Annotated in this window: 49 protein-coding genes and 1 pseudogene (2 of these 50 cut by a window edge); 23 read left to right on the forward strand and 27 right to left on the reverse strand. The window is 72.6% G+C overall.

The genetic code is table 11. From position 1 onward, the window contains the following. On the forward strand, positions 1-147 hold the 3' end of the coding sequence (locus BM076_RS19910) for a galactose-binding domain-containing protein (protein ID WP_093714974.1). Its footprint begins 1,548 nt before the window's first position; 147 of the gene's 1,695 nt are visible here — the last part of the coding sequence; the start codon falls outside the window, past its left edge; it ends in the stop codon at positions 145-147. 133 nt (positions 148-280) lie between these two features. Here the strand turns inward: BM076_RS19910 and BM076_RS19915 are convergent, their stop codons facing one another. Then, positions 281-1,438 carry an epoxide hydrolase family protein gene (locus tag BM076_RS19915; RefSeq protein WP_093714975.1) on the reverse strand — a complete coding sequence of 386 codons (1,158 nt, stop codon included), beginning with the start codon at positions 1,436-1,438 and terminating at the stop codon, positions 281-283. A 111-nt stretch (positions 1,439-1,549) separates the two neighbouring features. Here BM076_RS19915 and BM076_RS19920 point away from each other — a divergent pair, with 111 nt between their 5' ends. After that, entirely contained in the window at positions 1,550-2,158 is a 609-nt protein-coding gene (locus tag BM076_RS19920; protein ID WP_093714976.1) for a TetR/AcrR family transcriptional regulator, read from the forward strand. 51 nt (positions 2,159-2,209) lie between these two features. On the opposite strand, the gene BM076_RS19925 is transcribed toward BM076_RS19920, so the two are convergent. Further along, positions 2,210-2,776, reverse strand: coding sequence for a TetR/AcrR family transcriptional regulator (locus BM076_RS19925; protein ID WP_093714977.1), 567 nt, complete (start codon positions 2,774-2,776; stop codon positions 2,210-2,212). A 151-nt stretch (positions 2,777-2,927) separates the two neighbouring features. Here BM076_RS19925 and BM076_RS19930 point away from each other — a divergent pair, with 151 nt between their 5' ends. From BM076_RS19930 to BM076_RS19940, 3 genes are all read left to right on the forward strand, one after another. Next, on the forward strand, positions 2,928-4,367 hold the full coding sequence (locus BM076_RS19930; RefSeq protein WP_093714978.1) for an MFS transporter: 1,440 nt from the start codon (positions 2,928-2,930) through the stop codon (positions 4,365-4,367). A 134-nt stretch (positions 4,368-4,501) separates the two neighbouring features. Further along, complete coding sequence (locus tag BM076_RS19935; protein ID WP_245796160.1) at positions 4,502-5,374, forward strand: universal stress protein; 873 nt, start codon at positions 4,502-4,504, stop codon at positions 5,372-5,374. Between the two features lie 251 nt (positions 5,375-5,625). After that, a complete protein-coding gene (locus tag BM076_RS19940; protein WP_322936015.1) occupies positions 5,626-7,134 on the forward strand; it encodes an ATP-binding SpoIIE family protein phosphatase in 1,509 nt (502 codons plus the stop codon). A gap of 61 nt (positions 7,135-7,195) precedes the next feature. On the opposite strand, the gene ppdK is transcribed toward BM076_RS19940, so the two are convergent. The 5 genes from ppdK to pflB all read right to left on the reverse strand — a co-directional run bounded on the left by ppdK (position 7,196) and on the right by pflB (position 14,931). Further along, entirely contained in the window at positions 7,196-9,832 is a 2,637-nt protein-coding gene (ppdK, locus tag BM076_RS19945) for a pyruvate, phosphate dikinase (protein WP_093714981.1), read from the reverse strand. A 25-nt stretch (positions 9,833-9,857) separates the two neighbouring features. Continuing rightward, positions 9,858-10,868, reverse strand: coding sequence for a zinc-dependent alcohol dehydrogenase (locus tag BM076_RS19950; protein WP_093714982.1), 1,011 nt, complete (start codon positions 10,866-10,868; stop codon positions 9,858-9,860). 73 nt (positions 10,869-10,941) lie between these two features. Next, complete coding sequence (locus BM076_RS19955; RefSeq protein ID WP_093714983.1) at positions 10,942-11,814, reverse strand: universal stress protein; 873 nt, start codon at positions 11,812-11,814, stop codon at positions 10,942-10,944. A gap of 119 nt (positions 11,815-11,933) precedes the next feature. Continuing rightward, positions 11,934-12,665 (reverse strand): pyruvate formate-lyase-activating protein, encoded by a 732-nt coding sequence (pflA, locus tag BM076_RS19960; RefSeq protein ID WP_093714984.1) that lies wholly within the window; start codon positions 12,663-12,665, stop codon positions 11,934-11,936. 4 nt (positions 12,666-12,669) lie between these two features. Continuing rightward, positions 12,670-14,931, reverse strand: coding sequence for a formate C-acetyltransferase (gene pflB, locus BM076_RS19965; RefSeq protein ID WP_093714985.1), 2,262 nt, complete (start codon positions 14,929-14,931; stop codon positions 12,670-12,672). A gap of 224 nt (positions 14,932-15,155) precedes the next feature. On the opposite strand from pflB, the gene BM076_RS19970 reads away from it, so the two are divergent. Together BM076_RS19970 and BM076_RS19975 are read left to right on the forward strand one after the other, a co-directional pair. Beyond that, positions 15,156-15,884 (forward strand): amino acid kinase family protein, encoded by a 729-nt coding sequence (locus tag BM076_RS19970; protein WP_093714986.1) that lies wholly within the window; start codon positions 15,156-15,158, stop codon positions 15,882-15,884. 182 nt (positions 15,885-16,066) lie between these two features. Further along, the gene (locus BM076_RS19975) at positions 16,067-18,790 is read left to right on the forward strand and encodes a bifunctional acetate--CoA ligase family protein/GNAT family N-acetyltransferase (protein ID WP_093714987.1); all 2,724 of its coding nucleotides are present in this window, start codon (positions 16,067-16,069) and stop codon (positions 18,788-18,790) included. Between the two features lie 118 nt (positions 18,791-18,908). Here the strand turns inward: BM076_RS19975 and BM076_RS19980 are convergent, their stop codons facing one another. The 3 genes from BM076_RS19980 to BM076_RS19990 all read right to left on the reverse strand — a co-directional run bounded on the left by BM076_RS19980 (position 18,909) and on the right by BM076_RS19990 (position 20,875). After that, entirely contained in the window at positions 18,909-19,592 is a 684-nt protein-coding gene (locus BM076_RS19980) for a CBS domain-containing protein (RefSeq protein WP_093714988.1), read from the reverse strand. A 47-nt stretch (positions 19,593-19,639) separates the two neighbouring features. After that, the gene (locus tag BM076_RS19985; protein ID WP_093714989.1) at positions 19,640-20,077 is read right to left on the reverse strand and encodes a cyclic nucleotide-binding domain-containing protein; all 438 of its coding nucleotides are present in this window, start codon (positions 20,075-20,077) and stop codon (positions 19,640-19,642) included. Positions 20,078-20,152: 75 nt separating this feature from the next. Next, positions 20,153-20,875: a CBS domain-containing protein gene (locus BM076_RS19990; protein ID WP_093714990.1), complete on the reverse strand. Its 723-nt coding sequence runs from the start codon at positions 20,873-20,875 to the stop codon at positions 20,153-20,155. Between the two features lie 270 nt (positions 20,876-21,145). On the opposite strand from BM076_RS19990, the gene BM076_RS19995 reads away from it, so the two are divergent. Continuing rightward, a complete protein-coding gene (locus tag BM076_RS19995; RefSeq protein ID WP_093714991.1) occupies positions 21,146-23,533 on the forward strand; it encodes a phosphoketolase family protein in 2,388 nt (795 codons plus the stop codon). An 80-nt stretch (positions 23,534-23,613) separates the two neighbouring features. Here BM076_RS19995 and BM076_RS20000 read toward each other — a convergent pair whose 3' ends face one another. Both BM076_RS20000 and BM076_RS20005 read right to left on the reverse strand, forming a co-directional pair. Next, on the reverse strand, positions 23,614-24,489 hold the full coding sequence (locus tag BM076_RS20000; RefSeq protein WP_093714992.1) for a universal stress protein: 876 nt from the start codon (positions 24,487-24,489) through the stop codon (positions 23,614-23,616). Positions 24,490-24,640: 151 nt separating this feature from the next. Then, positions 24,641-24,820 (reverse strand): annotated as a pseudogene (locus BM076_RS20005) (alcohol dehydrogenase); the annotation flags it as partial. Positions 24,821-24,923: 103 nt separating this feature from the next. Here BM076_RS20005 and BM076_RS20010 point away from each other — a divergent pair. Further along, the gene (locus BM076_RS20010; protein WP_177246519.1) at positions 24,924-25,433 is read left to right on the forward strand and encodes a universal stress protein; all 510 of its coding nucleotides are present in this window, start codon (positions 24,924-24,926) and stop codon (positions 25,431-25,433) included. Here the strand turns inward: BM076_RS20010 and BM076_RS20015 are convergent. Continuing rightward, positions 25,375-26,538, reverse strand: coding sequence for a cation:proton antiporter (locus tag BM076_RS20015; protein ID WP_093714993.1), 1,164 nt, complete (start codon positions 26,536-26,538; stop codon positions 25,375-25,377). The genes BM076_RS20010 and BM076_RS20015 overlap by 59 nt on opposite strands. A 296-nt stretch (positions 26,539-26,834) precedes the next feature. Here BM076_RS20015 and BM076_RS20020 point away from each other — a divergent pair, with 296 nt between their 5' ends. Then, the gene (locus BM076_RS20020) at positions 26,835-27,461 is read left to right on the forward strand and encodes a hypothetical protein (protein WP_093714994.1); all 627 of its coding nucleotides are present in this window, start codon (positions 26,835-26,837) and stop codon (positions 27,459-27,461) included. A 106-nt stretch (positions 27,462-27,567) separates the two neighbouring features. Continuing rightward, positions 27,568-28,587 carry a type I glyceraldehyde-3-phosphate dehydrogenase gene (gene gap, locus BM076_RS20025; protein ID WP_093714995.1) on the forward strand — a complete coding sequence of 340 codons (1,020 nt, stop codon included), beginning with the start codon at positions 27,568-27,570 and terminating at the stop codon, positions 28,585-28,587. 81 nt (positions 28,588-28,668) lie between these two features. Here the strand turns inward: gap and BM076_RS20030 are convergent, their stop codons facing one another. The 3 genes from BM076_RS20030 to BM076_RS20040 all read right to left on the reverse strand — a co-directional run bounded on the left by BM076_RS20030 (position 28,669) and on the right by BM076_RS20040 (position 32,030). Continuing rightward, a complete protein-coding gene (locus BM076_RS20030; protein WP_093714996.1) occupies positions 28,669-29,490 on the reverse strand; it encodes a universal stress protein in 822 nt (273 codons plus the stop codon). A 138-nt stretch (positions 29,491-29,628) separates the two neighbouring features. Beyond that, on the reverse strand, positions 29,629-30,090 hold the full coding sequence (locus tag BM076_RS20035) for an SUKH-4 family immunity protein (RefSeq protein ID WP_093714997.1): 462 nt from the start codon (positions 30,088-30,090) through the stop codon (positions 29,629-29,631). A 77-nt stretch (positions 30,091-30,167) separates the two neighbouring features. Then, the gene (locus BM076_RS20040) at positions 30,168-32,030 is read right to left on the reverse strand and encodes a chloride channel protein (protein ID WP_093714998.1); all 1,863 of its coding nucleotides are present in this window, start codon (positions 32,028-32,030) and stop codon (positions 30,168-30,170) included. Positions 32,031-32,127: 97 nt separating this feature from the next. On the opposite strand from BM076_RS20040, the gene BM076_RS20045 reads away from it, so the two are divergent. Beyond that, positions 32,128-32,661, forward strand: a complete 534-nt coding sequence (locus BM076_RS20045; protein ID WP_093714999.1) for a MarR family winged helix-turn-helix transcriptional regulator — start codon at positions 32,128-32,130, stop codon at positions 32,659-32,661. A gap of 90 nt (positions 32,662-32,751) precedes the next feature. Then, positions 32,752-33,258, forward strand: a complete 507-nt coding sequence (locus tag BM076_RS20050) for a copper chaperone PCu(A)C (protein ID WP_093715000.1) — start codon at positions 32,752-32,754, stop codon at positions 33,256-33,258. 124 nt (positions 33,259-33,382) lie between these two features. Here the strand turns inward: BM076_RS20050 and BM076_RS20055 are convergent, their stop codons facing one another. Both BM076_RS20055 and BM076_RS20060 read right to left on the reverse strand, forming a co-directional pair. Next, positions 33,383-37,474, reverse strand: coding sequence for a beta-galactosidase (locus BM076_RS20055; protein WP_093715001.1), 4,092 nt, complete (start codon positions 37,472-37,474; stop codon positions 33,383-33,385). A 365-nt stretch (positions 37,475-37,839) separates the two neighbouring features. Continuing rightward, the gene (locus tag BM076_RS20060) at positions 37,840-39,753 is read right to left on the reverse strand and encodes an alkyl/aryl-sulfatase (RefSeq protein WP_093715002.1); all 1,914 of its coding nucleotides are present in this window, start codon (positions 39,751-39,753) and stop codon (positions 37,840-37,842) included. A gap of 209 nt (positions 39,754-39,962) precedes the next feature. On the opposite strand from BM076_RS20060, the gene BM076_RS20065 reads away from it, so the two are divergent. Beyond that, complete coding sequence (locus BM076_RS20065) at positions 39,963-40,367, forward strand: SHOCT domain-containing protein (protein WP_093715003.1); 405 nt, start codon at positions 39,963-39,965, stop codon at positions 40,365-40,367. Between the two features lie 51 nt (positions 40,368-40,418). Here BM076_RS20065 and BM076_RS20070 read toward each other — a convergent pair whose 3' ends face one another. The 3 genes from BM076_RS20070 to BM076_RS20080 form a co-directional block, all read right to left on the reverse strand. After that, positions 40,419-41,387 carry a pirin family protein gene (locus tag BM076_RS20070; RefSeq protein ID WP_093715004.1) on the reverse strand — a complete coding sequence of 323 codons (969 nt, stop codon included), beginning with the start codon at positions 41,385-41,387 and terminating at the stop codon, positions 40,419-40,421. Between the two features lie 130 nt (positions 41,388-41,517). Further along, entirely contained in the window at positions 41,518-41,754 is a 237-nt protein-coding gene (locus BM076_RS20075; protein WP_093715005.1) for a hypothetical protein, read from the reverse strand. A 70-nt stretch (positions 41,755-41,824) separates the two neighbouring features. Next, positions 41,825-43,681 (reverse strand): acyclic terpene utilization AtuA family protein, encoded by a 1,857-nt coding sequence (locus BM076_RS20080; RefSeq protein WP_093715006.1) that lies wholly within the window; start codon positions 43,679-43,681, stop codon positions 41,825-41,827. A 127-nt stretch (positions 43,682-43,808) separates the two neighbouring features. Between BM076_RS20080 and BM076_RS20085 the strand changes: the two genes are divergently transcribed. Further along, positions 43,809-44,351 carry an NUDIX hydrolase gene (locus BM076_RS20085; protein WP_093715007.1) on the forward strand — a complete coding sequence of 181 codons (543 nt, stop codon included), beginning with the start codon at positions 43,809-43,811 and terminating at the stop codon, positions 44,349-44,351. A 24-nt stretch (positions 44,352-44,375) separates the two neighbouring features. On the opposite strand, the gene BM076_RS20090 is transcribed toward BM076_RS20085, so the two are convergent. Beyond that, positions 44,376-44,714 carry a hypothetical protein gene (locus tag BM076_RS20090; RefSeq protein WP_093715008.1) on the reverse strand — a complete coding sequence of 113 codons (339 nt, stop codon included), beginning with the start codon at positions 44,712-44,714 and terminating at the stop codon, positions 44,376-44,378. Positions 44,715-44,851: 137 nt separating this feature from the next. Here BM076_RS20090 and BM076_RS20095 point away from each other — a divergent pair, with 137 nt between their 5' ends. The 4 genes from BM076_RS20095 to BM076_RS20105 are packed head-to-tail and all read left to right on the forward strand — an operon-like array spanning position 44,852 to position 46,735. Beyond that, on the forward strand, positions 44,852-45,832 hold the full coding sequence (locus BM076_RS20095) for a hypothetical protein (protein ID WP_093715009.1): 981 nt from the start codon (positions 44,852-44,854) through the stop codon (positions 45,830-45,832). Further along, complete coding sequence (locus BM076_RS36695; protein ID WP_177246520.1) at positions 45,819-45,956, forward strand: hypothetical protein; 138 nt, start codon at positions 45,819-45,821, stop codon at positions 45,954-45,956. The genes BM076_RS20095 and BM076_RS36695 overlap by 14 nt, the downstream gene beginning before the upstream one ends. Before the next feature lie 36 nt (positions 45,957-45,992). Then, on the forward strand, positions 45,993-46,418 hold the full coding sequence (locus BM076_RS20100; RefSeq protein WP_245796161.1) for a YidH family protein: 426 nt from the start codon (positions 45,993-45,995) through the stop codon (positions 46,416-46,418). After that, entirely contained in the window at positions 46,418-46,735 is a 318-nt protein-coding gene (locus tag BM076_RS20105) for a DUF202 domain-containing protein (protein ID WP_093715010.1), read from the forward strand. The genes BM076_RS20100 and BM076_RS20105 overlap by 1 nt, the downstream gene beginning before the upstream one ends. Before the next feature lie 74 nt (positions 46,736-46,809). On the opposite strand, the gene BM076_RS20110 is transcribed toward BM076_RS20105, so the two are convergent. Continuing rightward, a complete protein-coding gene (locus tag BM076_RS20110) occupies positions 46,810-47,529 on the reverse strand; it encodes a FadR/GntR family transcriptional regulator (RefSeq protein WP_093715011.1) in 720 nt (239 codons plus the stop codon). 115 nt (positions 47,530-47,644) lie between these two features. On the opposite strand from BM076_RS20110, the gene BM076_RS20115 reads away from it, so the two are divergent. Continuing rightward, positions 47,645-48,172 carry a gluconokinase gene (locus BM076_RS20115; RefSeq protein ID WP_093715012.1) on the forward strand — a complete coding sequence of 176 codons (528 nt, stop codon included), beginning with the start codon at positions 47,645-47,647 and terminating at the stop codon, positions 48,170-48,172. 81 nt (positions 48,173-48,253) lie between these two features. Next, on the forward strand, positions 48,254-49,648 hold the full coding sequence (locus tag BM076_RS20120; RefSeq protein ID WP_093715013.1) for a GntT/GntP/DsdX family permease: 1,395 nt from the start codon (positions 48,254-48,256) through the stop codon (positions 49,646-49,648). 119 nt (positions 49,649-49,767) lie between these two features. Here the strand turns inward: BM076_RS20120 and BM076_RS20125 are convergent, their stop codons facing one another. Then, entirely contained in the window at positions 49,768-51,075 is a 1,308-nt protein-coding gene (locus tag BM076_RS20125; RefSeq protein ID WP_093715014.1) for a glucarate dehydratase family protein, read from the reverse strand. A gap of 162 nt (positions 51,076-51,237) precedes the next feature. Between BM076_RS20125 and BM076_RS20130 the strand changes: the two genes are divergently transcribed. Together BM076_RS20130 and BM076_RS20135 are read left to right on the forward strand one after the other, a co-directional pair. Next, complete coding sequence (locus tag BM076_RS20130; protein WP_093715015.1) at positions 51,238-52,293, forward strand: phosphotransferase family protein; 1,056 nt, start codon at positions 51,238-51,240, stop codon at positions 52,291-52,293. Positions 52,294-52,299: 6 nt separating this feature from the next. Next, the gene (locus BM076_RS20135) at positions 52,300-53,520 is read left to right on the forward strand and encodes an acyl-CoA dehydrogenase family protein (RefSeq protein ID WP_093715016.1); all 1,221 of its coding nucleotides are present in this window, start codon (positions 52,300-52,302) and stop codon (positions 53,518-53,520) included. Positions 53,521-53,543: 23 nt separating this feature from the next. On the opposite strand, the gene BM076_RS20140 is transcribed toward BM076_RS20135, so the two are convergent. The 3 genes from BM076_RS20140 to BM076_RS20150 form a co-directional block, all read right to left on the reverse strand. Beyond that, on the reverse strand, positions 53,544-54,527 hold the full coding sequence (locus BM076_RS20140) for an NADPH:quinone oxidoreductase family protein (RefSeq protein ID WP_093715017.1): 984 nt from the start codon (positions 54,525-54,527) through the stop codon (positions 53,544-53,546). A gap of 18 nt (positions 54,528-54,545) precedes the next feature. Continuing rightward, positions 54,546-55,154, reverse strand: a complete 609-nt coding sequence (locus BM076_RS20145; RefSeq protein WP_093715018.1) for a TetR/AcrR family transcriptional regulator — start codon at positions 55,152-55,154, stop codon at positions 54,546-54,548. 74 nt (positions 55,155-55,228) lie between these two features. After that, on the reverse strand, positions 55,229-56,146 hold the 3' portion of the coding sequence (locus BM076_RS20150; RefSeq protein ID WP_093715019.1) for an AMP-binding protein. Its footprint extends 747 nt past the window's final position; the window shows 918 of its 1,665 coding nt (coding positions 748-1,665); its start codon lies beyond the right edge, outside the window; the stop codon is at positions 55,229-55,231.

The following is a 56,146-nucleotide window of genomic DNA, read 5'->3' on the forward strand; positions in this document are numbered from 1 at the left end:
AACTACACGTTCAACCCCGCCAGCGGAAACACGGTGACCATCACCCTCCCCACCGCCATCACCGCCCGCTACGTCCGCCTCACCATCACCGCCAACACCGGCTGGCCCGCCGCCCAACTCTCCGAACTCGAGGTCTACAGCACCTGACTCGATCGCCCCGGCGTCCTCGACCGGGTCGACCTCCGCATCGCGCACACCGTCGACCCGCACACTCCGTGGTCGGACTCGCTCCCGGTCTTCAGCGCGGCCGTCGAGAGCGCCGGCGCCGGGGCGCCGGTGGTCATCGGAGGCCGCGCAGGCCGGTGCGGATCTCGTCGACCAGGATCTCCGGCTGTTCCAGGGCCGCGAAGTGCCCGCCCTTGTCGGCCTCGCCGTAGTGGACCAGGTCGCTGTAGGTGTCCTCGATCCAGCTCCGCGGCAGGCGCGGGACGTCCTTCGGGAAGACGGTCACCGCGACCGGAAGCGTCAGCTTCGGCCCGGCGAAGGTGGCCGACGCGTTCTCCCAGTAGATACGACCGGACGACGCCGCGCTGTTGGTGAACCAGTGGAGGGATATCGCGTCGAGCATGTCGTCCACGCCGATGGCGTCCTCGGCGAGCCCGCGGTTGTCGGTCTTGGACTGGAACTTCTCGTAGATCCAGGCCGCCTGACCGGCGGGCGAGTCCGCCAGGGCGAAGCCGACGGTCTCCGGCTTCGTGCCCTGGAGATGGTTCGACCCGCCGAGAACCCCGGTGTAGAGGGCGAGCGACTCCACCGCGCGGCGCTCTTCCGGCGACAGGACGTCGGGGATCCGCGCCGGAAAGGCGTACTGCGTGTTGAGATGAATCCCGAGCAGCCCCTCGGGCCGCATCGCCCCGAGCGCAGTAGTGACGACGGCGCCCCAATCGCCGCCCTGCGCGGCCCACTTGGTGTAGCCGAGCCGCTTCATCAGCTCCACCCACGCGTTCGCGATGCGCGGGACGTCCCATCCGGTCCCGGTGGGTTTCTGGGAGAAGCCGAATCCGGGGAGCGACGGGACGACGACGTCGAACGCGTCGCCGGCATCGCCCCCGTAGCGCGCGGGGTCGGTCAACGGGCCGATCAGTTCGAGGAATTCGACGACCGAGCCCGGCCAGCCGTGCGTGAGCAGCAGCGGCATCGCGCCCGGATTCCCCGACCTGACGTGCAGGAAGTGGATGTCCAGCCCATCGATCCGGGTCAGGAACTGCGGGAAGCGATTGAGCCGTGACTCCAGGCGCCGCCAGTCGTAGCCGTGCTGCCAGTAGTCGATCAGGGACCTGGCGTTCTCCAGGCGGACTCCTTGCGACCAGTCGTCCACCGTTTCCGGATCGGGCCACCGGGTCCCGGCCAGCCGCCGCTTCACGTCGTCGATCTCCGCGTCGGGGATCGAGACGGTGAACGGGCGGACGAGGGTCGAGGTCGGCGTCTGTACGGTCATGGCCCACTTCCCTTCTTCCGGGCGTCGGAGCACGGTTCGACCGGCCCCACGCCTCATTGCACACCGCTGTGCAGCGTACGTCGTTGCACAGCGGTGTGCAATGATGGCGCCGTGCCCACCGAGACCTCCCGTACGCGCGCGATGCGCGAGACCCGCGACCGCATCCTCGATGTCGCCCTCGACGTACTGGGCGAGAACCCGGACGCCGGAATGGGCGACGTCGCCGCCGCCGCGGGCGTCGTCCGGCGTACGGTCTACGGCCACTTCCCCTCACGTCTCGACCTGATCCGCACCCTCACGGAACGGGCCGTCGCCGAGATGACGGCGGTGCTCACGGGGATCGCCGCCTCCGACGCGGCAGCGGACGCGGCATGGGCCGCGTTCGTCACCCGCGTCTGGCCGGTCGCGCACCGCTACCGCGTCCTGCTGGCACTGCGCCGCGGCGAATACGGCGACGCGATCCACGGACTCCTCGGCCCGGTCGACGACCTCCTCGCCGACCTCGTCGCGCGGGGCCAGGAGAGCCACGTCTTCGCCCGGCACCTCCCGGCAGCCGCCTTGAGCCAGACCGCCTACGGCGTCGTCTTCGCCCTCGCGGACAGTGCCCGGTCGCACGGCACCCCCGACGCCCGCGCGGCGACGGTCACGACGCTGCTGATGCTCGGGGTACCCGAGGAGCGCGCCGTCGCCCTCGCACCGCCCGCCGGGCCGGATCTGTAGCCTCCGGGCCCGCGACCCCCGGTCCCACGGCCTCCGGTTCCGCCCGCGAGGTCAGAGCATCCGGTCGACCAGCCCGTCGATGTAGTCCGGGGTGAGCGGGACGATGCCGAACAGGACGCGGATGTACATCGGGGCCAGGATGTGGTCGAGCACGTCGAGCGCGTCGAGCGCGGGCTCGCCGCGGTCATGGGCGCGGTCGAGCATGGCCTGGAGCTGCCGGGTGCGTTCGGCGCGAAGGCCGGCGCCGGCCAGCAGGCCCTGCCGACCGCCGCCCGACAGGGCGACGGCCAGATGCAGCACCGCGGGGCCGTCGGGTCCGGTGATCTCGCGGGCCACTTGGGCCGCGTAGGTACGGAGGTCGCCGGCGAGGCTCCCGGTGTCGGGCATCGGCGACTGCGCGTTGAGCCGGGTGAGCGCCACGTCGCCGAGCAGCGCCTCCAGGCTGCCCCACCGGCGGTAGATGCTGCTGTCGGCCACCTTCGCGCGGGCCGCGACGTCGCCGACGGTGAAGTTGCCGTAGCCGCGCTCACCGATCAGGTCGGTCACGGCCTGGTGCACCTGCGCGCCGACGCGGGCGCTGCGCCCGCCGGGCCGCCGGGTCCGCTCTCGCTCGTCCATCCCGTCACCTTAACGCAGTCGACGGTTGCGTTTGCGATCCGCCGCTGCTTATAGTCGCCTAACGCAGTCACCGACTGCGTTAGCTCTTCGAGGTGCACGCCGCGCCACGGGTCGACCGCGGCGGGCGCGACGACCGATCCAGGGGGATCCCATGGCCGCACCGCAGGCGACCGCAGACAGTCGACCGCACCGGGCCTCGCTGCTCACGGTGACCTGCCTGGGCCAGTTCATGGTCCTGCTCGACAACACGATCGTCGGTGCCGCGCTGCCCGACATGCAGCGCCGGCTGCACACCCAACTCACCGGTCTGCAATGGATCGTCGACGCGTACGTCCTGCTGGTCGCCATGCTGCTGCTGTCCGGCGGCATCTTCGCCGACCGGTTCGGCCGCAAGCGGGTGTATCTGACCGGTGTGGCGGTGTTCACCGCCTCGTCGCTGCTGTGCGCCGTCGCGCCCTCGCTCGGCTGGCTGATCGCCGGACGGGTGCTCCAGGGCATCGGGGCCGCGGCGCTGAGCCCCGCCTCGCTCGCGCTGCTCGCCGCCGCCCATCCCGCACCGCGGGAACGGATGAAGGCGATCGGGCTGTGGGCCGGCCTCAGCGGGATCGGCCTGGCCGCGGGCCCCGTGGCCGGCGGCGTACTGACGGACGCCTTCGGCTGGCCCGCCGTCTTCCTGGTCAATCTGCCGATCGGCGTGGTCCTGCTGCTGGTCGGCCTGCGCCGGCTCGGCGAGTCCCGCAATCCCGCCGCCCCCGCGATCGACGTCCCGGGCACCGCGCTGTCCGTCCTGGGGGTGGGGGTGCTGACCTACGGCCTGATCGAGGGCGGCGCCCGCGGCTGGACCTCACCGGTGATCCTCGGCAGCTTCGCCGCCGCGGTGGTCCTGCTCGCCGCCTTCGTCGCCGTCGAAGCGCGCCGCGCCGCCCCGATGCTGCCGCTGCGACTCTTCCGGCAGCGCCTGTTCACCGTGTCCAACACCGCGATGGTCGTGGTGGGGTTCGCACTCATGGGCTCGTCGTTCTTCTTCTCCCAGTTCTTCGTGTACGTCCAGGGCAGCTCGATCCTGCGCGCCGGACTCCAGACCCTGCCGGTCTCCCTCGCCATGGTGGTCGTCAGCCCGTACGCGGGCCGGCTCGCCGCCCGGCACGGCTTCCGCCGCGTGGTCACCGCCGGCCTGGCCCTGGCCGGACTCGGCCTGCTGACGCTCGGCCTGGTGCACGCCGACACCGCCTACGCCGCCGTGTGGTGGCGGCTCACACTCGTCGGCAGCGGCTTCGCCCTGGCCATGTCCCCCCTGACGGGCGCCGCGATCCAAGCCGTCAGCCCCCAGGAAGGCGGCCTCGCCTCGGGCATCAGCAGCACCACACGGCAGATCGGCGCGGTCCTCGGCGTGGCCCTGCTCGGCGCCGTCGTCCGCACCCGCCAGTCCGACGGCGCCTCCTTCGGGGCCGGCCTCAGCAGCGCCTTCCTCGTGGCCGGCGCCATCACCCTGACCACCGCCGCCTTCACCGCCCTGTGCCTGACAAAGCCCCCGCGCGCCTCCGCGGCACCCCCACGCCCCGCGGCCACCGCCGCCAGTGAGGCGCCCTAGGTCCGCGGCCGCGGGGCCGCTCAGCGCGCGTGAAGGCCGTTCGGCCCCAGGACGGGGGATGGCCCGCCGCCGCAGGCTGAAGGGGCGGAGACCGGATCGCGGGCTCCGGTCGGCAGCGGAAGGTGGTGGGATCGGTGAGGTCTCCTCTGGTGGTCGGTGTGGACGGATCGGAATCAAGTCGGCACGCCGTGGACTGGGCGGTGGACGAGGCCGTCCGTCAGAACGTGCCGCTGCGCGTGCTCCACGCGTATCTCTGGGAACGGTACGAAGGCTCGGCCCCGGGCCTTGGCGCGGGCCGCGGTCCCGCCCGGGTCCGCACGGAACGGGTCCTCGCCGACGCGGCGGAGCGTGCCCGGCGCCGCGCCCCGGGGCTGGAGATCACGGCGGACGTCCTGGCCCAGGACCCCGAGACCGCCCTGACAGAAGCGGGCCGCGGCGCCTTCGCGGTGGTCACCGGCCACCGCGGCCGGGGCGACCTGGCCGGAATGCTGCTCGGTTCCGTCAGCCTGACGGTGGCGGCACGCGCGGAGTGTCCTGTCGTCGTCGTGCGCGGCGCACGGCCGGACAGCACCGACACCTTCCGGCGGGTGGTCGTCGGCGTGGGGGACGACGACAGCAACGAAGCAGCCGTCGAATTCGCCTTCCGCGAGGCGGAACTCCGCGACAGCACACTCCACGCCGTCCGCGCCTGGCGCTACCCGGCATTCGACCTGCCCGACATGCCCGTGACGCAAGGTCGCGTACCCGACCCACACCTGCACGCCGCCGAACAGCGTCTCGACGAGGCGCTGCGTGTGCCGTCGGACAAGCACCCAGGAGTCTCCGTACGTCGCGACCCGTTCGAGGGTTCCGCACGCGAAGCCCTGCTCGGCGCCGCCGCCGACGCGGATGTCCTCGTGGTCGGCGCCCGCCGCCGCAACGGCCTGTTCGGCATGCACCTGGGCCCCGTCAACCACGCGGTACTGCACCACGCGCCCTGCCCCGTGATCATCGTTCCCGAGCCCTGACACGCCAATGCACTCGGCCCGCAAGGTCGGCAGACCAGCGTCGAGGCCGGTCTCGACGTCCCGTTCCTGTTCCGGTCCGGGACCGGGACGGCGGATGCGCCGTCCGCCGACGCGCACACTCCGGAGGTGCGGGCGGCGGCAGACCGCTCGTAAGCGATCGGATCCGGACACACAGCGACAAACGGGCCAACGGCCGTCCGTTCCGTGCTGGGATGTGCACCCACGCTGCTACGGCTCCGGGGAGACGGACCATGAGAACCACGGCCGAAGAGCCCTTTCGTGCGCTCCTCGAAGCCGCGCCCGACGCGATGGTGATCGTCGACGATGTCGGAGTGATCCGTCTGGTCAACGCGCAGACCGAGGCGCTGTTCGGCCATCCGCGCAAGGATCTGCTCGGCCGGACGATCGAGATACTCGTGCCCGAGCGGTTCCGCGGGCAGCATCCCGCCCACCGCCTCGGGTACGCCGCCAACCGGCAGGTGCGCCCGATGGGCGCGGGCCTGGAACTGTACGGACTCCACCGCGACGGGCGGGAATTCCCCGTCGAGATCAGCCTGAGCCCGCTGGCCACGTTCGACGGCACCTTGGTGTCCGCCGCCATCCGGGACGTGAGCGAACGCAAGGCCGCCGAGGCACGACTCGCCGAGCTCTACGAGGAACAGCGCCACGTGGCGCTCACGCTCCAGCGCAGCCTGATGGGCTCGCCGGCGCCGGTGCCGGGCGTGGACACGGCCAGCCGGTACTTCCCGGCCCGGCAGGGCGCCGGTGTCGGGGGCGACTGGTTCGACCGGATCGCGCTGGGCGGCGGCAGGATCGGCGTACTGATCGGTGACGTGATGGGCCGCGGCCTGGAGGCCGCCGCCGTCATGGGCCAGCTCCGCTCCGCCTCGCACGCCCTGGCCAAGACGGGGATGCCGCCCTGGCAGCTGATGCGTGCCCTGGACGCCGTGGTCTGCGAACTTCCCGACCAGCTTGTGACGTGCTGCTATCTGGTGCTCGACCAGGACGCGGGCGAGGCGACGGTGTGCTCGGCCGGTCATCTGCCGGTACTCCTGGTCGAGCCCGACGGCAGCGCGGTGCGACTGCCGGTCGATGTCAGCGTGCCCCTCGGGGTCGGCGAAGTGCCGCACCAGCAGACCACGTTGTCCGTCTCGCCCGGCGCCGTCCTGGCCCTCTACACCGACGGCCTGGTGGAAACCCCGCACAGCGACATCGAAGTGCAGGTCGACGCCCTCACCACGGCGCTGGAGAAGGCCGTGGCGGACGGCGCGCCCCTGGAAGTCGCCGCCGACCGCGTTCTGGCCTCCCTCCTTCCCGGGCCGGAGGACTACGGCGACGACGTGACGCTCCTGCTGGTCCGTATTCCACGGACGCCCGTTCCCGCGGTATCCATGTCCCTCGCCGCCGAGCCGGCGAGTGTCGGCATCGGGCGGCAGTTTCTGCGCAGCGCCCTGTCGGCCTGGGACGAGTCGGAACTCGCCGACACCGTATGCCTGTTGGCGTCCGAGTTGCTGTCCAACGCCGTACGTCACGCCGGCGGGCCGCTGCGGCTCCGGCTGCGCCGGGCGGGCAATGAGCTGAGCGTCGAAGTGGGCGACGGCAGCCCGGTGCAGCCGCGGCCCAGGATGACGGCCGCCGACGAGGAGTCGGGCCGCGGCCTGTTGCTGGTGGACGCCCTGGCGTCGGCCTGGGGAACGGTGCCGACCGCGGAGGGGAAGGCCGTGTGGTTCTCCGTCCCCGCTCCGCGATCGCCGTCGTAGGCACCGTCACCGTCACCGTCACCGGACACCGCGGGACGTACCTGATCCGGATGCCCGGTCCCTACTGGTCCGCGAGGGCCGCGCGGCCCGCCTCAAGACGGGCGACCGGGACGCGGAAGGGTGAGCAGGAGACGTAGTCGATGCCGGCCCGGTGGAAGAAGTGGAGGGAGTCGGGGTCGCCGCCGTGTTCGCCGCAGACGCCGGTGGTCAGGCCGGGGTGGGCGGCGCGGCCCTCGGTGACGGCGAGGCTCAGGAGGCGGCCCACGCCGTCCTCGTCGAGACTCTCGAAGGGTGAGGCGGCGAAGATGCGCCGGTCGAGGTAGGTGGTGAAGAAGGCGGCCTCGACGTCGTCGCGGGAGAAGCCCCAGGTGGTCTGGGTGAGGTCGTTGGTGCCGAAGGAGAAGAAGTCGGCCGTTTCCGCGATGGCGCCCGCGGTGAGGGCGGCCCGCGGCAGCTCGATCATCGTGCCGATCGGGCAGTTGATGTCCACGCCGGTCTCGCTGGACACGTCGGCGAGCACCTGCTCGACCTCCGCGCGGACGATCCGCAGTTCGCGGACCGCCGCCGTGAGCGGCACCATGATCTCCGCGCGCGGGTCGCCGCCGGCCCGCTTGCGTTCCGCCACCGCTTCCCCGATCGCGCGCACCTGCATCGCGGTGAGGCCCGGCACGGTCAGGCCGAGCCGTACGCCGCGCAGGCCGAGCATCGGATTCTGCTCGTGCGTGCGCTCGACGGCCGCCAGGAGCCGTACGTCATGGGGGTCGGGGTGCTGTCCCAGGGCCCGGGCCGTGGCGATCCGGACGGCCAGCTCGGTGCGGTCCGGGAGGAATTCGTGCAGCGGCGGGTCCAGCAGCCGGATGGTGACGGGCAGTCCGTCCATCGCGGCGAGGATGCCTGTGAAGTCGGTGCGCTGCAGCGGCAGCAGCGCGGCCAGCGCCCGTTCCCGCTCGGCGTCGTTCTCCGCGAGGATCATCGTCTCGACCAGTGGGCGCCGTTCGCCGAGGAACATGTGCTCGGTACGGCACAGGCCGATGCCGCGCGCACCGAAGCGGCGCGCCCGCTCGGCGTCCTCGGGGGTGTCGGCGTTGGCCCTGACCTCCATCCGGCGCAGCGCGTCGGCGCGCCGCATGAAGCGGTCGACGGCCCGTGACAGCTCGGACCGGCACTCGCCGGTCTCGAAGTACCGCATCACGGTCGACGGCGCGAGCGGCAGCTCGCCCAGGTGGACGGTACCGGCCGTGCCGTCGACGGATACGACCGTGCCCTCCTCGACGACCGTCCCGTCGGCGAGGGTGAAGTGCCGGGCCCGCGGGTCGACCGTGATCGCTTCGGCCCCGCAGACGCAGGTCTTGCCCATACCCCTTGCCACCACGGCCGCGTGGCTGGTCTTGCCGCCGCGGCTGGTGAGGACCGCCTGCGCGGCGACCATGCCGGGCAGGTCGTCGGGGGTGGTCTCGCGCCGTACGAGGACGGCCTTCTCCCCCGCGGCCGCCCGGCGGACCGCCTCGGCGGAGTCGAACACCACGGCTCCGACGGCCGCGCCCGGCGAAGCGGGGATGCCGCGGGCCAGCGGCGGTCCTGCCGCGGTGTCGTCGAAGCGCGGGAACATCAGCTGGGCGAGCTGCCGCCCGTCGACCCGGCCCAGGGCTTCGTTCTCGGTGAGCGTCCCGTCGTCGGCGAGCTGTGCGGCGACCCGGAAGGCGGCCTCGGCGGTGCGCTTGCCGACCCGGGTCTGGAGCATCCACAGTTTGCGGCGCTCGATCGTGAACTCGATGTCGCACAGGTCCCGGTAGTGCTCCTCCAGGATGCGCATGTAGTCGCGCAGTTCCATGTAGGCGGTGGGGTCCAGCCACTCCAGGTCCTGGAGCGGCAGGGCGTTGCGCACTCCGGCGACGACATCCTCTCCTTGGGCGTCGGGCAGGTAGTCGCCGTAGACGCCGGGCCGGCCGGTGGCCGGATCGCGGGTGAAGGCGACGCCGCTGCCGGAGTCGCGGCCGAGGTTGCCGTAGACCATGGCCTGCACCGTGACGGCGGTGCCGAGGTCGTCGGGAATGTGCTCACGGCGGCGGTAGAGGCGGGCCCGCTCGCCGTTCCAGGACGCGAAGACGGCCCGGATCGCCCGACGCAGCTGGTCCGCGGGGTCCTGCGGGAAGTCCTCGCCGGTCGCCTCGCGCACGACGGCTTTGAACTCGGCGACGACCAGCGGGAGTTCACCGGGATCGGGGTGCTGGGCGAGGGCCTTCCCGAAGAGGTCGCCGTCCACGCCCATCACCGTGGTGCCGAACATCTGGATCAGGCGCCGGTAGGAGTCCCAGGCGAAGTGCTCCCGCCCGGACATCCGGGCCAGGCCGAGCACGGAGGCGTCGTTGAGCCCGATGTCCAGGACGGTCTCCATCATGCCGGGCATCGAGAACCGGCCCCCGGAGCGCACCGACACCAGCAGCGGGTCCTCGGGCCGGCCGAGCCGTCGTCCCATCCGCTCCTCCAGCGCCCGCAGATGCTCCGCCACCTCGTCGTCGAGACCGTCGGGCACGGTTCCGGAGGCCAGATAGGCCCGGCACGCCTCGGTGGTGACGGTGAACCCGGGCGGCACCGGCAGACCGAGCCGGGTCATCTCGGCGAGGTTGGCGCCCTTGCCGCCGAGAAGGCCGGCCATCTCCCGGCCGCCGTCGGCGAATTCGTACACGTAGCGGGCCATGACGGGTCCTCCCACCTCTCCAAGCTCACATCTCGAAGACGATCCGGGCCGGAATCTGTGCGCGCAGGACCTCGTCGATCGACTCGTTGACCGAGTCGAGCGGACGGGTCTGCCGGATGACGCGGGTACGGCCGGCGGCGTGCAACCGGTAGACCTCGGCGAGGTCCTGGCGGGTGCCGACGATGGAGCCGATGACCGAGGTGCCGTTCAGTACGGTGTCGAAGATCGGCACGGCGATGGTGCCGTGGGCGGGCAGCGCGACCATCACGAGCTTGCCGCCGCGGCGCAGACCTCCGTACGCGGCGACGAAGGCCGACTCGTTGACGGCCAGCGCGATCGCGGCGTGGGCGCCGCCGTGCCGCTTGAGGACCTCCGCCGGGTCGTCCTTGCGGGCGTCGATCAGCAGGTCGGCGCCGAGCGCCGAGGCGAGTTCGAGCTTCTCGTCGGTGACGTCGATCGCGGCGACGGTGGCACCGGCGATCTTCGCGTACTGCACGGCGAGGTGGCCGAGGCCGCCGACGCCGGAGATCGCGACGAGTTGGGACGGCCGGACACCGGCGACCTTGAGCGCCTTGTAGGTGGTGACGCCGGCGCAGGTCAGCGGCGCCGCGTCGCTCGGGGTGATGCCGTCCGGCACGGCCTGGGCGAAGTCCGCCCGCGCGAGCATCTTCTCGGCGAAGCCGCCGTCACAGCCGTAGCCGGTGTTGACCTGGCTCTCGCAGAGGGTCTCCCAGCCCGACAGACAGTGCTCGCACCGCCCGCACGCGCTGCCGAGCCACGGCACGGCGACGCGCTGACCGACCGCCAGGCGCTCGACCCCCTCGCCGAGCCGCTCGACGACGCCGACACCTTCGTGGCCGGGCACGAACGGCGGCCGAGGCTTGACGGGCCAGTCCCCGTGGGCGGCGTGGATGTCGGTGTGGCACAGCCCGGACGCCTCCACCCGGATCAGTACCTGGCCCGGGCCGGGTTCGGGATCGGGACGCTCCTCGATGACCAGCGGTTCACCGAAGGCGCGGACAACAGCGGCTTTCATGACGATGCCTCCTTGGGGAATTCGGTCCTGTGGAAGGGGAATCCGGCGCAGCCGCGTGCGGTCGCCCGTGGGTTCACTCGTGCGGGACGACGGCGACCGGAGCCGTGACCCGGTGCAGTACGGCACGGGACACGGAGCCGATGCGCGGGCCCGGGGCGATGGGGCGGGGCCGGCGGCCGAGCACCACCAGCGACGCGTCGGACGCGGCCTCGACGAGATGGCCGGCCGCGGAGCCGATCACGGCCTCGGGCACGATGTCCAGCTCGGGGAACTTCTCCCGCCAGGGCGCCAGCGCCCGAGCGAGCGCGTCGCTCTCGTAGCCGGCCATTTCGGCGCCCAGATCGGGGGCGACGGCGGCCGGCGCGTAGCCGTACGCCGACGGCGGATTCCAGCCGTGCACGACATGGAGCACGGCCCCGCGGCGGGCCGCGGCGTCGAAGGCGAAGCCGAGCACGGCTTCGCTGGGCCGGACCAGGTCGAGACCGAGGACGACGTCGCCGTACGGCCCGTCCTTCGCCGTCGTCCCGGCCCGGACGAGGACCACGGGCCGGGTCGCGCGCGCCACGACCGCCAGTGCCACGGACCCGGCCAGCAGGTGCTCGACGCCGCTCCTGCCGTGCGAACCGAGCACCAGCAGCTCGGCGTCGGCCACCGCGGACAGCAGCGCCGCGGCCGGGGCGGCGGCGATCTGGTCAGCCGTGACCGTCAGCCCCGGGTAGCGCGCCAGCAGCGCGGACCGGGCCTCGCGCGGTATCCGCTCGGCCCAGTGCCGCTGCGGATCGGCCGACGCCGTCCCGCTCGCGGAGCCGTCGTCGTAGGGCGGCCACTCCCAGGCGTGCACCAGCCGCAGCGGCAGCCCGCGCAGCAGCGCCTCGCGGGCGGCCCAGTCGGCCGCGGCCACGCTCTCCCGTGAGCCGTCCACACCGGCCACGACCGTACGGGTCATGACGCCACCTCCTTGGTTGTCCCTCTCCAGGCTGAGCTTTGTGGTGACCGCGGCGCAGAGGCCGCCGGGCCCTTCCCGGGGGCCGACCGGCCCCGCCCCCGCGCCCGCCGGCGTGGCCGTCACACCGCGGTCAGACCGCGGTCGCGGAACTGCCGTCGGACGCGCTCGACGAGCGCGGCGTCGGGCACCGGCGTGTCGCGCAGCGGGAACGGCAGGCCCAGGGCCTCGTACTTGGGGGCGCCGAGCTTGTGGAAGGGCAGGATGTCGACGGCTTCGACATTGCCGAGTCCCGCGGCGAAGGCGGCCAGGCCGTCGACCGCCGCCTCGTCGTCGGTCCAGCCGGGGACGAGGACGTAGCGGATACGGACGGGCACCCCGAGGCGGTCCAGGCGGGTGGCGAAGCCGAGCGTCGGTGACAGTGCGCCGCCGGTGAGGCGGCGGTAGGTCGCGATGTCGAAGGACTTGATGTCCAGCAGGACCAGACTCGTGTCGGCCAGCATCGCGTCGGTGGCCCGCGCGCCCAGGAAGCCCGAGGTGTCCAGGGCGGTGTGCAGGCCGAGTTCACGGCAGCGGTGGAGGATCTCGGCGGTGAAGGCGGGCTGGAGCAGCGGCTCGCCGCCGGTCACCGTCACCCCGCCCCCGGCGGTCTCCAGGAAGGGGCGGTAGGTCGCGATCTCCGCCATGACCTCGTCGGCGGTGACCTGCCGGCCGTCGCGCATGTGCCAGGTGTCGGGGTTGGCGCAGTACAGGCATCTCAGCGGGCAGCCGCTGAGGAACAGCACGAACCGGGTCCCGGGCCCGTCCACGCCGGTGGACAGGTCCCAGGAGTGCGTGCGGCCGGTGGTCGTCATCGGGTCACCGCGAACCGTGGAAGGTGCGGCTGATGACGTCGAGCTGCTGCTCGCGCGTGAGGCGCACGAAGTTGACGGCGTATCCGGAGACCCGGATGGTCAGGTCCGGGTACGTCTCGGGGTGTGCCATGGCGTCCTCGAGGGTGGCCCGGTCCAGGACGTTGACATTGAGGTGGAAGCCGCCGGCGGCGGTGTACGCGTCGAGGATGCCGACCAGATTGCCCGCCCGTACGGCCGGGTCGTGGCCGAGCCCTTCCGGCGTGATGGTGGACGTCAGCGAGATGCCGTCCCGGGCCCGGTCGTACGGGATCTTCGCCACCGACAGCGCGGACGCGGCCATGCCGTGCCGGTCGCGGCCGTTCATCGGGTTGGCGCCCGGCGCGAAGGGCTGTCCGGCGCGGCGCCCGTCGGGGGTGTTGCCGGTGTGCTTGCCGTAGACCACGTTGGAGGTGATGGTGAGCACCGACTGGGTGTGCTCGGCGTTCCGGTAGGTCGGGTGCCGCGCGATCTTGGCCATGAACGAGTCGACGAGGCCGGTCGCGATGGCGTCGGCGCGGTCGTCGTTGTTGCCGTACGCGGGCCAGTCGCCGTCGGTCTCGTAGTCCACGGCGAGGCCGGTGGCGTCCCTGATCACCTTCACCCGGCCGTACTTCACGGCCGACAGGCTGTCGGCGGCCACCGACAGGCCCGCGATGCCGCAGGCCATGAAGCGGTGCACCGGATAGTCGTGCAGCGCCATCTCCAGCCGCTCGTAGGCGTACTTGTCGTGCATGAAGTGGATGACGTTGAGCGCGTTGACGTATGTGGCGGCGAGCCAGTCGAGCGTGCGGTCGTACGCGGCCGACAGCTCCTCGTAGTTGAGGTAGTCGCCGGTCAACGGAGGTGCGGCGGGGGCGATTTGATCACCCGTCATTTCGTCCCGGCCGCCGTTGATCGCGTACAGCAGGGCCTTGGCGAGATTGACCCGGGCACCGAAGAACTGCATCTGCTCGCCGACCGCCATCGCCGAGACGCAGCACGCGATCGCGGTGTCGTCCCCGGTGCGGGGCCGCATCAGCTCGTCGGACTCGTACTGGATGGAGCTGGTGTCGATGGAGACCTGGGCGCAGAAGCGCTTGAAGCCGTCGGGCAGCCGGGGCGACCAGAGCACCGTCAGATTGGGCTCGGGAGCCGGGCCGAGGTTGTACAGCGTCTGGAGGAAGCGGAAGGACGTCCTGGTGACCAGCGGCCGGCCGTCCTCGCCGATCCCGCCGATGGACTCGGTCACCCACGTCGGGTCGCCGGAGAACAGCGCGTCGTACTCGGGGGTGCGCAGGAAGCGGACGATCCGCAGCTTGATCACGAAGTCGTCGATCAGCTCCTGCGCCCCGCTCTCGTCGAGGAGTCCGGCGTCGAGGTCGCGCTGGAGGTAGACGTCCAGGAAGGTGGAGGTCCGGCCCAGCGACATCGCCGCGCCGTTCTGCTCCTTCACCGCGGCCAGATAGCCGAGGTAGAGCCACTGCACCGCCTCGCGCGCGGTGCCGGCGGGCCGGGTCACGTCGCAGCCGTAGGTGGCGGCCATCTCCGTCAACTCGCCGAGCGCGCGGATCTGTTCGGCCAGTTCCTCCCGGTCGCGGATCACGTCGGCCGTGGACGGCGCCTCGTCCAGCCGGGCGCGCTCGGCCCGCTTGGCCTCGGTGAGGCGGGCGGTGCCGTAGAGCGCGACACGGCGGTAGTCGCCGATGATCCGGCCGCGGCCGTACGCGTCGGGCAGCCCGGTGATCACGCCGGCCTTGCGGGCGCGGCGCATTTCGGGGGTGTAGGCGTCGAAGACCCCGTCGTTGTGGGTCTTGCGGTAGGTGCCGAAGACGCGCGTGACGAAGGGGTCGGGCTCGTAGCCGTACGCCCGCAGGCCGTTCTCCACCATCCGCAGGCCGCCGCCCGGCATGATGGCCCGCTTGAGCGGCGCGTCGGTCTGGAGGCCGACGATCAGTTCGCGGTCGCGGTCGATCCAGCCCGGCTTGTGCGAGGTGATGGTGGACGGGGTGGCCGCGTCGACGTCGAGGATGCCCCGGCGGCGTTCCTCGGGGAACAGCGCCGCGACCTTCGACCACACCGCGGCCGTACGGGCGGTCGGCCCGGTCAGGAAGGCGCTGTCGCCTTCGTACGGCGTGTAGTTGGCCTGAATGAAGTCGCGGACGTCGACCTGGTCGCGCCACCGCTGTCCGCGCAGGGCGCGCCACGGGTCCGCCGCGGCGTCGACGCGAAATCCTGAGGTCACGGTCATCACAGGTCATCCCTCTCACCGAGCCGGTAACCGTCACCTCGATCCTGCTGCGGCCGCCTCCGCGGCGGCAGGGCCGTCGGACGCCCGCGGATGGGCCGACCGGCCCTCTTGCAGGGCCTTCGGGCCCCACGACGGCCGGGCGCGCGGGCGGGACCGTGGACCGTGGCGGGACGCCACGGCGATACGCGCCCCCGGGAGTCCCGCCCGTCCCGAGGAGATCCCGTATGCGCATCGTCGTCAGCATCGACACCGACACGTTCACCGAGGGCGACGACATCGCCGTCGACCTGGCCGCCGCCTCGCTCGCCGAACTCCCGCAGGCGGGCCACGAGATCGTCGTCGTCCACGGCGGCCCCGTCGAGACGCAGGCCGCGACGGGTTCCCGGCTGGTGCGCGCCCTGGACGCGCTGCTCGCGGGCCGTACCGTGGTCGCGCTCGTCACCCACGCCCAGGTCGGCGCCCATGACCCGCTGGTGCACCGGCCGGACCGGCCCCTCGTGCGCCCCCAGGCCGTGCCCGAGGCCCAGGTCGTCCGCGAACTGCTGGCCGACGGCACCGTCGTGGTCTGCGGCGGCGGCATTCCCGTCGTGCGCGAGCGCGGCACGGCCCGGCTGCGCACCGTGCCGGTCACGGTCGACCCGGACCGCACCGCGGCGCTGCTGGCCGTCGAACTCGACGCGGACATCCTGCTGTTCCTCACCAGCGCCACGCATCTGTTCGCCGAGTCCGGTCACGGCCGCCCCCGGCCGCTGCTGCGGCTGACGCCGGACGAGCTGTCCGGTACGCGCCTGCCGGAAGCGGTGATCGCCCGCGCCGCGGTCGCCGCCGACTTCGTCACCCGCACCGGGGAACTCGCGGCCGTCGGTCCGGTCGACAACGCGCTCGGCATCCTGCTCGGCACCACCGGCACCCTGATCCGGCCCGCGCCCGCCTCGCTGCCGGCCGCCGACTGAACGGCAGGCCCGCCGGCGCCGGACGCATGCGTCCGACAGGGCCGGTCGGCCCCCTTCTCCCACCCCGACCAGCCCCAGCGCGCCGCCCGCGGACCGCCGGATCGTGGAGACGAATCCGAGCCGGGTTCCCGCGGGACGCGCGACGTGGGACGCGCGACGTGGGACGTGAGAAGGGGACAGCCATGACCGAGACCGCCGACCGTACCGCCCCCGCGTACGCCCTGCTCACCGACGGCAGGACCGTCGAGATCCGATCCGCGGGACCCGGTGACCACGAGCAGGTGCTGCGGCTGTACGACCGGATGTCGGCCGAGTACCGCCGTATGCGGTTCCTCGGGACCAGCCGCACCGGGGCGGCGGAGGCCGCCGAGCGCGATTGCGCGCCGTGGCGGCCGGGTCACCGCGCGCTGCTGGCCCGCCATGAGGGCACGGTCGTCGGAGTCGCCGGGTACGAGACCGGCGAGGACCGCGGCAGCGCCGAGATCGCGCTCGCGGTGGCGGACGACTTCCACCGCGTGGGGGTGGGCACGCTGCTGGTGGAGCACTTGGTGCACGCCGCCCGCGCCGAGGGCATCACCGCCTTCACCGCGGACGCGCTCGTCGCCAACCACGCGGTGCTGGAGGTCTTCACCGACCTCGGGCTGCCGGTCGCCCGCCGCTTCGCGGGATCCGACGTGCGCTGCACCATCGCCCTCGACGTCGGCTCCGACGCCGGCGAGCGGTATCTCGACGCCGTTGCCGAACGGGGCAGTACCGCGGATGCCGCCAGTCTGCGCGCGCTGCTGCGACCGGCGTCGATCGCGGTCGTCGGCGCCGGCACGAAGCCGGGGTCCGTCGGCCGCGCGGTGCTGGTGAATCTGCGCCGTGCGGGCTTCACGGGGCGCCTGTACGCCGTGAATCCGCACGCCCACTCCATCGTCCGTACGCCCTGCTACCCCTCGGTCGCCGATCTGCCGCACCCGCCGGAGCTGGCCGTACTGGCCGTGCCCGCCGACGCGGTGCCGGAGGTCGCCGAGCAGTGCGGCAGGACCGGGGTGCGTGCCCTCGTGGTGCTCACCTCCGGACTCGGCGCCCGGCAGGCCGCGGCGCTCATGGCCGCCGTACGCCGCTACGGCATGCGGCTGGTCGGCCCGAACTGCCTCGGCGTCGCCAACACCGACGAGACCGCCCGGCTGGACGCCACTTTCGCCGCGCACCGCCCGCTGCCGGGTTCCGCGGGCGTGGCCGTGCAGTCGGGCGGTGTGGGCATCGCGCTGCTCAGCGGACTGGCCCGGCTGGGGATCGGGGTGTCGTCCTTCGTGTCGCTCGGCGACAAGTACGACGTCAGCGGCAACGACCTGCTCCAGTGGTGGGAGGGCGACGGGGTCACCGATCTCGCGGTGCTGCACGTCGAGTCGTTCGGCAATCCGCGCGCGTTCTCCCGTACCGCGCGGCGGGTGGCCCGGCGGATGCCGGTGCTGACCGTGGACGCGGGCCGTTCGCAGGCCGGCCGGCGCGCCGCCGCCTCGCACACCGCCGCGGCGGCCGCGCCGACCATGACCCGGCAAGCGCTCTTCGCCCAGGCCGGGATCACCGCCACCACCACCGTCGCCGAACTGCTCGACACCGCCGCCCTGTTGCACGCGCAGCCGCTGCCCTCCGGCACTCGGGTGGCGGTGATCTCCAACGCGGGCGGCGCGACCGTACTCGCCGCCGACGCCTGCGCCGAGGCCGGACTGTCGGTGCCCGAGCTGCCCGCGGGTCTGACCGCGGCGCTCGCCGCGGTGCTGCCCGAAGGGGCGAGCGTGGCCAATCCGGTGGACGCCACGGCGGCGGTCGACAGCGACGCGTTGCGCGCCTGCGTCGAATTGATCAGCGGTCACGGCTGCGTCGACGCCGTCCTGGTCGCCCTGGTGCCCACCGCCCTGACCGAGGCGACGGGCGACGATCTGCTCCGCGCCCTCGCTCCGCTGGAGGAACCGTCGGACCGGCCCGACTGGCGGCGGCGCCCGATGGCCGCCGTCCTGCTCGACCAGGCCGAGTCCGTACGTCTGCTGCGCACCGGCGGCGACACCGCCGTACCCGCGTACGCCGACCCGCGGTCGGCGGCCCGCGCGCTGGCCCATGCCGCCGCCCGCTCCCGCTGGCTCAGGCGGCCCCCGGGCACCGTCCCCGCGCCGACCGGCACCGACCCGGCCGCCGCCCGCGCCCTGGTCGACGCCTACCTCGCCACGTATCCGGAGGGCGGCTGGCTCGATCCGGCGCGGTGCGCGACGCTGCTGGACGCCTACGGCATACGGCAGCAGCCCTGGGCGTGGTGCGAGGACGAACAGGCCGCGGTCAAGGCCGCCGCCCGGCTCGCGGCACCGGGCGGGCGGGTGACGCTCAAGGCGTACTGGCCGGGGCTGCTGCACAAGAGCGACCAGGGCGCCGTCCTGCTGGACCTGGCCGGGGAGGACGCGGTCCGGGCCGCCCACCGCGACCTGGCCGCCCGCTTCGGCGACGTCATGACCGGTGTCCTCGTCCAGCCGATGGCCGGGCGCGGCACCGAACTGGTCGCCGGCGTCGTCCAGGACGAGGTCTTCGGCCCCCTGGTCCTCTTCGGCCTGGGCGGCACCGCCACGGAACTGCTCGCCGACCACGCCGGCCGGCTGGCGCCGCTGACCGACCAGGACGTCCACGACCTGATCGTCTCGCCGCGCTGCGCGCCGCTCCTCTTCGGCTACCGCGGCGGCCCGACCGCGGACCTGGAAAGTCTCGAACAGCTGCTGCTGCGACTGTCCACCATGGCCTGCGACCTGCCGGAACTCGCCGAGGCCGACATCAACCCGCTGCTGGCCCGCCGCGACGGCGCCACCGCCCTCGACGCCCGTATCCGCCTCCTCCCCCGCCGGGCCCACGACCCGTACCTGCGCCGGCTGCGGTGAGCGGCACGAGGGCGCCGCGTGTGCGCGTGGCGCGGCGGCACGGCAGCTGCTGACAGCTGCTCGTGCCGCCGCGCCTCGGCCCGGATCCGTCGTACGCCGTGCGTCGCGACGGCCGTAGTCAGAACTGCGGTCCCACGGCGGGTGGTCCGGGGCGGTGGGTGACGGGGGTGAGGTCGCAGCGGACGTCGACGACGCCCTCGACGGCGCGGACGAGCCGGGTGACCGCGGGGACGCGGGAGGTGTCACGGACCCGTCCGGTCAGCGTCACGACGCCCTCGGTGACAGTGACGGCGACGGTCGGGGGTTCTCCGGGGAAGAGGTACGCGATGGTCTCCCGTCGTACCTCCTCCGCGATGTCGTCGTCCTCTCGCAGGAAGACCTTGAGGAGGTCGCCGCGGCTGACGATGCCGCAGAGGTGACCCGCGCCGTCGACCACCGGCAGCCGCTTGATCCGCCGCCGGGCCATGGTCCGTGCCGCGTGCGCCAGGGTGTCGCCCGCTTCGACCGTGGCGGCGGGGCTCGTCATCAGGTCGCCCGCGGTGACTCCGCCGGCCTTCTCCATGTCCGGGAGCCGCCGCAACTGCTCCAGGCGGGTGGGGTCGCTGTCGCGGAACTCCTCCTTGGGCAGCAGGTCGGCCTCGGAGACGAGGCCGACCACCCGGTCTTCGCCCGCCACCACCGGGACGGCGCTGATGCTCCACTGCTGCATCACCCGGACGATCTCCTTGAACGGGGCGTCGCGCCCCACGGAGATCACCGTGTGGGTCATGACGTCACTGACGATGTGCGGGCTGACGGTCATGAGGAGTCCCCTTTCTTCACTTCGGCGTCGGCCGGAACCGCCGGCGCTCACATGTCGAGCAGACGGGCCCGGGCGCTCTGCAGGCGGTGGCCGACGATCTCGGCGACGCGCATCGCCAGCGCCCGGCCGAACACCGGATCCGCCTCGGCCAGCGCCCGTACGACGGTGGCGTCGAATTCCTGCGCCCGTACGAGGCTCTGCGCCTGCGCTCCCAGGTGCCAGGAGTACGGCGGGAAGAGCCAGGACCAGCCGAGCAGGTCGCCGGTGCGCAGCGTCTCCACCTCGGGGGCGGGGTGGCGGCCCGGCACCCGGAGGTCGAGGGAGACGGCGCCGGAGCGGACGACCCAGAACCGGTCCGCTCGCTCGCCCTCCTCGAAGATCCGGGTGCCGGCGCGGAAGGACACGTCCCTGGCCAGACTCTCCAGGCGCTGCCGTCCGGGAGGCGGCAGCGCCGCGAAGAGTGCGGTCGTGGTCGGGATTCTCATGGCCGGTTCCGTTCCTCGGTGTTCGCGTTCGGTGGCTGTTCGGGGCGTCGGGCGGGATTCGGGAGGGCTTCGGGGTCAGAGCCTGCGCAGCCAGTCGTCGGCGACGCCGTGCATCGCGGGCGGCTGCGTCGGGCTGATGTGGGAGTCGTCGAAGCGGGAGGTCAGCTTGTTGACGACGCCCACGACGCCGTCGATCTGGCCGGTCATCTGCGCGGCGATCGACACCTCGGTGGCCCGTTCCAGCCGGCCCTCCAGGGTGACGACGCCGTCGGTGACCGATACGCCCACCGCGTGGACCGGTTCCAGCAGGCCGCGCACGATGACCTCGTCCAGCACCTCGGCCCGGATCTCGCGGTCCGGGCGCAGAAACACCTGGAGCAGGTCGCGCCTGGTCACGATGCCGACCAGCCGGTCCTCCTCGTCGAGCACCGGAAGCCGCTCGACCCGGTGCTCGGCCATGGTGCGGGCGGACCGGGCGATGGACTCGTGGGCGTGGACGGTGACGGGCGGGGCGGACATCAGCTCGCCGGCGCTGCGCGCCCGGGCCTTGGCCGCCGACCTGCGGGCGGCGCGGGTGAGCCGCGGCCGCTTCCTGGGGGCGTTCAGGTCCTGGTCCGCCTGCCGGAACATCAGATCGGTCTCGGAGATCACCCCGAGGACCTTGTCGTCCTCGTCGACCACGGGCAGGCCGCTGATGCGGTGCTTCGCCAGCAGTTCGGCGACCTCTTTGAAGGACGTCCCGTTACGAACGCTGACGACGTCGCTCGTCATCACGTTCCCGACCTTGCGGTGCTTCATGGCCTGCTCCTCGGCTCCTGGTGCCCGGCTTGGTGGTCCACCTCCACGGTGCGACGTCGCGCGGACGGGCGCAGGGGCCGCCCGGGTCGGTGCCGCAGGCCGTTCGGCCCCTTCTGCGGGCCGGTGACCGAACCGGCCCGGGGGCCGGTCGGCCGGTCATGATGCGCGGGAAGGCCGATGGTCCCGATGGTGGGCCCGGAGGGCCCTATCCCGTGGCCGGCATGAACTCCCAACCTGGGACGACGACTTCGACTCCACGGAGGAAGAGACATGTCCGACGTCCGCACGGCGCCGACCGGCAGCGCCCTCGATGACGACGAGCTGCACGCCCTGGACGCCCACTGGCGGGCTGCGAACTATCTCGCGGTCGGCCAGATCTATCTGATGGGCAATCCGCTGCTGACCGAGCCCTTGCGCCCGGAGCACATCAAGCCGCGGCTGCTCGGCCACTGGGGCACCTCCCCCGGCCTGAACCTGGTCCACACCCACCTCAACCGGGTGATCAGGTCCCGCGGCCTGGACGCGATCTGCGTCTGGGGTCCCGGCCACGGCGGGCCTGCCGTCCTCGCCAACTCCTGGCTGGACGGCACCTATTCGGAGACCTACCCCGACATCACCCGGGACGCCGACGGCATGGCTCAGCTCTTCCGGCAGTTCTCCTTCCCCGGTGGTGTGCCCAGCCATGTCGCGCCGGAGACGCCGGGGTCGATCCACGAGGGCGGCGAGCTGGGATACGCGCTGTCGCACGCCTACGGTGCCGCGTTCGACAACCCGGACCTGGTCGTCGCCTGCGTCATCGGCGACGGCGAGGCGGAGACCGGCCCGCTGGCGGCCTCCTGGCACTCCAACAAATTCCTCGACCCCGTCCACGACGGAGCCGTCCTGCCGATCCTGCACCTCAACGGGTACAAGATCGCCAACCCCACCGTGCTGTCCCGGCTCCCCGAGGAGGAGCTGGACGAGCTGATGCGCGGCTACGGCCACGAGCCGATCCATGTCACCGGCGACGACCCGCTGACGGTGCACCGGGAGATGGCCGCCGCGATGGACACCGCGCTCGACCGGATCGCCGCGTTCCAGCGGGCCGCGCGCGGCGGCGGCGCCGACCGGCGGCCGAACTGGCCGATGATCGTGCTGCGCACCCCGAAGGGCTGGACGGGTCCGGCGGAGGTCGACGGGCTGCCGGTGGAGGGTACTTGGCGTGCCCACCAGGTGCCGCTCGCCGGGGTCCGTGACAACCCCGAACACCTGGTGCAGTTGGAGGAGTGGCTGCGCTCGTACCGGATCGACGAACTCTTCGACCACGAAGGACGCCCGCGCCCCCAGGTGCTGGAGTGCGTGCCGGAGGGCGAGCGGCGGCTCGGCGCGAATCCGCACGCCAACGGCGGTCTGCTGCTGCGCGACCTGCCCCTGCCGGACCTCGGCCGCTTCGCCGTACCGGTCGACAAGCCCGGCACGACGCTGCACGAGCCCACGCGCGTCCTCGGCGACCTGCTGGAACAGGTCATGGCCGACACCGCGGAGCGTCGCGACTTCCGGCTGGTCGGCCCGGACGAGACCGCCTCCAACCGGCTCCAGGCGGTGTTCGAGGCGTCGGGCAAGGCGTGGCAGGCGCGGACCCTGGACGTCGACGAGCATCTCGACCCGCACGGCCGGGTGATGGAGATCCTGTCCGAGCACACCTGCCAAGGGTGGCTGGAGGGCTACCTCCTGACGGGCCGTCACGGACTGTTCTCCTGCTACGAGGCGTTCGTGCACATCGTCGACTCGATGGCCAACCAGCACATCAAGTGGCTGCGCACCACCCGCAAGCTGCCGTGGCGCCGGCCCCTCGCCTCCCTCAACTACCTGCTCACCTCGCACGTCTGGCGGCAGGACCACAACGGCTTCTCGCACCAGGACCCCGGCTTCGTCGATCACGTTCTCAACAAGGCGCCCGAGGTGGTCCGCGTCTACCTGCCGCCGGACACCAACACCCTGCTCTCGGTGGCCGATCACGTGCTGCGTTCCAAGGACTACGTGAACGTCGTCGTCGCGGGCAAGCAGCCGTGCTTCGACTGGCTCGACATGGACGCCGCCCGCGCCCACTGCGCCCGCGGGGCGGGCATCTGGGAGTGGGCCGGCTCCGAGGACGGGCACACCGAACCCGATGTCGTGCTGGCCTGCGCCGGCGACGTCCCCACCCAGGAGACCCTCGCGGCGGCGGCGCTGCTGCGCGAACACCTGCCGAATCTCGCGGTACGTGTCGTCAACGTCGTCGACCTCGCGCGGCTGCTGCCCAAGGACGAGCACCCGCATGGCATGTCCGACGCCGAGTACGACGCCCTGTTCACCGCCGACAAGCCGGTGATCTTCGCCTACCACGGCTACCCCTGGCTGATCCACCGCCTCGCCTACCGCCGCACCGGGCACCGCAATCTGCACGTGCGCGGGTACAAGGAGATCGGCACCACGACCACGCCCTTCGACATGGTCGTCCGCAACGACCTGGACCGCTACCGCCTCGTCATGGACGTCATCGACCGCGTCCCGGGCCTGGCCGTACCGGCCGCCCCGGTCCGCCAGCTGATGGAGGACACCCGGCTGCGCCACCACGACTGGATCCGCGAACACGGCACGGACCTGCCCGAGGTCACCGACTGGACCTGGCCCGCCTGATCCGTCATCCCTGCGAGAAGGGGGCTCCGCGCAGTCGCGGAGCCCCCTTTCGGCGGTGCATGCGGTACAGACCGAGGAGGTCAGTCGTGCGGGACCACCGCGACGGGGCACGCGGCGTGGTGCAGGGCCGCGTGCGCCACCGGACCGATCCGGACGGCGCCCGCCGGATGCGTCCTGCGGCGGCCGACGGCCAGCACGCCCGCCCGGTCGGCCACCGCGACCAGCGACTGCGCGACCGGACCGGCGATCACGCTCTCGCGCAGGACGACGCCGGGGAAGTGGCGTCGCCACGGAGCGAGCGTCGTCGCCAGGAGCCGGCTGCGTTCCTCGCGCAGCTCGCGCGCCAGTTCCGGGTCGAGCGACGGAGCCGCGTACCCGTACATCCGGTGGACGTCCCAGATGTGGACGGCGTGGACGGCGGCGTGCCGCGCGGCGGCCGATTCGAGGGCGAACGCGATGAGCGGACCGCATGGCCGGTCGAGGTCGAGGGCCAGCACCACGTCCCTGTCCACCGTGTCCATCTGCCCGATGTCCGCGCCGGCGCCGCCCCGGACCGTCACCACGGGACGGTCGGACCGTGCCGCCAGGTGCAGGCCCACCGAGCCCTGGAAGAAGCCGCGCACCGCGCCGAGGCCGCGCGAGCCGAGGACCGTCAGCTCGGCACCGGCGGCCGCTTCCAGCAGGACGCTCATCGGTGGGCCGCTCTCCTGCCGCGCCGAGACACTCAGCCCCGGATGGAGGTCGGTGAGTTCCTTTCCGGCCTCGCGGACCCTGGTCTCCTCCCAGAAACGGAGCCCCTCGGGGTCGGGCGAGAACTGCACGTTGCCGGCCGGCGCCTGCCAGACGTTGAGCAGCAGAACGGGAAGACCGCGGGCCGCCGCCTCCCGTCCGGCCCAGCGCGCGGCCACGAAGCTCTGCGGGGAACCGTCGATCCCCACCAGTACCGGATTCGTCATCGCTGACACCACCTCGAGTCGTCATGGCGCGAACCCACGAAAGCGGACATACGCGCCGTTCAGCGCCATCCTCACGCGCCGTGCGCCGTTCCGGGCAGGGCCGTTCGGTCCAGTCCCCCGGCCCGGGCGCGAACCGCCTCTCCCCTGGCGGTCACGCCGTCGTGGGCAGCACCGCGTCGTGGTGCTTGCCGCCGAGGACGACCTTCAGCGCGGCGGTGTCGGCGGCGCGGCCGAAGATGTCGTACGCCTCCTCCATCGCGTCCAATTCGAAGGTGTGGGTGACCAGTTCGGCCGCCGTCAGCCGCCCGGCCGCCATCATCCGCAGGAGTGATGCGCTCGTGGAGGGCCGAACCGAACCGTGGATGGGCCGGTCGGCCCATCGCCCGGCGCCCCGGACAGCGGCACCGTGGAGGAAAGAGCATCGGGAGGCCGTGATGTCCGAGGACAGCACCGCGGGCCCCATCGTCGTGGGGATCAGCGGATCACGTTCGTCGCAGGCGGCGTTGCGCTGGGCGGCGGAGCTGGCAAGTGCCGCGCGGGTGCCGCTGATCGTCGTCCACGCGTGGCAACCGTCCGGCGCCCTCCGCGCGCCCTACGCCCCGGCGGCGGGAGTTCCCACGGAGGAGGACGACCTCCGGGCCGCCCGGCTGGTGCTGGACACAGCCCTGCGCACCGCCGGGACCGCGGATCTGCACATCGAGGTGCGACCGGTCCTGGTCCGGGGCCGGCCGGTGCCGACGCTCCTGCGGTACGCGCCGGCCGCGGAGCTCCTGGCGCTCGGCCGCCGCACGGTCCCGGACGACGGCGACCCGCGGCTTGGCCCCGTCGCGCGTGACTGCCTCACCAAGGCGGGCTGCCCCGTCGTCACCGTGCCGGCGGCCGTCGTCAGGATCCCGCCCGCGCCGACGCCGCCGAAGCGTCGTCCGGTTGTCGCGGGCCGGTGAGGGATGTCGCGAGGGTGGTGGCCGCGACGGTCACCAGTGCCCCGAACATCAAGGCCGCGGCCTCCCCTGGCTCGAGCAGGTGCAGCTGCGTGCCCAGCGCCGCCGCGGCCACGGGCACACCGAGCTGGGCCGAGGTGAGGACACCCACGGCGAAGGGCTGCCCGGTGATCCGCATCGCGGCGTGCACGGCGACCGCGCCCGCCCCCAGAGCCGCGCCGAGTCCCGCGAAGGCGGGGTGGTGGCCCAAGGCACGCAGATCCAGGGAAGCGCCCAACCACACGAAGAACAAGGGACCGAGAAAACCCTCGGTGAACGCGAACAACTGCTTCGCCAGACGCCGCGGTTCGCCGATCGCCGAGACCACCAGGCCGAAGGAGAAGCCGGCCAGCATGATCGAGACGTGGGTGCGTACGGCGAGGGCAGCCAGCGCGAAGAGCACGATGAGGCTGATCCGCAGTTCCAGTGCGAACCGCCGTTCTTCGGACAGCCGGTGCAACCGCCGCCGGTACCCGTCACGTTCCAGGCGGCGCAGCACCAGGAACAGCACGGCGGCGCAGACCGTCACCGCGAGCGCGCCGAGGGCAGCCCGCGCCGCGTGCCGCGGGTCGATCACCAGGGGCAGTGCGATGATGCACGCGGTGTCGGCGACGGCGACCTGCGGCAGCATCTCCACGATGTGCCGGCCGCCGAGCGACAGCGAGTCGACGATCGGCAGGATCAGCGCCGCCGACGAGGACGCCATCAGCACCGTGTAGAGGGCGGTGTGCCCGGTGCCGAAGCCCCGGGCGAGAGCGTACGCGGGCGCGACCGCCAACAGCCCTACGGCCGCGGCGCGGACGACCCCGATGGTCAGCCCGGCCCGCAGCTGCGTGCCGCGTACGGGAACCCTGGCCCCCGCGACGAACATGATGAGGGCGAATCCGATGTCCGCGAGGAAGGTGAACGTCCGGTCACCGGCGTCGAGATAGCCGATCACCGTCGGCCCGAGAAGCACCCCGGCCGCCAACTCCCCCAGCACCACGGGCAGATGCCACTTCTTCGGCAGTGCGAGCAGCGGACCGAGCAGAGCGGCCAGGGACAGAACGGCAAGCACCGTGAAGCTCACGCGGAATCTCCTGGCCCGGCGGTCGGAAAGGCAGCACCACCGTACTCAGCGGCGCCGGGCCCGGACCAGCACCGATGGTCGCACGTACCGGTTCCCCCATCGGGCGTCGGCCCGTGCCCAGTCGGCCGTGCCGATATCCGCGTTGTAGGCCGCCGTGCGGTCGCGGGTCCTGGCGGGCCCGGAGGAAGGGCCGGTCGGCCCCGCGGATGCGGGCCGCAGGCCCCCAGCGCCACCCACCCGCCCCGCGGGACAGTCATCACGTCACCGAACGACACACCACCCACCAGGGAGCCGTCATGGCCGTCCACCCCACCACCCGGCAGCACACGGGAATCCACCTCCCTGTCTGGCTCAAGGCGCCCGCCGCCGACCACCAGGACGGCACGACGGCCGTCACCACGACCACCGGGGCAGCCGCCAAGTCCCTGGCCGTCCTGCGGATCGCCACCGGCTTCATCTTCCTGTGGGCCTTCCTCGACAAGACCTTCGGCTGGCACTACGCCACCGCCTCCGGCAAAGGCTGGACCGACGGCGGCTCCCCCACCAAAGGCTTCCTGTCCGGCGTCTCCGCCGGCCCCCTACAGTCGTTCTTCCACGACATCGCCGGCAAGGGCTGGACCGACTGGCTGTTCATGCTCGCCCTCCTCGGCATCGGCGCCGCCCTCATGAGCGGCATCGCCCTGCGCCTCACCGCCGCCGCCGGCACCATCCTCATGGCCATGATGTGGGCCGCCGAATGGCCCCCCGCCCAGCACCTGTCCACCGGCGAACCGAGCATGTCCTCCAACCCCTTCATGGACTACCACTTCCTCTACGCCCTCGCGATGATCGCCTTCGCCCTCACCGCCGCCGGCACCACCTGGGGCCTCGGCCGCCTCTGGAACCGCATCCCCCTCGTCGCCAAAAACCCCTGGCTCAAGTAACCCCAAGGAGCCGGCAGACCACCCCCGGGGCACCGCCACCACAGCGGTGCCCCGAACGCATCACTGGTCCGTACAGGAATCCGCCACCCGAAAGGAAGCGACAGACATGACCATCCGCGTCGGAATCAACGGATTCGGCCGCGTGGGACGCAGCTACCTGCGGGCGCTGCTCGCCCGTGAGGCGGCCCAGGAGACACCCGGCGTCGAGGTGGTGGCGGTCAACGACATCGCCCCGGTCTCCACGCTCGCCCATCTGCTGGAGTACGACTCCACCTTCGGCAGGCTCCCGGTCGCCGTCACCCACGACGACCGGAGCTTCACCGTGGCCGGCCACCGTATCGCCGTGACCGCCCATCGCGACCCGGGGGCGCTCGCGTGGTCCGAGGAGGACGTCGACATCGTCGTCGAGTCCACCGGCCGGCTGCGGGCCCGGGACCAGGCGGCCGTCCATCTGAAGGCGGGCGCCGCGAAGGTGCTGATCTCCGCGCCGGGCAAGGACGTCGACGCCACGCTCGTGATGGGCGTCAACCACACGGAGTACGACCCGGGCCGGGACGACATCGTCTCCAACGCCTCGTGCACCACGAACTGCGTGGCGCCGATGGTCAAGGTCCTCCAGGACCGCTTCGGGGTCGAGAGCGGTCTGATGACGACGATCCACGGCTACACCAACGACCAGTCGCTGCTCGACGGCCCGCACAAGGATCTGCGGCGCGCGCGGTCGGCCGCGCTGAGCATCATCCCGACCAGCACCGGCGCCGCTCGTGCGGTCGGCCTCGTCCTGCCCGCCCTCGACGGCGCCCTGGACGGGGTCGCGGTGCGCGTACCGGTGGAGGACGGCTCCCTGACCGATCTGACGGTGCTGCTGCGCCGCGCGGTGACGGTGGAGGAGGTGAACGCGGCCTTCGCCGAAGCGGCGGACGGCCCGCTGTCCGGCGTCCTGCGCGTCAGCACCGCCCCGATCGTCTCCCGCGACGTCATCGGCGACCCCGCGTCCTGCGTCCTGGACGCACCGCTGACCCAGGCGCACGGCCGCCTGGTGAAGGTCTTCGGCTGGTACGACAACGAGTGGGGCTACAGCAACCGTCTGCTCGACCTGACGGAGTACGTCGCCGCCAGGCTGTGAGCCCCGGCCCGGCACCGTTCATACGGGGTCTTCCCGCACATGGTCGCGGGAAGACCCCGTTCGGGTCGGGGCGCGGTGCCTTCAGTGCCGCGGTGCCAGGAGCAGCGGGCAGCGCGTGTGGTGGGCGACCGCGTGCGCGACGCCGCCGAGGCCCCGGCTCGTACGCGCCTCGCCCCGGCCCACGACCAGCAGGTCCGCGCTGCCCGACGCCCGTACGAGCGCGTCCGCGGGCCCGAACAGCCGCAGGTCCGGCAGCACCGCCACCGACGGATATTTGGCGCGCCGGCCGCGCAACGCCTCTTCCAGCAGCTGGAGTTCCCCGTCCTCCCAGTCGGCCCGGTCCTCCTCCACCGGCATCACCACCTGCTCGTCGTACGGGGCCGGCAGCCGCCACGCGCCCACCGCCCGCAGCCGCGCCTCCCTGCGTCGCGCCGTCTCGAAGGCGAGGTCGAGCGCCCGGGCATCGGGGTGGTGGCCGTCGACGCCGACCGCCACCTCGGGCACTCCGCTCCCGCCGGACTCCTCCGGCACGAGCGCCACCGCGCAGGGCGCGTCCGCAGCGACGCCCAGCGCCACGGATCCCAGGCGCAGCCCGGGGAATCCGCCCGATCCGCGGGTGGCGACCACCAGCAGCTCCGCCCCGGCGCCGACGTCGTTCAGCACGCGCTCCGGCACTCCGGCGATCTCCCGTGCCACCACGTCGAGCCGCGGATGGCCGCGCCGCACCTCGGCCACCGCCGTCGCCACGCGCCGCCCGACCGCCGAGCCCGTCCCGTGTCGCCGTGGACTCACGGTCACCACCCGCAGTGCCAGCCCGCGCGCCACCCCCTCGGCCGCCGCCCACCGCAACGCGGCCGCACTCGCCGCCGACCCGTCGACCCCGGCCACCACGTACCGCGTCACCGTGCCCCACCTCCCGCTGTCGCGCCCACGGCCCGCGCCGAGGAGCTCCCGCCCCCACACTGCGCCTCACCGCCCGGCCGTCCCATGGGCCGACAGACCCGCGCCCTGCCCCGGCCGGCCCCGCCGCGTCGGACGAGGTCAGGCGCTCATGCCGTAGCCCAACTCCTCGGCCCCGACGTGCCAGAAGGAGTTCTCGTCGGCGACGGCCTCGGGGTCGAGCGCCCCGAACCGTTCCAGCAACGCTTCGGTGAGCGCGTCGGCGGCCTGCTCGGCCAGGTCCTCGGCCTCGTCCTCGTCCACCTCGTCGCCGGGCCCCTCGTACGCGGCGGCCTCACCAGCGGCCTCCTCATATGCGCGGTTGAAGGCGACGAACGCCTCGACGCCGGAGTTGACGTACTGGGGCGCGTCGCCCTCCGGCAGACACCACAACGAACCGTCGTCACGCCGGAGGACGAGGGCGCTCAGTCCGGAGTCGACCGCGACCACGGCATATCGCGCGCCGCCGACCGTCTTTTCGGTGAAAGGGGCGTCCTGCCACACCCCGGGATACGGGCAACGAGCGCATCCGGCCAGCAGCGAGGCGATGTCAGCATCATTCATGCCGCGAATCTAGCCCGCCCCGTCAGCACTTCCCCCTCCGCCCGCCGGTCCGGTCGGCGGGCGGGTCCCGTGTCCGGTCAACGGGCAGCAGGCACGGTCCCGCGGGCGGCGGTGTGCATGGCGCCGAGGACGGCCTGGTGGGTGATCCAGCCGACGAGGCGGTCGTGGCCGGGGTCGAGGACCGGCAGTCCCGCGCCTTCGGCGGTGACCAGGGCGTCGAGCGCGGTGGACAGGTCGGTGCCGGTAGCGACGGGCCGGGGCAGCTGGGCGATGGTGGCAACGGTGGTGGCGTCGTGGTCGCCGTCGGCGAGGGTCTCGGCGGCGGTGCGGGCGGTGGCGGTGCCGAGGTAGGTGCCGTCGGCGGCGGTCACCGGCAGGACGCCGTGCGGTGAGCGGGCGAGCGCGCCCGCGGCGCGGGCCAGCGGCATCGCGCCGTCGAGGGCGGTGGGCACCGGTTCCATGACAGCGTCCACGGTGAGTCCGGCGAGGAACGCGCTGCCCGGCTGCTCGTCGATGTCGATGCCGCGGCGGCGGAGCTTGAGGGTGTAGACGGTGTCGCGGGACAGTGCCCGGCTGACGCCGGTGGCCAGCACGATCGCGGTCATCAGCGGCAGGATGATGGAGTACTCGCCGGTGAGTTCGAACATGATGATCACCGCGGTGATGGGTGCGCGGGCGGCGCCTGCGAAGACCGCGCCCATGCCGATCAGCCCGTACGCGCCGACCGGCCCCGCGGCACCGGGCAGCAGGTGGTGGGCGGCGGCCCCGTACGCGGCCCCGAGCATCGCGCCCATGAACAGCGACGGCGCGAAGACGCCGCCGGAGCCGCCGATGCCGATGGTCAGGCTGGTGGCGGCGATCTTCGCGAGCATCAGCAGGAGCAGGAAGCCGATGACGTACCGGCCGCCGATCGCGTCCTCCAGGACGGGGTAGCCGACGCCGTACATCTGCGGCAGCGCCAGCAGCAGCCCACCGAGCAGCAGGCCGCCGACGGCGGGGCGGGCCCATTCGGGGCCGCGCCACGCGAAGTCGCAGGCGTCCTCGACCAGATACAGCACCCGGGTGAAACCGACCCCGGCGGCGCCGGCCAGTACGCCGAGCAGTGCGAAGAGCAGGTATTCCGACAGGTGCGTGACCTGGAAGGCGGGCGGGTGCAGGAAGGGGGCGTCGCCGAACGCGGCACGGCCGATGACGCTGGAGGTGACCGAGGCCAGCACCACCATGCCGAACGACTCGGCGGTGAAATCCCGCAGGATCAGCTCCATCGCGAAGAACACCCCGGCCAGCGGCGCGTTGAAGGTGGCCGCGATGCCGCCCGCCGCACCGCAGGCGACCAGCACCCGCATCCGGTCCTCGGCGACCCTCACCAGGCCGCCCAGCGACGAGCCGAGCGCGGAGCCGATCTGCACGATCGGCCCCTCGCGTCCCACCGATCCGCCGCCGCCGATGCACAGCGCGGAGGCCAGCGACTTGACGACCGCGACCTGCGGGGCGATCCGGCCGCCGCGCCGGGCGACGGCGTACATCACCTCCGGTACCCCGTGGCCGCGCGCCTCCTTGGCGAAGCGCTGCACCAGCGGCCCGTACACCAGGCCCGCCGCCACCGGCGCGAGCAGCACGAACCACGGTCCCAGCCACGGCACATGCGCGTTGGCGACCCGGCCGGCGGCGGAGTAGTCCGCGTGCCCGGACAGGACGTGCGTGAAGGTCTCGATCAGCCACCGGAAGCCGATCGCGCCGAGACCGGCGCCCGATCCGACCAGCAGCGCCAGGACGAGCAGGCCGCCCTTCGTCTCCCGCAGCGCGGGGAGCACGGCCGCGGCTCCGTGCCGCAGGCGCGGCGCGCCGGCCGGGACTTCGCCGACCGGCGGCTCGGGGCGGGCCTTCGTGGCGGCTTCCGCGGGGCGTACGGGATCGGCGGCGTCGGCTGACTTCGGCATTTTTGCATTATGCAATACAAACCCTTGCCTTGTGCAAAATACCTGGCCGCGGACTTCCGTCCCGGACTTGTCAGTGCGAGGCGGTAGAAAGGGGCGCATGCCGAAGCGTGCGCCCAGCGCAGTCGAGACCCCGCAGCACCGCAAGCCCCACGCGGAGGCGGCCGTCGGGAGCGCCGACGAGGTCGTCACCGCCGTACTCACCGCCTCGCGCCTGCTGGTGTCGGTCTCGGCACGCTCGCTGGCGGCCGTCGAGGAAGCGCTGACGCTGCCCCAGTTCCGGATGCTGGTCGTGCTGGACAGCCGGGGCGCGATGAACATCTCGCGGCTGGGCGAGCACCTGGACGTCATCCCGTCCACCGCGATGCGCATGGTCGACCGGCTCGTCGCCGCCGGCATGCTCGGCCGCGAGCCCCGGCCCGACAACCGGCGCGAGATCCTGATCGACCTGACCGCCAAGGGCCGTGGCGTCGTACGCGAGGCCACCGAACGCCGCCGCGCCGAGATCGCCCGCATCGTCGGCGCGATGCCCGCCGCCCAGCGCACCGCTCTGGTCCGGGCCCTCCAGGCGTTCACCGACGCGGGCGACGAACCCCCCGCACCGGGCCGGTCGAGCGCCGACGTCGGCTGGTGACCGGCGGCGTTGCCGGTCCCCGCCCGACCGCGGCACCGGCCACCGAGGGGCGGCGGCCGGGCCGCCCTCGCGCTTTGGCATCATGCAAAGATGCCCCGCACCCGAGTCGGTCCCCGCTCCTGGCACCTGATCACCATCTCCGCGGCGCTCGCCCTGTCGGCAACCGCCTGCGCGCGCTCCGACACGTCACCGCCCGAACCCGCTCCCTCCACCTCTGACGTTCCGGGGCGCGTCGACATCCGGGCGGGCGATGTCGACCTGACCATCAGCCACGCCACGGCGACGCTCGATTCCGCCGGCAACGGAACACTGACGATGGTCGTCCACAACGGCAGCGGGGTTCCCGACCACCTCGACATGGTCGCCACCCCCGACGGCGGTCGCGGCGCCCTGACCGGCGCCGCCAAAGGCACCGGCACGATGACCGACGCCGGCATCCTCATCCCGCCCGGCGGCACCGTCACCTTCGGCGGCACGGGCCCCACCGTCCGGCTCACCCACACCCGCGGCATCACCGCCGGCCGCACCCTGCCCACCAACCTCGAATTCGGCGTCGCACGGCTGGTCCACCTCACAGCCGTCGTGACGGCGTCGTAGGACGCCGACCTGTTCCGTAGCCGGACGGGACACGGACAGCCTCTCGGTTTTCCTCCGCCTCCTCGAACGATGGACGGCGGCACCCCTCGCAAGGGGTGCCGCCGCGCGCCGGTCCGGGGCCGGGTCAGCCGCAGTGGAGGCGGGCGTCGGCCCAGTCGGCGTGGTCGAGGCCGTTGTTGTCGCCGCCGTCGCCGACCAGCAGGTCGACGTAGTCGGCGCCGGTCACGTCGACGTTCAGGTCGACCGGGGCAGAGTCGGCCCTGAGCACGGCCGTGGTCTCCTTCGGCACTCCGTCGGCGAGGACGGTGAAGGTGACGGAGCCGCCGCCGTTGCTCTCGGCGTCGATGCCGACCGTCGCGGTGAAGGCGGTGCACTGCCCGCCGGTGAAGACCGTGACGTCGGAGACGGAATTGGTGCCGATCCCCTTGGCGTACTGCTGCCCGCCGACGGTGATCGGCCTGCCGTCGCCCGGTGCCTGCTCACCGTTGGACGTGTCGCGCTCCACCGGTCCCCAGCCGTTGGTGGCGGTGAACGGGAGGTCGCTGACGTAGGCCGTGCCGCTCGGCGCGGGCGGCGGCACCGTCACCGTCTGCCCGTCGCTCACCTCGCGCCCGTCCAGACCGGCGGTGGCCACCAGGACGCTGCCCCACGGCCGGTTCGGGTCGGTCGAGGTCCGGGCGGTCACCGTCCAGGTCACCCGACGTTCCTCGCCGGGCGTGATCCGGCCGAGCGGGACCGTGCCTGGGCCGTCGAGCCGCCAGCCGTCCGGCACCTTCAAGGTCACCCGGGCGGACCGGACGGCGGGCCGGCCCTTCGGCACGGACACGGTCGCGGTCACCTCGGCGCCCGTGCCGGGCGTCATGGTGTCCGGCGCGGTCAGCCGCACCTGCGCGGGAGCGGCCGGTTCGGCGTAGCGGTGTGCGTCGTAGGCCGGGGACGCGACCGGCGACACGGGTACGCCACCGCGCAGGTTGGCCTGCGCCACCAGCGACACCCGGCCGAGACCGGAGGTGTCGTCGTTCGACCACACGGCCAGGGCCAGGGTGTTGCGGCCGTCCGGCCGCAGCAGTCCTGCGGGCAGCGGGAAGTCGTGCTGCGGGCCGACGTCGTTGACGTACAGGCCCATGTTCCAGCCGTTGAGGTAGATCTGGACGCGGTAGTGCTTGCCGAGGTCGTCGGTGAAGCGCAGGGCGACCGGTACGTCCTGGTCCTTGGGGACAGCGGGGTTGAACTGCGTGCGGTACCAGGTGACTCCGGGGGTGCTGTGCGCGGCGGGCAGCGTGGCGTGCCGCCATGATCCGTCGGGGTAGCCGGGCAGGGTCGCGCCGTCGCGTTCGCCGGACAGGCCACCGGTGTTGAGCGGTCCGCGGACCGGGTCGACCGGGTCCTCACCGCCGCGGCCGCCCTGGATCCGCCAGGTGACCGCGGCGGTCGAGCCGCTGAGCCGGGCGCTGGTCAGGCCGCGGACGGCCATGCCGGTGCCTTCGTTGTGGCCCATGTTGGCCACCAGCACCGCCAGCACATTGTCCGTGCCCGGGCGCAGCGCGTCCTTGGGCAGGTCGAAGGTGTGCGCGTCGTTCGCGGTGCCGAGACAGCGGCCGTTGAGCCAGGCCGCGTACTGGCCGGTGGAGTTCCCGGTCTGGGCGGCGAGCGCGATGCCCGTCTCCGTGCCGGTCGCGGTGAAGTGCCCGCGGTACCAGACGTCGCCGGCGTGGAAGCCGTAGTCGTCGCTGTAGAGCACGGGGACGCCGGCGGCGCCGTTCGGGTTGTCGGTGCCGGTGCGGTCGGCGATCCGCCAGGAGGAGTCGTCGTAGCCCGCGGCCGTCTCCGGGCTGCCCGGTGCGGTGCGCCAGTCGAGCGTCGGCATGGTCACCGGACGCGGGCCGTCCAGCCGCAGGTCGGTCCGTCCGCCTCGTACGGGACGGCCGTTCCAGGTGACCCGGGTCAGCGCGGACGGCGCCCACAGCGACAGCGTTGTCGGGGCGTCGGTGTCACCGGTCAGCGCCAGCGTGCCGTGGTCGGCGGTGCCGGTGCGGACCAGTTCGGGTCCGCGGGCCAGGACCGGTCCCGCGGAGGTGTCCTCGCGCCAGAACCGCTTGGCGGTGTCGGTGTCGGCGAGCAGCAGGTCGGCCGGCGGCCGGCCGCCGCCGGAGATCCGTACCTCGGTGAGGCCGCCGTGGACGTAGTTCAGCCGCAGGTCGCCGCGGGCGGCGTCCCAGGTCGCCTTGGCGCTGCCGGACCGCACCTGGACCGTGGGCCTGGACGCGTAGCGCAGTACGGTCTCGCCGTCGTCGCCCTTGGGCGCGTACAGCACCGCGGTGTCGGTGCCGTCGATGGTCGCCCGGGTCATCAGCTGGGACGTGGAGTAGACCAGCTTCTGGCCGCCGAAGGCGTAGTCGGCCAGCAGCATCTTGGCGTCGCGGCCGTCGACGGCCAGCGACGTGCCCGGCTCCTGCGGCACGCTCGGGTAGAAGTCGGCGCCGGGTGCGGGTGGTACGTCCACCGCGTCGAGCGTGCTGTAGGCGCCGGCCGACTTGGCGTTCTTGCGCCCGGTGACGGTCAGCGTCAGGGTGTGCTCGCCGTCCGACAGGCCGTCGGCACGGTAGAGGGTCTGCTGGGTCTGCTTGGTGGCGGAGTACTCGTCCACGTCGGCGACCTTCTTGCCGTCGATGGACACTTCGGTGATGCCGTGGTTGAAGTCGCGGAAGCCGATCCACCGCACCGAGGGGCCGGTGAAGGTCACCGACACGCTGTCGCCGGTGTGTTCGCTCCATGACGCGGTCTGCCGGAAGGCGACCTGGCCGTCGTAGTGCGACCAGCCCGTGCCGCCGTAGTGCACCGCGGCATCGGTGTCGTCATGGGTGAAGCCGGTGCGGTCGCCGAGGTCGACGGTCATATGGGTCCGCTGCGGGGTGTCGGAGGTGCCGTCAGCCTGCCGGAGCACGTACAGCTGCGTCTTGTCGTCCGGGTTGACCCGGCCCTTGATCCACAGGTCCGGATTGGTCTGGGCGGCGCCGGGCAGTGTGTCGGTCTTGGCGAGCGACGGTACGGCCGCAAGCAGGTAGCCGGTCAGCTTCTGCTGGGCGTATTTGTCGGTGAGTTCGCGGTCCTCGGCGATGGCCGCGCCGTAGTCGTACGAGGTGTACGTGTCCGGCTCCGGCAGATAGCCCCAGGAGGTGCCGCCGTAGGTCATGTAGAAGCTCTGCATGGTGGCGCCCGCCGCGATGCTGGTGTCGTAGAACACCTTCTCGAAGTCGGCGCCGGACATCTGCCGGCACTTCTCGTAGCCCACGCCGCCCCACGGGTCCCAGGCGCCGGCCTGGTACTCCGGCATGAACAGCGGCCGGTCGGTGAGTGCTTGGCGCTGCGCGGAGTAGTCGGGGACCTGGCCCCAGTGCTGCGGGTCACAGGGGACGCCCTGGGAGTAGGAGTCCCAGCCGTCGATGTCGACCGCTCCCTCGCCGCTGTTGAAGATGCCGTCGTGATTGCCGGTCAGCGGCACCGTGATGCCGTCGGCGCGGTACTTGTCCTCGATGTGCTTCATGTACGCGCGCGCGTCGGCCGAACCGTCCCGCAGCTCGTTCTCCACCTGGTCCAGGATGACGGTCCCGGTGCCGTTGGTGAGCTGGTGGCGGGCGATGATCGTGTCGATGCGGGTCAGCCATTCGTCGGCGTAGCGCAAGTAGGCGGGGTCCGTGGTGCGTTCGCGGACGCCCATACGGTTCAGCCAGCCAGGGAAGCCGCCGCCGTCGGTCTCGGCGTTGATGTACGGGCCCTGCCGCGCGATGACGTAGATGCCGACCTCATCGGCGATGTCCAGCAGTTGGTCCACGTTCCGGACGCCGGAGAAGTCGTACACGCCCGGCGCGGGCGAGTGGTAGTCCCAGTCGAAGTAGATGCTGACCGCGTTGAAGCCGCCGGCCTTCATCTTCTCCAGCACGTCCCGCCAGCCGCTGGGGCTCGGCAGCCGCCAGTAGGCGAACTCCCCGCCCCAGATGGTGGTGCGCCTGCCGTCGACGGACAGCGAGTACTTGTCGTAGGTGACCGTGTGTGTCCGGTGCGCCTTCGCGGCCGGTCGCGCCTCGGCGCGGTGCGGCAGCAGCAGCGGTCCGCCGACGGCGAGCAGCAGGGCGCAGAGCGCGGCGGTCGCCCTTGCACGTGCGCCGGCCGCGCCGAGGAAGGTGCGGCGGGACATCCGCCGCCGACGCGGCGTCATCGGCGCCTCGCTTCGGCCGGCGGACCGGGTCTGCGGACGCGTCGGGCGGGGCGTATCGGGCGGGGTGCTGGCGCAGGAGGGCACACGGAAGGACTCCTCGGTCCACTGGGTGGATGAACACCACTGAATCGGATGAATCGGGAGGAATGAATGCCGTTGGAATCGTTGCCAGAGTGGCGCAGTGCTGTGAACGTGTCAACGATGCGAGCAAAACTCACCGCAACTGGCAGATATAGCAGGGCAGATGAGGCTGAACCATTTCAAATTTCCGCACAAAAGACAACGGATAGCCACTGCACCGTACTGGAATGCATTCCAGAGCATGCCAAGGACCAGCCCCCGGCCGATCTCGGGACGTGCTCCGCTCAGGGCGTGACGATGGGGAAGAGGGGTTCGAAGTCGTCCAGGAGCGCGGCGTAGGTGTCCAGGACACCCGTGTCGCCTTCGAGGTCGATCCTGCCCGCCCGGGCGAGTTCGGCCGCGCCGGCGGGTTGCAGGAGGACGGCGGCGACCAGTTCCTTGGCCGCGGTGACGGTGAGCTGCGGGTCGGGGCTCGTTCCGGGGCGCGCGTGCAGGACGCCGCGGCGGATCCACAGGTGCCAGGGCCGGTTCGCTCCGGTGGCGTCGGTGACATTGACGGCGATGCGGATGTCGGCGTCGGCCGCGCGCGGACCGTTGAGGTGGACAGCGGCGTAGTCGAACAGCGTGTCGATGGGCATGGACGCGATGGTGTCCGGGCTGGCGGTGACCACCGTGGCCGGGGAGATGCCGTCACGCAGTTCCTGGGCGGCGGACAGGTAGATGCCGCGCCACTGGGGCCCCTCGGCCTGGTAGCCGAGCTGTTCGTAGGCGTCGGCCTGCAGCGCCCTGGCCTCCTCGTTGCCGGGGTCGGCGAAGACCGCGGCGTGCAGGATCTGCGCGGCCCACCGGTAGTCCGCGTCCTCGATGGCGCGGCGGCCCTCGGCGAGGACGGCGTCGGTGCCGACCATGGCGACCAGGCGCCGGGCGGTGTCGACCGGGGTGTGGGGGTTCAGCGAGACCGGGTCGCCGTCCCACGTGCCCAGTTCCTTGGTGAAGACCGCGCGGACGTCGTGGTGCAGGGTGCCGTGGTAGCCGCGGCTGGACCAGGTGCGGGCCAGTTCCTCGGGCAGCTCGATCTCCTCGGCGGCCTCCAGCGGGGTCAGGCCCCGGTTGGCCAGCCGGAGCGCCTGGTCGTGGATGTACTTGTAGGTGTCGCGCTGGGCTTCCAGGAAGCCGGTGACCTGCTGATTTCCCCATACCGGCCAGGTGTGGGTGCCGTAGTGGACCCGCACGTCGTCGCCCCAGCGCTGCAGGGTCTCGTCCAGGTAGCGGGCGAAGTTGCGCGCGTCGCGGGTGCGGGCCCCGCGCAGGGTCTGGACGTTGTGCAGCGTGTGGTTGGCGTTCTCCGCGCACGTCAGCGCGCCCAGTTGCGGGATCCAGATGTGCATCTCCTCGGGCGCCTCGGTGTCCGGGGCGTAGAGGAACTCGAACTCCAGCCCGGCCAGTTGCCGCTTGGTGCCGGTCTCGGTGATCGGGTCGGTCGGGGAGAGGTAGGACAGGGTGAAGCCCGCGGGCAGCCCGATGCCGATGCCGCAGGTGATGTGGCCCAGGGGGTTCTTGTCCAGCAGGCTGCCGAAGGCGTAGGAGGCGCGGCGGGACATCGCGGTGCCGGCGATGACGTTCTCGCTGATCGCGAACTTGTCGAAGGAGGCGATGGTGCCCGGGGCCAGGATCGGGACCTTGCCCGAGGCGACGTCGGCGGGGTCCACGATGCCCTTGACGCCGCCGTAGTGGTCGGCGTGGGTGTGCGTGTAGACGACGGCGGCGACCGGCTTGTCGCTGACGTGCTCGCGCACCAGGGCCATGCCCTGCCGGGCGGACTCCACCGACCCGGCGCAGTCGACCACCACCAGGCCGTCCTCGCCCTCGACGACGGTCAGGTTGGCGATGTCGTTGTTGCGGACCTGATAGACCCCGTCCACGACCTTGTACAGGCCGCCCTTGGACAGGACTTGCGACTGGCGCCACAGGCTCGGGTTGACCGAGTCGGGGCAGGGCGCATCCTCGGCCAGGAACGCGAAGTCCCGGGGGTCGAACAGCACCAGGCCGTCCTCGCGCAGCACCCGGCCCGGCAGGGGGGCGATCAGGTCCCGGTCCGCGTCGGCGAAGTCGCTACGGTCGTCCAGCGCGTACCGGGCGGCCGCCGCCCGGTTCGCCTCGACGGTCGCCGCCGACGGCTGCTTCGGTCCGTGTCCCATAGCGTCGTCCCGTCCTCGCAGGTCATCCGGGGCAAGCCCCACAGATCCCATCGTGGGGTCCGGCCGGAGACCGGGCAAACGGAACCGGAGCCGGTGCGGCGCTGACGGCGGCGGCCGTCCGAGATGCGGCGGACCACGTCCGGCGGTATCCCTTGAGGAGTCCGGATCGGCTTCCGCGGTGGCGCCGACCGGCGAGGAAGGGATCCGGCATGGACGACTATCCGCTGTTGAATCTGTTTCTCACGATGCTGTATTTCTTCTTGTGGATCATGTGGTTCTTCCTGCTGTTCAAGGTGATCACCGATCTGTTCCGGGACCACTCCTTGAGCGGCTGGGGCAAGGCCGGCTGGCTCATCGTCGTCCTCCTCCTGCCCTACCTCGGCGTGCTGCTGTATCTGATCCTGCGCGGCCGGAGCATGCACGACCGCGACGTCACCGAGGCGAAGGAGCAGGAAGCGGCCTTCCGCTCGTACGTACGGAAGGCCGCGGGACCCGATTCCGGCGCGGGCGGCAGCGAGCACGTGAACGAACTGGCCAGGCTCGCCGACATGAAGCGCGACGGGGACCTGACCCCGGAGGAGTACGAGAGGGCCAAGGCGAAAGTCCTCGCCTGAGGGGAAACGCCCCGTCCCTTCCTGACCGCCTCCGGTGACCGGCGCGGCGGATCAGCGCTCGCGCCCCCGCGGTTTCAGGGGAGTCGCCGGCAGGGACGGGGCCGTCAGGCGGTCGCCGTCGTAGCCGTGGACCTCGCCGAAGCGATCGCCGCTGTTCCAGTCCTCGCGGGCCTTCGCGATGTCGTCCGCGGATCGTCCGACGAAGTTCCACCACATGACGATCTGCTCCTCGAAGGGCTCGCCGCCCAGGAGCATCAAGGAGGCGGGGGTGTCGGCGCGCAGGGGGAGGTCGCGGCGGCCGCAGCCGAGGTAGAGGAGGGAGCCGGGGGTGAGGGGGACGCCGTCGACGTGGGATTCGCCGGACATGGTGAGGACGGCGTATTCGAAGTCGGGGCGGAGCGGGAGACGGGTGTCGGTGCCCGGGGCGAGGGTGAGGTCGGCGCCGACCAGGGGGGTGTGGGTGGTGCCGGGCGAGGCGGCGCCGTCGAGGTCGCCGAGGATGACCGTGGCGTGCAGACCGCCGCCGCCGGTGATCTCGGGGAGCACCGGGTGGTGCTCGAAGGCGGGCGCGATGTGCCGGCTGGCGTCGGGCAGCGCGACCCAGAGCTGGGCGCCGTGCAGCAGCCGGGCGTGGTCGCGGGGCGATTCCTCGGAGTGGGCGATGGCCCGGCCCGAGGTCATCAGGCCCAGCTCGCGCGGGCGCACCGTTTGCAGGCTGCCGAGGCTGTCGCGGTGCAGCACCTCGCCGTCGTGCAGCCAGCTCACCGTCTGGAGGCCGATGTGCGGATGCGGCGCCACCTGCATGCCCGGTTCCTCGGCGATGTCGTCGGGGCCGTAGTGGTCGACGAAACACCAGGCGCCGACCATGCGGCGGCCGAGGCTGGGCAGCAGCCGCCGTACTTGCGTGCTCTCGCCGAGCTGGACGGTACGGGCGGGGAGCAGGTCGCGGACCGGGGCGGCGGAGACGTCGGCGCGCCCGCCGCAGACGGTCGCGGCGGGCCGCACATCGAGGTTGCTCATACGCCCGATGATGCCGCGCGCGACCGCCCGAGGCGAGGAGGGAACCGGGCGGTCGCGCGGTCGGTGGGTCCGGGGCGGGGCCCGGCGCCGGGACTAGGACGCGGCTCCGGGGCGGGGCCCGGCGCCGGGACTAGGACGCGGCGGGCGCCGGAGCGACGACGGGCCTGACCGGCGCCGGGTACGGGGCGTCGGCGGCGTGCGCCGGGTGGACGCCGTGCACGAGGTCACGCGCCTCGCTGGTGTACATCTCGCGGTCGCTCAGCGTCAGGTGCGGGAAGTAGTCCTTCAGCCGCGTGACGACCTGCTGCTCCGACTCGTGGCACTCGCGCAGCAGGAAGATCGCCTTGTGCAGAATGTCGCCGTCCATGGGGACCGCCCTTCACTACCCCCCGTGGGCCTGTTGCCCTCGGACGTTTCCCATGATGGCGCCGGGATTGTCACCGCTTGGGCAACGGCGTGTACTGGCTCTGCAAAAGATCCACCAGCTTTTCCGGTACGTCCGCCAGGCAGCCCCGCAGCCGCTCCCCCAGCGCCTTGGCCTGCGGATCCGCTCTGGTGGAGGCGGCGACACCGTCGCCGAGCAGGCCGTGCACCACGAAGTTCACGGCGCGCAGATTCGGCAGCTCCCAACGGCTGACGGGCAGCGCCGCGGTCTCCGGCAGCAGCACCCGCAGCCGGGGCACGTCGAGATACGCGCGCAGCCACGCGTACGCCTCGTCGTCGCGCGCCCACAGCCCGACGTTCGCGTCGCCGCCCTTGTCCCCGGAGCGCGCGCCGACGACGCTGCCCAGCGGCAGCCGTACGGTCCGGCCGAAGCGCTCTGGCGGTTCCGGGGCGGTGCGGCGCGGCGGTGCGGTGACCGCTCCGCCCGGCGGTGGTGCGGTGACCGGCGGTACGGGCTCGGCCCGCGGTACGGGCGCCGGGCGGTCCTCGCGGGGGCCGGTGGCGCCGTACGGGGGGCGCGGTACGGGCAGCCGGGTGCCGTCGGCGAGCACCGTGACGGCGGTGACCTCGTCGGCGTCGATCAGCGCGGGCCAGTACACGCCGTATTCGGTGGGGCGCGGTGAGGCGTGCTCCAGGTAGAGGCCCGGGTAACCGGCCAGCGCGGAGCCTGCGACGTCGGTGAAGAAGCCGCGGCCGACGGTGTCGAGGTCGGGGTCCTTGACGGTGAGGGTGAGCCGGTCGGCCTCGCCGCCGTGCTCGCGCCGCAGGTCGTACGCGGCGAAACGGCCGGGGCCGCCGGTGGCGTCGCGCAGGGTGGCCTCGGCGAAGTCCGCCTTGGCGTCGAGGTCGAGGCCGGTGAGCACGAAGGTCGCCGAATTGCGGTAGCCGCCGCGGTGGTTGACGCAGACCTTGAGGGTCTCGGGCGCGGGCTCGCCCGCGACCGGGCCGACCGCGACCCGGTCGGGGCCTTGCTGGGTGAGGCGGACGGTGTCGAAGCGGGCCACCACATCGGCGTTGAGGTAGCCGGGTCCGCCGATCTCGTACAGGAGTTGGGCGGTGACGGTGCCGACGGTGACGGCGCCGCCGGTGCCGGGGTGCTTGGTGATGACGCTGGAGCCGTCGGGGTGGATTTCGGCGATGGGGAAGCCGGGGTGCACCGGGTCGGGGATCTCGGTGAAGAAGGAGTAGTTGCCGCCGGTGGCCTGGGTGCCGCATTCGATGATGTGGCCCGCGGTGACGGCGCCGGCCAGCCGGTCCCAGTCGTCGAGCGCCCAGTCGAAGGCCCAGGCGGCGGGGCCGACGACCAGCGAGGCGTCGGTGACCCGGCCGCAGATCACCACGTCGGCGCCCCCGCGCAGCGCCTGCGCGATGCCCCAGCCGCCGAGGTAGGCGTTGGCGGTGACCGGTTCGACACCGGACAGGGCGAGCGGGCGGCCGGTCGCCAGATGGGCGAAGTCGTGGCCGCGGGACTGGAGTTCGGGCAGCCGGTCCAGCAGGTCGTCGCCCTCGACATGGGCGACGGACGGGTGCAGGCCGCCGGCCGCGGCCAGTTCGGCGAGCTTGGCCGCGAGCCCGGCCGGATTGAGACCGCCCGCGTTGACGACGATCTTGATGCCGCGTTCCAGGCAGGCGCCGAGCACGTCGCGCATCTGGGCGAGGAAGGAGACCGCGTAGCCGCCGTCCGGGTCGCGCTGCCGCGCCTTCCACAGCAGCAGCATGGTCAGTTCGGCGAGATAGTCGCCGGTCAGGACGTCGATCGGGCCGCCCTCGACCATTTCGCGGGCGGCCGAGAGCCGGTCGCCGTAGTAGCCGGAGCAGTTCGCGATCCGCAACGGCGTGTGTGCCGTCATTCCGCCCTCCCGTCACTCCCCCGCGTCACCGATCCGCACGATCATCTTGCCGGTGTTCCCGCCGCGCAAGACCGCACGGACGGCGCCCGCGACCGCGCCCCGCACCGCCGGTGGTTGAATCGGTGCCATGAGCGAGCCCACCCCGCCGGCGGCGCTGTCCGCGGCCGAGATCATCGACATCGTGGACGAGCAGGACCGGGTCGTCGGGCGGTCGGCGCGCGGCGAGGCGTACGCGAAGGGTCTGCGGCACCGCTGTGTCTTCATCCTGGCCAGGGACGCCGAGGACCGGATCTTCGTGCACCGCAGGACCGCCGACAAACTGGTCTTCCCTTCGCTGCACGACATGTTCGTCGGCGGTGTCGTCGGCGCGGGCGAGTCGTACGACGCGGCGGCGCTGCGCGAGGCCGAGGAGGAGCTGGGGGTGAGCGGACTGCCGCGCCCCGAACCGCTGTTCAGGTTCCTGTACGAGGACGGCCCGCGCACCTGGTGGTCGGCCGTCTACGAGGTGCGCTGCCTGCTCCCGGTCGCCCCGCAGCCGGAGGAGGTGGCCTGGCACACCTTCCTCACCGAGGACGAACTGGCCGCCCGGCTCACCGAATGGGAGTGGGTGCCGGACGGTCTGGACGGTTACCGCAGGCTGCTCGACTGGCGTGCGGCGCAGGCGGGCTGACGCTCCGTCACTTCCAGGGCCGGTTCAGCCGAGCACGAGCAGTCCGGCGATCACCGAGGCGCAGTTGGCGGCGACCGAGGCCGCGTAGGGCAGTTGACCGCGCAGCCGCAGCAGCCGGCCGAGCAGCAGGCCCTCGACGGCGCAGACCGCGGCCTCGGCGACCGCGAAGGCCGGCCAGTAGGCGGCGCCGTGCGCCTGCCGCAGGAACCACCACAGCGGCGGGTGCGTCACACAGTTGACCATGACGGCCGCGAGCGCGGTCCGGCGCGGTCGGACGGGCGCGGGGGCCGCTGCGGTGACCGCCGCGACGTAGCACGGCACCTCGACCAGCAGGGTGAGGGCGAGGACCAGCGGATACGGCACGGGCGGATCGTGCCACGGGGAGGGGACGAGTGGCCAGCGCGGTGGGGGCGCCCTTTTCGGGTGCGCGACGAGGGGTCCGGCGCGGTGCGGGCGGGCAGCGGTCGGCGGAGCAGGGGGCGGACGGTCCGGCGCTGCCGGTGACCGGTTTCGTCCTGGCGGCGGCGGTGGCCCTCGCGGTGTCGCTGCGGCTGCCCGCCGGCACGGCCGTGGTGGGGCTCGCGGTCTTCGGCATCCTGCACAATGTGCTCGAACTCCGGTACGTGGCAGGCCGGTTCGAAGGGGTGCTGCGCGGCCCGTTCCTGCGGCTGCTGGGCGCGCTGATCACCGGCATCGTCGTCTGCCGCCTGCTGCCGCCGTCCACCGGCACCCGTACCGCCGAGATCCTGCTCGCGTACGGGCTGCTCGCCGCGGCCTGCGTGCACGCGCTGCGGTCCAGGCCGCTGCTGCTGGCCGCTTCTGCCGCGCTGCTGGCGGCGGCGGCCGTCACCTCGCTGTCCTTCCCCGCCTACCACTTCGTGGTGCTGGCCCACTTGCACAATGTGGTGCCGCTGCTCTTCCTGTGGGAGTGGTCGCGGGCGATGCCGCGCGGCCGGGCCGCCTTCCGTGCGGTGCAGTGCGGATGGGTGCTGCTGATTCCGGCGCTGCTGCTGTCCGGCGCCCTGGACGGCCTGCTCGGCGCGGGCTCCGGCTGGACCGACCGGCTGGCGCTGTCGTACACCCCGCCCGCCTGGCAGCACACGCACGCCGGCCTGCGCTTCGTCGCGGTCTTCGCCTTCCTCCAGACGATGCACTACGTGGTGTGGGTGTGGTTCATGCCGCGGTACGCGCCGGACGCGACCGAGGCGTTCGAGCGGCGCGCGCCCGTGCTGCGCGGTGTACGCGCCTGGGCGCTGGGGCTCGGCGGGGCGGCGGCGCTGTCGGTGCTGTTCGTCAGCGACTACACGCAGGGGCGGTCGCTGTACGCGGCGGTCGCCAGCTATCACGCCTATCTGGAATTCCCGGTCCTGCTGATGCTCGTCCTGGGGCTCGGCGAACAGGGCCGGGCCGGGAGGCCGGGACGCGCCGCGCTCCCGGACGGTACCGACGACGAGGAGAACGTGCCTCATGCTGCTCGCTGACATCGCGCCGCCGCAGGACAGCGGCGGCGGTTCCGCCGGTCATGTGGTGATCGCCGTGGTGGGCGTGGTGCTGCTCGCCGCGATCCTCGCGGTGATCATCGCGGCGGTGTCGCGCCGCAGGTGACGGGCCGGTGCGCGCCCCGGTGGTTAGTGTGGCCGCGTGAGCGCTTTCGCCCAGCGGCTGCCCGCGCGGCTGCGTGCCGCACGGGACTCCGTACGGCTGTGGTTCGCCCCCGCCCGCGTGCAGCGGGAGGGCGCCACTCCCGACTACCGTTTCTCGCTCGCCAACGAGCGGACCTTCCTCGCCTGGATCCGTACCGCCCTCGCCCTGATCGGCGGCGGCTTCGCCATCGACCAGTTCCTCACCGACCACCTCGCACGCTGGGTACGGGCGGCGCTGGCGCTCGCGCTGCTGGTCGGCGGTGTGGCCTGCACCCTGCGCGCGGTCAACCACTGGGTGCGCTGCGAACGCGCGATGCGGCGCGGCGCCGATCTTCCGGTGTCCCGTTTTCCCGCGCTGCTCGCCGTGACGGTCGCCGTCATCGCCGTCGCGATGGTGTGCGTCGTCCTCTTCGGCTGGGCCTGATGGCGGACGCCGCCGGCCGTGATCCCGGTCTCCAGCCGGAACGTACGCGGCTCGCGTGGCGCCGCACCACACTTTCGTGTGCGGTGACCGCTGTGCTGGCCGGGCGGCAGGTCGCCCTCCGGGGCGGCGGCCTCCTCGCCGCCGTGGCCCTCGCCCTGGTCACGCTCGCCTTCCTCCTCTTCCTGCGGCTCGCCCACCGCCGCATCCAGCTGCTCGACGGCTCTCCGTCGCCGTCCACGATGCCGCCCCGGTCCGCCGCCGCGGTGGCCGCCTGCACCATGTCGCTCGCGCTGTGCGGCGCCGTCCTCCTCTGGTGAAGCCCGCTCCCGCGGAGGGCGGTGCCTGAGGTCGTTGCGGGGCGCGGCCCCTGGTCGGGCGTCCTCTTCCGGGTTCAGGGTGCCAGGATGTCCAGCTCGCGCAGGGCGCCGACGCAGATCTGCCGCATCAGGTCCTCGGCGAGCGGCGCCTCGCGGGCCCGGACGGCCTCGGCGACCCGGACGTGCAGGGTGACGGCGGCCGGGTCGGGCTCGGTGAACATCACATGGTGCTCGGTGCGGCCGGTGAGAACCTCGGCCACGACATCGCCGAGGCGGGCGAACATCTCGTTGCCCGAGGACTCCAGGACGACGCGGTGGAAGGCGATGTCGTGCACGAGATACGCGTCGAGGTCGGCTGCGCGGGCGGCGGCGGCCATCTCGGCGGCGAGCACGGTGAGTTCGCGGCACTGCCCGGGCTCTGCCGCGACCGCGGCCAGGCCCGCGGCGACCGGCTCGACGGCGGTGCGCAGCGTGGTCAGGGAGCGCAGCTGGCGGGGCCGGTCGGTGCCGGCCAGCCGCCAGCGGATGACCGCGGGGTCGAAGACGTTCCACCGTTCTCCCGGCAGCACGATGACGCCGACCCGGCGCCTGGTCTCCACCAGATGCATCGCCTCCAGCACCCGGACCGCCTCGCGGACCACGGTGCGCGAGACGCCGTAGCGCGACTCCAGTTCGTCGATGCGCAGAACCGTGCCGGGCGGGTAGGCGCCGGAGGCGATGGCGGGGCCGAGTTCGGCCAGCACGCGGGCGTGCAGACCTCCGGCGTCGTCCCGCGGAGCTTCCTGCTGAGGCATGAGGACAGAATATGCGGCGGATGTGTGATGTGACTTTTCCATCACAGACTCTTGAATAAGTAGTACCTATAGCGTTGAGTGGCCCCGATCGCTTGTAACAAGGAGGTTCAAGCGCATGAGCGCCACCGCGCATCCGCCGCAGTCCCCCGTCATCGTCGTCATGGGCGTGTCCGGTTCGGGGAAGTCCACCGTCGGCGGCCTGCTGGCCCACCGGCTCGGCGTGCCGTACGCGGAGGCCGACGACTTCCACCCGGCGGCCAACATCGCCAAGATGTCGGCCGGCCATCCGCTGGACGACGCCGACCGGGCGCCGTGGCTGGACGCCATCGCCGACTGGATCGTGGCGCGCGACGGCTGCGGCGGCGTGGTGAGCTGCTCGGCGCTGCGCCGCCGCTACCGGGACCGGCTGCGGGCCGACGCGCCCGACCTGTTCTTCCTCCACCTGGACGGCCCCCCGGAGCTGATCGCCGCCCGGCTGGCCGCCCGTATGCAGCACTTCATGCCGTCGGGGCTGCTGCGCTCGCAGTTCGAGGCGCTGGAGCCGCTCGACCCCGACGAGGCGGGCGCCGTCGTGACGATCGAGGGCGGCCCGCAGGAGATCGCGGACCGCGCGCTCGCCGCCGTACCCGCCGTGCCGCGCTGACCCCCGTCCCCGTAACCGTCTCCCCGTTCCCGTAACCGTCCCCCCTCCCCCGCTCTGTCCCCCTCCCCCCTGGAGTTCACCGTGTCCGCACTCAGCGTGGAGCTGCTGGCCGCCGATCCGCCCCTGATCGCCGACGCCGGCCACGCCCGGCTGGCACTGGCCGCCCTGGCCGGCATAGCCGTCATCGTCCTGCTGATCACCCGCTGGAAGGTGCACGCCTTCCTCGCCCTGACCATCGGCTCGGGCGTGCTCGGCTCGGTCGCGGGCGCCCCGCTGGCCAAGACGATCGCCAGCTACTCGACCGGCCTCGGCTCGACCGTGGCGAGCGTCGGCACCCTGATCGCGCTCGGCGCGATCCTCGGCAAACTGCTCGCCGACTCCGGCGGCGCCGACCAGATCGTCGACACGATCCTGGAGCGCACCAGCGAGAAGCGGCTGCCGTGGGCGATGGCGCTGATCGCGGGCCTGGTCGGACTGCCGCTGTTCTTCGAGATCGGCATCGTGATCCTGATCCCGGTGGTGCTGCTGGTCGCAAAGCGCAGCGGTCAGTCGCTGATCCGGCTTGGCATCCCGGCGCTGGCCGGTCTGTCGGTGATGCACGGTCTGGTGCCGCCGCACCCGGGTCCGCTGGCCGCGATCGGCGCGATCCACGCCGACATGGGCATCACGCTGGCGCTCGGTGTGCTGGTGGCGATCCCGACGCTGGCGATCGCGGGCCCGCTGTTCGGCCGGGTGGCGGCCGGCTGGGTGGACGTGACGCCGCCGGAGCGGATGACGCCGGCGCGCGCCTCGGACGACCTGGAGCGGCGGCCGAGTTTCGCCGCCACCACCTGCACGATGCTGCTGCCGGTCGTGCTGATGCTGGCCAAGGCGCTGGTCGACGTGATCGTGGACGACCAGGGCAGCCTGACGTACCGGATCTTCGACGTGATCGGTACGCCGCTGGTGGCGCTGCTGGCCGCGGTGGTCGTGGCGATGTTCACCCTCGGGCGGGCCGCGGGCTTCAGCAAGGAGCGGATCTCCTCGACCGTGGACGCCTCGCTCGGTCCGATCGCGGGCATCCTGCTGATCGTCGGCGCGGGCGGCGGCTTCAAGCAGACCCTGATCGACTGCGGGGTCGGGCAGATGATCCTCGACTGGTCCAAGGACTGGCACATCTCGGCGCTGCTGCTGGCCTGGCTGATCGCGGTGCTGATCCGGGTGGCGACCGGTTCCGCGACGGTGGCGATCATCTCGGCGGCGGGCCTGGTGGCGCCGCTCGCGGACGGCATGTCGTCCTCGCACACCGCGCTGCTCGTGCTGTCGGTCGGCGCGGGTTCGCTGTTCTTCTCGCACGTCAACGACGCCGGATTCTGGCTGGTGAAGGAGTACTTCGGGATGGACGTCCCGCAGACCCTCAAGACCTGGTCGGTGATGGAGACGGTGATCTCGGTGGTGTCGCTGGGCTTTGTGATGCTGCTGTCGCTGGTGCTGTGACGCACCCGGAGACGCACGCGGATACGTATCCGGATACGCCCGCGGAGACGCACGCCGATACGTGACGGGGGCGGCCCGGTGGTCCGGGCCGCCCCCGTGCCGTCAGGCGTACGAGCGGGTCACCAGCGGGGCACGGACGGCGTGCGCCACTGCGGGTCCGCCTTGCGCATCGCGGCGGCGTCGTCGCGGTCGCGCATCGTGCCGTCGTCGTCCAGCCAGCGCCGGTGCAGCGCCTTGAGCGCGTCCCGGTCCAGTTCGACACCCAGTCCCGGCGCGTCGGAGACGGTCAGGCGCCCCTCGGTGAAGGCGTGCCGCTCGGTGATGACGTCCTCGGTCTGCCACGGGTAGTGGGAGTCGCAGGCGTAGTCGAGGTTGGGCACGGTGGCCGCGACATGGGTCATGGCGGCCAGGCTGATGCCGAGGTGGGTGTTGGAGTGCATGGAAAGACCCACCCCGTACGTGCGGCAGATCGCGGCGAGCTGCTGCGTATGGCGCAGACCGCCCCAGTAGTGGTGGTCGGAGAGCACCACCTGCACGGCGCCCCGGGTGAACGCCTCGGGGATCTCGGCGAAGGTCGTCACGCACATGTTGGTCGCCAGCGGTACGGAGGTGCCGGCCGCGACCTGGGCCATCCGCTCGGTGGTGCTGGCCGGGTCCTCCAGATACTCCAGGACGTCGCCCAGTTCGCGCGCGACCCGCAGCGAGGTCTCCACCGACCAGGCGCCGTTGGGGTCCAGGCGCAGCGGCTTGCCGGGGAAGGCGGCGGCCAGCGCGCGGACGGCGGCGATCTCCTGGTCGGGCGGGAAGACGCCGCCCTTGAGCTTGAACGAGCCGAAGCCGTACGTGTCGGCGAAGCGGCGGGCCTGGGCGACCACGCCCTCCGGGTCGAGGGCGGCGCCCCAGTCGTCGGCCTCGCCCTGACCGTCGGGGTGGGCGGCGAAGCGGTAGAAGAGGTAGGCGCTGTAGTCGACGGCGTCGCGGACCTTGCCGCCGAGCAGTGCGTGCACGGGCAGGCCGAGCGTCTTGCCGAGCGCGTCGAGGCAGGCCACCTCGAAGCCGGAGATGACCGAAAGGCGCAGCTTGTCGGCGGTCTGCACACCACGCAGGCCGCCGACGTCGACGGAGTCGGAGACCTCGGCGGGGTCGCCGCAGACCCGCTCGGCGAGGGTGAACAGGCCGTTCAGATCGCTGACCGCATGGCCGGGGAGCGCCTTCGCCAGCGGCGCGGCCAGGTCGAGATAGCGGGTGTCGCCGTACGTCTCACCCACCCCGGTCGTACCGTCGGCGGTGACGACCTCGATGATGAGACGCGGCGTGTAGGGCTGGTGGACACCCTGGGTGTTGAGCAGCGGCGGATCGGCGATGAGGATGGGGGTCAGCCGCACCTCGGCGATGGCGAGATCAGCCGACTGATCCCCTGTCCGCATATGTGAATTACGTTCACCCATAAGTCCAGAGCGTAGGCGTGGCGCCCCCGGCCGTCAACGCGGCCTCCCGCGAAGCGCTGGACTACATACCGACTGGTCGGTACGATTTCGGCAGCCGCGACGGTGACGCCACGGACGCCACCACGGTGACGAGGAGAAGGCATGAGTGAAACCGACAACCCCCCGGGTCTCGACCTCGGCAGGCTGCGGGCGCACCTGGACCGGGAGCGGCCCGGCCTGGTGGGCGGCGACCTGCGGGGCAAGCTCATCGAGGGGGGCCGGTCCAACCTCACCTACTGGATCACCGACGGCGGCACCGAATGGGTCGTCCGCAGACCGCCGCTCGGCCACGTCCTGGCCACCGCGCACGACATGACGCGCGAGCACCGGGTGATCAGCGCCCTCGCGCCCACCCCGGTGCCGGTGCCCGGCACGGTGCTGCTGTGCGAGGACGGTGAGGTGATCGGCGCGCCCTTCTACGTCATGGAATTCGTCGAGGGCACTCCTTTCCGCACCGAGGGCCAGCTCAGGGAGCTGGGTCCGGAACGCACCCGCGAGGTGGTGTTCGCGCTCGTCGACACGCTGGTCGACCTGCACGCGGTGGACCCGGCGGCCGTCGGGCTCGGCGACTTCGGGCGCCCGGACGGCTACCTGGCACGGCAGTTGCGCCGCTGGGGCAAGCAGCTCGACGCCTCCCGCAGCCGCGAGCTGCCCGGCATCGACGAGCTGCACGCCGCACTCGGCGCCGCGCTGCCGGACTCCCCCGCGGCCGCCGTCATCCACGGCGACTACAAGCTGGACAACGTGCTGGTGGACACCGCCGACCGGCTCACCGCGGTCCTGGACTGGGAGATGTCCACGCTCGGCGACCCGCTCACCGACCTCGGGCTGCTGCTGGTCTACAGCGAGCCGCAGCAGGTCACCGACTTCCCGATCCAGGCGGCGGGCGGCGCGCCCGGCCACCCCTCGGAGGCCGAACTGCTCCAGCGGTACGCCGAGCGGTCCGGCCGCGACGTGTCGACCGTCGACTGGTACACCGCCTTCGCCTGCTACAAGCTCGCCGTGATCTCCGAGGGCATCCACTACCGCTTCACCCTCGGCCAGACCATCGGCGCCGGCTTCGACCGGATCGGCGGCATCGTCCCCCACTTCATCGAGCGCGGCCTGGACCGGCTCCAGCGGCACGCGCGGCGCACCTCGCCCCGGAAGGAAGGCTGAGCAACCGTGGAATTCGGCTTCGACACCCGTACCGAGGAGCTGCGGTCGCGGCTCACCGCCTTCCTCGACGAGCACGTCCACCCCGCCGAGCCCGTCTTCGCCGAGCAGCGGGCCCGCGCGACCGGCGACGACCGGTGGACGGCGCCGCCGGTCGTGGAGGACCTCAAGGCCGAGGCCAGGCGGCAGGGCCTGTGGAATCTCTTCCTGCCCGGCGAGCACGGCGCGGGACTGACCAATCTCCAGTACGCGCCGCTGGCCGAACTCACCGGCCGCAGCCCGCACTTGGCGCCGCCCGCGCTCAACTGCGCCGCGCCCGACACCGGGAACATGGAGGTGCTCAGCGAATTCGGCACCCCCGCCCAGCGCAAGGAGTGGCTGGAGCCGCTGCTGGCCGGGGAGATCAGGTCGGCCTTCGCGATGACCGAGCCGGACGTGGCCTCCTCGGACGCGACCAACATCGAGACGCGGATCGTCCGCGACGGCGACTCGTACGTCATCAACGGCCGCAAGTGGTACATCTCCGGGGCGATGAACCCCAAGTGCGCGATCCTCATCGTGATGGGCAAGACCGACCCGGACGCCGAGCGGCACCGCCAGCAGAGCCAGATCCTGGTGCCGCGCGACACCCCCGGGGTCGAAGTGCGGCGCGGCATGGAGGTGTTCGGCTTCGACGACGGCGACCACGGCGGCCACGCCGAGGTCGTCTTCCACGACGTGCGGGTGCCGGCCGGGAATCTGATCGGCGAGGAGGGCGGCGGCTTCGCCATCGCCCAGGCCCGGCTCGGGCCCGGCCGGATCCACCACTGCATGCGGCTGATCGGCATGGCAGAGCGGGCCCTTGAGCTGATGTGCCGCCGGGCGGCCGGCCGGGTCGCCTTCGGCAAGCCGCTGGCCGCCCAGGGCGTGGTCCAGGAGTGGATCGCCGAAGCGCGCGTGGAGATCGAGCAGTTGCGGCTGCTGGTGCTCAAGACGGCGTGGCTGATGGACACCGTCGGCAATCGGGGTGCCCACACGGAGATCCAGGCCATCAAGATCGCGACACCCGCCGCCGTCCAGCGCATCGTGGACCGCGCCATCCAGGTCCACGGCGCCGGCGGCGTCAGCCAGGACTTCCCCCTCGCCCACCTCTGGGCCGCCGCCCGCACCCTGCGGCTGGCGGACGGCCCTGACGAGGTCCACAAGCGTTCGCTCGCGCGACGCGAACTGAAGAAGTACGGCACGCCGTAAGGGGGTTGGCCGCAGGGCGCGGGTTACGGCTGGACGACCAGCCGGCCCGTGGTCGTACCGTCGGCGACGCGCTGGACGGCGTCGGAGGCGCCGGAGAGCGGGAGCCGTTCGCTCACGAGGGGGCGGACGGCCCCGGACTCCGCGAGACGCGACAGTTCGTCGTGGGCGTGCCGGACGGCGACGGGGTCGTGGGTGTTGTACAGACCCCAGTGCAGGCCGAGGATGGCGTAATTCTTGACGAGGGCGTGATTGAGCCCGGGGGCGGGCACCGTGCCGCTGGTGAAGCCGACGACGACGATCCGGCCCTCGAAGGCGATGCATTTGGTGGAGCGGGTGTAGGAGTCGCCGCCGACCGGGTCGTAGACGACGTTGGCGCCGCGTCCGGCAGTGGCCTCCTTGACGACGGCGACGAAATCCTCGCTGTGCCGGTCCACGACGATGTCGGCGCCCAGTTTCCGCGCCACCTCGGCCTTCTCGGGGCCGCCGACGACACCGATGACGGTGGCGCCCGCGGCCTTGCCGAGCTGGACGGCGGCGCTGCCGACACCGCCCGCGGCAGCGTGCACGAGCAGCGTCTCGCCGGGCCGCAGCGCGGCCCGCCGGTGCAGGCCGAACCAGCCGGTCTGGTAGCCGATGTGCAGAGCGGCGGCCTCGGCGTCGTCCAGGGCGGCGGGCGCGGGCAGCACCCCGGCGGCGGGCACGACGGCGTATTCGGCGAAGGCGCCGCCGGGCAGCGCGGCCGGGGTGATGACGCGGTCGCCGACCGCCGGGCCGGTGGCGCCCTCCCCCGCCGCGACGACCTCGCCGCAGAATTCGACCCCGGGCGTGAAGGGCAGCGGCGGCCTGATCTGGTACTGGCCGCGGCACAGCATCGCGTCGGGGAAGTTGACGTCGGCGGCGCGTACCCGCAGCAGCACCTCGCCGGGTCCGGGCTCCGGGGTGGGGACCTCGTCGAGGCGCATCGCCTCGCGCGGCTCACCGTTCTCGTGCACGCGCCATGCCTTCACGTCAAAGCTCCCGGAGGGTCAGGGCCGCCGCACCGAGTGCAGCAGCAGGTCGGAGAATTCGCCGGCGACCTCGTGCGCGGACAGCGGGCCGTCCGCGTGGTACCAGGTGCCGAGGTGGTGCACCGAGCCGAAGAAGAAGTCGACCACCAGATCGGGCCGCAGGTCCGCGCGGAAGTGACCCGCGGCCTGTCCCTCCTCGATCAGCGAGCGGAACTTCTCGTGGTAGCGCCGGCGTTCGGCGCGTACCGCCTTCTGCTTCTCGGGGCTGAGCTGGTGGATGGAGCGGAAGAAGATCTTGGTGTCGTCCAGGTTCTGGATGCTGGTGACGACGACGTCGGAGGCGGCCTCCGCGAGCCGCTCGGGCACCGGGGTGTCGCGGGCGGCGATCGCGTCCAGGCGTTCGGTCTGCAGCCGCAGCACCCGGCCGTAGATCTCGTGCAGCAGGTCGTCCTTGGAGCCGAAGTAGTGGTAGAGGGCGCCCTTGGTGACGCCGGCGGCCTCGACGATCTCCTGCACGGAGGTCCGGTCGTAGCCGCGTTCGGCGAAGAGCCGGGTGGCCTCGGCGAGCAGTCGCTCGGGTACCGCGGCGGTGCCGCTCTCACCGCCGCCCGTCACAGTGCGTGCCATGGCCTGACCTCTTTCCGGAGTTTTCCGTGGTTCCGTACGCGCCGCGGCCCATACATTCCGACCGGTATGGAACCCTATCCGGCCCGGACCTTGAGTTCGCGCCGGAGGATCTTCCCGGTGGCGGTCTTCGGCAGGTCGCCGAGCACCTCCACCTCGCGCGGGTACTTGAAGGCCGCGAGCCGCTCCTTGCAGTAGGCGACGATCTCCGCGGCGTCGGCGGTGGCGCCGGGCCGCAGGCTGACGTACGCCTTGACGCTCTCGCCGCGGTAGGCGTCGGGGACGCCGACGACGGCCGCCTCGCGGACGGCGGGGTGGGTGTAGAGGACGTCCTCGACCTCGCGCGGCCAGACCTTGAAGCCGGACGCGTTGATCATGTCCTTCTTGCGGTCGACGACGTAGAGCCAGCCGTCCTCGTCCATGAAACCGACGTCACCGGTGAGGAGTTCGCCGCCGGGTATCGCGGCACGGGACTCCTCGGGCCGGTTCCAGTAGCCGGGGACGACCATCGGTCCGGTGACGGCGATCTCGCCCTGGGTGCCGAAGGGCACCTCGGCGCCGGTGTCGTCCAGGATCCGCACCATCGTGCCGGGCCCCGGGACGCCGACGGCCAGGGTGCCGGAGGCGGGGTCGACGGGGGCCTCGGTGCCGGGCGGGACGCTGGCGCAGGGGGCGGTGCACTCGGTGAGGCCGTAGCCGTTGGCCAGGTAGAGGCCGCCGGAGCGGGTCCTGAACGCCTCGACCACGGCGGGCGGCAGCGGCGCGCCGCCGGAGGAGATCAGCAGGAAGGAGGCGAAGTCGTCGGCGGTGGCGTCGGGCCTGGCCAGCAGCGCCATGAAGGCGGTGGAGGGGCCGACGGTGTAGACCGGGCGGTGCTCGCGGAAGGCGTCGAGCACCACTCCGGGCTCGAAGCGGTGGGCGAGCGCGACGGTGTGGCCGCCGGCCAGCGCCGCCGACAGTTGGCAGACCATGCCGGTGATGTGGAAGAGCGGCGC

It is taken from the genome of Actinacidiphila alni (genome assembly GCF_900112845.1).
GTDB lineage: Bacteria > Actinomycetota > Actinomycetes > Streptomycetales > Streptomycetaceae > Actinacidiphila > Actinacidiphila alni.

Excerpts from the sequence above, each read along its gene's own strand:
- BM076_RS20075 (WP_093715005.1), bottom strand. The coding sequence starts at position 41,754 with ATGGACGGCGACATTCTGCACAAGGCGATCTTCCTGCTGCGCGAGTGC.
- BM076_RS19995 (WP_093714991.1), top strand. The coding sequence starts at position 21,146 with ATGTCCGACGTCCGCACGGCGCCGACCGGCAGCGCCCTCGATGACGAC.
- BM076_RS20000 (WP_093714992.1), bottom strand. The coding sequence starts at position 24,489 with ATGACGAATCCGGTACTGGTGGGGATCGACGGTTCCCCGCAGAGCTTC.
- BM076_RS19950 (WP_093714982.1), bottom strand. The coding sequence starts at position 10,868 with ATGAAAGCCGCTGTTGTCCGCGCCTTCGGTGAACCGCTGGTCATCGAG.
- BM076_RS19930 (WP_093714978.1), top strand. The coding sequence starts at position 2,928 with ATGGCCGCACCGCAGGCGACCGCAGACAGTCGACCGCACCGGGCCTCG.
- BM076_RS19955 (WP_093714983.1), bottom strand. The coding sequence starts at position 11,814 with ATGACCCGTACGGTCGTGGCCGGTGTGGACGGCTCACGGGAGAGCGTG.
- BM076_RS20085 (WP_093715007.1), top strand. The coding sequence starts at position 43,809 with ATGAGCGAGCCCACCCCGCCGGCGGCGCTGTCCGCGGCCGAGATCATC.
- BM076_RS20045 (WP_093714999.1), top strand. The coding sequence starts at position 32,128 with ATGCCGAAGCGTGCGCCCAGCGCAGTCGAGACCCCGCAGCACCGCAAG.
- BM076_RS19940 (WP_322936015.1), top strand. The coding sequence starts at position 5,626 with ATGAGAACCACGGCCGAAGAGCCCTTTCGTGCGCTCCTCGAAGCCGCG.
- BM076_RS20105 (WP_093715010.1), top strand. The coding sequence starts at position 46,418 with ATGGCGGACGCCGCCGGCCGTGATCCCGGTCTCCAGCCGGAACGTACG.
- pflA (WP_093714984.1), bottom strand. The coding sequence starts at position 12,665 with ATGACGACCACCGGCCGCACGCACTCCTGGGACCTGTCCACCGGCGTG.
- BM076_RS19915 (WP_093714975.1), bottom strand. The coding sequence starts at position 1,438 with ATGACCGTACAGACGCCGACCTCGACCCTCGTCCGCCCGTTCACCGTC.
- BM076_RS19990 (WP_093714990.1), bottom strand. The coding sequence starts at position 20,875 with ATGAAGCACCGCAAGGTCGGGAACGTGATGACGAGCGACGTCGTCAGC.
- BM076_RS20055 (WP_093715001.1), bottom strand. The coding sequence starts at position 37,474 with ATGACGCCGCGTCGGCGGCGGATGTCCCGCCGCACCTTCCTCGGCGCG.
- pflB (WP_093714985.1), bottom strand. The coding sequence starts at position 14,931 with ATGACCGTGACCTCAGGATTTCGCGTCGACGCCGCGGCGGACCCGTGG.
- BM076_RS20060 (WP_093715002.1), bottom strand. The coding sequence starts at position 39,753 with ATGGGACACGGACCGAAGCAGCCGTCGGCGGCGACCGTCGAGGCGAAC.
- BM076_RS20110 (WP_093715011.1), bottom strand. The coding sequence starts at position 47,529 with ATGCCTCAGCAGGAAGCTCCGCGGGACGACGCCGGAGGTCTGCACGCC.
- gap (WP_093714995.1), top strand. The coding sequence starts at position 27,568 with ATGACCATCCGCGTCGGAATCAACGGATTCGGCCGCGTGGGACGCAGC.
- BM076_RS19985 (WP_093714989.1), bottom strand. The coding sequence starts at position 20,077 with ATGAGAATCCCGACCACGACCGCACTCTTCGCGGCGCTGCCGCCTCCC.
- BM076_RS19980 (WP_093714988.1), bottom strand. The coding sequence starts at position 19,592 with ATGACCGTCAGCCCGCACATCGTCAGTGACGTCATGACCCACACGGTG.
- BM076_RS19975 (WP_093714987.1), top strand. The coding sequence starts at position 16,067 with ATGACCGAGACCGCCGACCGTACCGCCCCCGCGTACGCCCTGCTCACC.
- BM076_RS20145 (WP_093715018.1), bottom strand. The coding sequence starts at position 55,154 with ATGGCACGCACTGTGACGGGCGGCGGTGAGAGCGGCACCGCCGCGGTA.
- BM076_RS19925 (WP_093714977.1), bottom strand. The coding sequence starts at position 2,776 with ATGGACGAGCGAGAGCGGACCCGGCGGCCCGGCGGGCGCAGCGCCCGC.
- BM076_RS36695 (WP_177246520.1), top strand. The coding sequence starts at position 45,819 with ATGCTGCTCGCTGACATCGCGCCGCCGCAGGACAGCGGCGGCGGTTCC.
- BM076_RS20035 (WP_093714997.1), bottom strand. The coding sequence starts at position 30,090 with ATGAATGATGCTGACATCGCCTCGCTGCTGGCCGGATGCGCTCGTTGC.
- BM076_RS20070 (WP_093715004.1), bottom strand. The coding sequence starts at position 41,387 with ATGAGCAACCTCGATGTGCGGCCCGCCGCGACCGTCTGCGGCGGGCGC.
- BM076_RS20115 (WP_093715012.1), top strand. The coding sequence starts at position 47,645 with ATGAGCGCCACCGCGCATCCGCCGCAGTCCCCCGTCATCGTCGTCATG.
- ppdK (WP_093714981.1), bottom strand. The coding sequence starts at position 9,832 with ATGGCCCGCTACGTGTACGAATTCGCCGACGGCGGCCGGGAGATGGCC.
- BM076_RS20050 (WP_093715000.1), top strand. The coding sequence starts at position 32,752 with ATGCCCCGCACCCGAGTCGGTCCCCGCTCCTGGCACCTGATCACCATC.
- BM076_RS20010 (WP_177246519.1), top strand. The coding sequence starts at position 24,924 with ATGTCCGAGGACAGCACCGCGGGCCCCATCGTCGTGGGGATCAGCGGA.
- BM076_RS20020 (WP_093714994.1), top strand. The coding sequence starts at position 26,835 with ATGGCCGTCCACCCCACCACCCGGCAGCACACGGGAATCCACCTCCCT.
- BM076_RS20125 (WP_093715014.1), bottom strand. The coding sequence starts at position 51,075 with ATGCGGACAGGGGATCAGTCGGCTGATCTCGCCATCGCCGAGGTGCGG.
- BM076_RS20130 (WP_093715015.1), top strand. The coding sequence starts at position 51,238 with ATGAGTGAAACCGACAACCCCCCGGGTCTCGACCTCGGCAGGCTGCGG.
- BM076_RS19970 (WP_093714986.1), top strand. The coding sequence starts at position 15,156 with ATGCGCATCGTCGTCAGCATCGACACCGACACGTTCACCGAGGGCGAC.
- BM076_RS20065 (WP_093715003.1), top strand. The coding sequence starts at position 39,963 with ATGGACGACTATCCGCTGTTGAATCTGTTTCTCACGATGCTGTATTTC.
- BM076_RS20080 (WP_093715006.1), bottom strand. The coding sequence starts at position 43,681 with ATGACGGCACACACGCCGTTGCGGATCGCGAACTGCTCCGGCTACTAC.
- BM076_RS20040 (WP_093714998.1), bottom strand. The coding sequence starts at position 32,030 with ATGCCGAAGTCAGCCGACGCCGCCGATCCCGTACGCCCCGCGGAAGCC.